The sequence below is a fragment of the Roseovarius sp. MMSF_3359 genome (assembly GCF_030733385.1).
Taxonomy (GTDB): Bacteria; Pseudomonadota; Alphaproteobacteria; order Rhodobacterales; family Rhodobacteraceae; genus Roseovarius.
On the sequence record NZ_JASHJC010000009.1, the window covers coordinates 111,974 to 168,600 of the forward strand.

The window sequence follows — 56,627 nt, forward strand, 5'->3', positions numbered from 1 at the left end:
TTGCCGCGCTTGACTATGTGGTGAGATGCGATGCGCAATGGGATACTCTTATCGCAGATGTGGCAGGTGACCACGAAGGTCGTACTATCAAAATCCATATCGTCAGGCAGGGTGACGTCTGGCTATGCAACGATGTCCCGCAACCAGAGGTTTCCGGTGCGCGAGATATCGACCTTTCTTTCACGCCGGCAACCAATCTGATGCCGCTATGGAAACTGTCTAGTTTGGATGCTCAAGAAATTGCCGTGTGTGCTGCATGGTTGAGATATCCGGAGGTGACACTTCAACGACTCGACCAATCCTATCAAAGGACAAGGTTCAGTTCGCGTTTCCGATATTCTGCGACACAAACCGGCTACAAGGCTGACCTTAGTGTTCACAATTCCGGCTTTGTGACGCTCTATCCCGGGCTGTGGGAAGGGGAGGTCACCCATGCGGCGCCCTGACCGCCTGATCGCTTGTGTTGCGGTACTGCTGCTGGCCGTGGCCACGGCGCGGGACTTCTTTGACCAATGGATTGCGGCGACCGACCTGCCGGTGCTGATCCCTGAGACCTCTGTCGAGGTCCGCGACGGCGATAACCGGTTGCTGCGCGTTTATACCGTGGCCGATGGCCGGTGGCGTCTTGCGGTGCAGCCAGAGCGGGTGGATCGGAGTTACATCGACATGTTGATCGCCTACGAGGACCGGCGGTTTTATGAACATGGCGGGGTTGATCCGCGCGCGGTCCTCCGTGCGGCGGGGCAGGCGATGCTGAACGGGCGCGTGGTGTCCGGCGGCTCCACCCTGACGATGCAGGTGGCGCGGCTGCTGGAGGAAAGTGGCACGGGGTCGTGGCGCGGCAAGCTGCGGCAGGTCCGCGTGGCCCTTGCACTGGAGCGGCGGCTGAGCAAGGAGCAGATTCTGACGCTATATCTCACCCATGCGCCCTATGGTGGCAATCTCGAAGGGGTGCGGGCGGCATCGCTGGCCTGGTTCGGCAAGGAACCCTGGCGCCTGACCCCGGCGCAAGCCGCCCTGCTGGTGGCCCTGCCGCAATCCCCGAAAGCGCGCCGCCCCGACCGTCATCCCGATGCCGCGCGAGAGGCCCGCACCCGGGTCCTGAACCGGATGGCGACGCAGCAGGTGATCGGTGATGAGGTCGTGGCCGCTGCCCTGACCGAGCCGCTCCCGGCGCGCCGACAGGCTTTTCCCGCCTTCGCGCCACATCTGGCGGACCGGGCGCGTGATACCGCACCGCTCGACGGAATCCATCGCCTGACACTGGACCTGGCCCTGCAACGGGATCTCGAAACCCTGGCGGCCTCGACGCTGCGGAAGCTGCCGCAGGATCTGTCGCTCGCCATCGTCATCGCCGACCATCGCAGCGGTGCGGTACTGGCCTCGGTCGGGTCGGGGAGCTATGCCAAAACCGACGAGCGGCAAGGTTACGTCGATATGACACGTGCCCATCGCTCGCCGGGGTCCACCCTGAAACCGCTGATCTACGGCATGGCTTTTGATCGCGGGCTTGCGCACCCCCAGACATTGATAAACGACCGCCCCGTGGCCTTTGGCAACTACGCGCCGCAGAACTTCGATGGCGCTTTTCGCGGTGAACTGCCGGTGGCCGAAGCGCTCCGGCAATCGCTCAACATCCCGGTTGTCCTGCTGATGGATGAGATCGGCCCCGCGCATCTGATGGATGCGCTTCGCCGCTCCGGCGCAAAAGTGAAACTGCCCGGCGATCAGGCCGGTCTTGCCGTGGCGCTTGGGGGTGTCGGGGTGACGCTCACCGATCTGGTGCAGCTCTATGGCATGATCGCCAATGGCGGGCAGTCCGTGCCGCTGCACTGGCGCTCCGGCGAGGGCACGCAGACACGCCCCGCGCAGGTTATCAGCCGTTCCGCCGCCTGGCAGGTCTCGGATATCCTCGGCAGCCTTGCCCCCCCGCCGGGCGCGCCTTCGGGGCGGCTTGCCTACAAGACCGGCACGTCCTATGGCCACCGCGATGCCTGGGCCGTGGGGTATGATGGCGCGCATGTGGTGGGCGTGTGGATCGGGCGGCCCGATGGCACACCTGTCCCTGGCGCCTTTGGCGGAGACCTGGCCGCGCCGGTGCTTTTCGAAGCTTATCAGCGCATCCGTTCGGACCCTGTTCTCCTGCCTCCCCCGCCGCCCGAGACCTTGATCGTGTCAACCGCCGAATTGCCGCAACCCTTACAGCGTTTCACCGGGCGAGATGCGGTGTTCAAGGCCGCACCGGACGCGCCGAAGCTCATCTTTCCCCCGGACGGCGCGCGTCTTGCAGTCGCGGGTGGCGTGCCTGCGAAAGTGAGAGATGGCAAACCGCCCTTCACCTGGCTCGCCAATGGCGCACCGGTGTTGACCGGCGCACAAACCCGGGAGGTGATGCTGCCCAGCCTGTCGGCTGGTTTCTCGGACCTGTCGGTGATTGATGCGTCGGGCCGGTCTGCGAGCGTGACGATCAGGATCGACGCGCATTAAGTGGGTGGCAGACCGCCCGCATGTTTGATAATCGCGCGGCCCATCTCCTTACAGCCGATGGTTTGCTCAAGCCCAAAGACGTATCTTTTGGCACCTGAACCGAGCCTTAGCGACCTCTTACAGCCGCTCAAGTGCTAGCGCGATCCCCTGGCCGCCGCCGATACACATGGTGATAAGCGCCTTCGATCCACCGATCCGCTCCAGCTCATAAAGCGCCTTGACAGTGAGGATCGCCCCGGTTGCCCCAACCGGGTGGCCAAGTGCAATCGCGCCGCCATTGGGGTTCACCTTGGCAGCATCAAGGCCAAGCCCTTTGTTTACCGCAAGCGCCTGCGCGGCAAAGGCCTCGTTCGACTCGATCACGTCGAAATCACCGACCGACAGCTCGGTCCGCGCCATCAGGTTCTCGACCGCGGGGACGGGCCCGATGCCCATCACATCGGGGCGGACCCCGGCATGGGCGTAGCCCAGAATGCGTGCCTTGGGTTTCAACCCGGCTGCCTCGGCCGCCTCGGCGCGGGCCATGACGACAGCCGCCGCACCATCATTGATACCGCTGGCATTCCCGGCGGTCACGGTACCGTCCTTCTGGAATACCGCGCGCAGGCCCGCCAGCGTCTCGACAGTGGTGGCCTTCGGGTGCTCGTCGGTCTCAAATGCCACCATCTCGCGCTTGACCTTGACCTCGACCGGCACGATCTGCGACGTGAAATGACCCGCTTCGATGGCGGCGGCGGCGCGCTTCTGGCTCTCGGCGGCAAAGGCATCCTGATCCTCACGGCTGATGCCATGCTCGGCGGCCACGTTCTCCGCCGTGACCCCCATATGCCCGGTGCCGAAGGGACAGTTCAGCGCGCCCAGCATCATGTCGAGGGTGCGGATGTCGCCCATCTTGGCGCCCCACCGTTGATCCGGCACGATATAGGGCGCGCGGCTCATGCTCTCGGCGCCACCGGCCAACGCAAAATCCGCATCCCCCAGCATCAGGTTTTGAATGGCCGACACGATCGCCTGCGCGCCCGATCCGCAGAGGCGGTTGACGTTCATGGCGGGCGTGGTCTCGGGGATACCCGCATCCATCGCCGCCACCCGCGACAGGTACATGTCGCGCGGCTCGGTGTTGATGACATGGCCAAAGACCACATGGCCGATCTGCCCGCCTTCGACCCCCGACCGTTCCAGCGCGGCACGTGCCGCGGTCGCCCCAAGCGCGGTCGGCGGGGTCGCGGCCAGCGCGCCACCAAACGTACCAATTGCCGTGCGGGCGCCATCAAGAAGAACGATATCGGTCATGGAAAATCTCCGGGTTTCATGAGTCGCCTTAGGGTAGCGGATTTTATTGGCCCCTCACAACGTGATGTGACGTCACACCGCCATCCCGAAGCGGAGAAATGCCAGTTCAGGGCGCGGGCAGGGCCACCCGTCCGCTCGCCGTCAACAACCAGCAGTTGCGCCCCTCGAAGACGGCTGGGCAAAGCGGACGACCCCAGCCTGCCCCGCCGTCCAGGTCGATGCGATTGCCGAAATGCTGAGGGCGCTTCAAGGCGGTGTGGCCATGCACGACAAGCCATGGATGTGGCGCTGGATGATCCAGGAACGTTCCGCGGATCCAGATCAGGTCTTCATGTGGCTGATGGCCGAGAGGCAGATCAGGGATGATGCCCGCGTGCACAAAAAGCAACTCACCCAGTTCGAGATAGTAGGGCAGTCCTGACAACCACGCCCGATGCGCGTCTGGCACCGCGGCCGTGGCCTCGGCATGATTGGGCCGTGCTTCCGAGGCCAGAACACCGTAGGACGCAAGCGTTGCCGCCCCGCCCAACCGCTCATGCAACCACGTATAGTCCGGATTGCTGAACCGCGCGTTGTGAATTTTGCCAGTGTCCAGAAAATCGAGGAACAACTGGTCGTGATTGCCCCGCAGGATGGTCCAGTTCCGCCCGGCGGCCTGACCCTCCATCAGGAGTTCGATGACACCACGGCTATCCGGACCGCGATCCACGTAATCGCCGAGAAATACAACTTTGGCATCGCGCCCACCGTCGTGGTCAATGCGGGCAAGCGCCTCTTCCAGCATGGCGCGCTGGCCATGGATGTCGGGTATCGCGTAAATCGGATTGCTCATGCCGCCAAAGAGCCGGGTGCTGTCCCAAATGTCCACCCGGAAAACGCTTGAGGATGTGGCACAACGTCGAAACCAAGCGCCAATCATGCAACCTGCAACGCCGCCCCGAAGGGCGGCGTTTCCGCTGGATCACCAATCAGGCGACGTCGAATTCCAAGTGCCGGATCTGTTGGAACATGCCGGTGGCATTCAGCTTGCCAATCACATCCGCGGGCACTTCTTCATCCACGTAAAGCAGTGCGATGGCTTCGCCGCCCGCCGCCGCCCGGCCCAGGGTAAAGTTGGCGATATTGACGCCGTTTTCGCCCATCGTCTGCCCCAATGTGCCGATGATGCCAGGGACGTCCTCGTTCGTGGTGTAAAGCATGTGCCGCCCGATCTCGGCATCGATATTGATGCCCTTGATCTGAATGAAACGCGGCTTGCCATCACTGAACACCGTGCCACCGATGGACCGCTCCCGCTGATCCGTGACCACGGTCAGCTTGATATAGCCCTCGAAAGCGCCGGATTTGTCCTGCTTGGTCGTGCTGATCTTCACACCGCGTTCCTTGGCGATGACCGGGGCCGAGACCATGTTCACCTCCGGGTTCACCGATTTCATGATCCCCGCCACGGCGGCCGAGGTCAGTGCGCCCAGGTTCATGTCACTGACCACCCCGTCATAGAGGATGTTGATCGCCTTGATCGGCTCGTCGGTCATCTGCCCGATAAACGCCCCCAGATGATCGGCCAGCTTGATCCAGGGCCCCATCACCTTGGCCTCTTCGGCGGTGACCGACGGCATGTTGAGCGCGTTGGTCACGGCCCCGGTCAGCAGGTAATCCGACATCTGCTCGGCCACCTGCAGGGCGACGTTTTCCTGTGCTTCGGTTGTGGCGGCTCCCAGGTGAGGCGTGCAGACGACATTGGGCAGGTTGAAAAGCGGGTTGTCGGTGGCAGGCTCGACGCTGAAGACGTCGAAGGCCGCACCCGCGACATGGCCGGACTTCAGCAGGTCGGCAAGCGCCTCTTCGTCCACGAGGCCGCCGCGCGCGCAGTTGATGATCCGCACGCCTTTCTTGGTCTTTTCAAGGTTCTCACGGCTCAGGATGTTGCGGGTCTGGTCGGTCAGCGGCACATGCAGCGTGATGAAATCCGCGCGCGGCAACAGCTCGTCCAGCTCGACCTTCTCCACCCCCATCTTGGCGGCCTTCTCTTCGCTGAGGAACGGATCGTAGGCGATCACTTTCATCTTGAGGGCGCGCGCGCGATCACAGACGATCCCGCCGATATTTCCCGCGCCGATCACACCGAGGGTTTTCGAGGTCAACTCGACCCCCATGAACTTGGATTTCTCCCACTTGCCCGCATGGGTCGAGGCACTGGCCTCCGGCAGTTGGCGAGCGACGGCGAACATCATCGCGATGGCATGTTCGGCTGTGGTGATCATGTTGCCAAAGGGCGTGTTCATCACGATCACGCCTTTCTTGGAGGCGGCATCCTTGTCGATATTATCGGTGCCGATGCCCGCGCGGGCGATCACCTTGAGGTTGTCGGCAGCGGCCAGGATCTTTTCGGTGACCTTCGTGGCGGAGCGAATGGCGAGACCATCATATTGGCCAATGACGGCGGCCAGTTTTTCCTTGTCCTTGCCCAGATCGGGCTGGAAATCCACGTCGATGCCGCGATCGCGGAAGATCTGCACGGCGGTTTCAGAGAGCTTGTCGGATACGAGTACTTTGGGAGCCATTTTGAGCGTCCTTGATTTTTCAGGGTTACGCGCCCCGGACGTGATCCGGGGCCTCATGTTTCTGTGTGAAAGAGGTCCCGGGTCAGGCCCGGGACGGGGTCACGCTGTCTCGGACAGCGCCTCGATTTCGGATTGGAATGCCCATTCGATCCATGGCATCAGAGCCTCGATATCGGATGTCTCCACCGTGCCACCACACCAGATCCTGAGGCCCGGAGGTGCATCGCGATAGGCGCCGATATCATAGGCGATCCCTTCGGCATCGAGGCGCTTGGCGACCGATTTGGCGAAAACGGCGCCGTCGGCGATCCGCGTGTCGGTGAACTTGAGGCACACGGATGTGTTCGACATCGTGGCCGGATCATGTGCCAGGAAATCGACCCAATCGTGCAATTCGACGAAATCCGCCACCGCCTTGGTGTTGGCATAGGCCCGCGCCATCAGTCCTTGCAGACCGCCAACCGATCGCGCCCAGTCGAGCGCCAGCAGGTAATCTTCGACCGCCAGCATCGACGGTGTGTTGATGGTGGCGCCCTCAAAAATACCTTCGATCAGTTTGCCGCCCTTGGTCAGGCGGAAAATCTTGGGCAGGGGCCAGGCGGGCGCGTAGCTTTCCAGCCGCTCGACCGCGCGGGGGCTGAGAATGAGCATGCCGTGCGCGGCCTCACCGCCCAGTACCTTCTGCCAGCTGAAAGTCGTCACATCGAGCTTGTCCCAAGGCAGATCCTGCGCGAAGGCGGCAGATGTGGCGTCGCAGATCGTGAGACCCTCGCGATCCGCCTTGATCCAGTCGCCATTCGGCACGCGCACGCCCGAGGTGGTGCCATTCCAGGTGAAAACCACATCATTATCGGTATCGACGCCGGCGAGGTCCACGATCTCACCGTAGTCGGCGGTTTTCACCTCCGCATCGAGTTTGAGTTGCTTGACCACATCGGTCACCCAACCCGCGCCGAAGCTCTCCCAGGCGAGCATCTCGACCTTGCGGGCGCCCAAGAGGTTCCACATCGCCATTTCAACCGCACCGGTGTCCGAGGCAGGCACGATGCCAATGCGATAATCGGCCGGGATGCCCAGGACCTCACGCGTGCCCTCGATGGCGGCCTTCAGGCGCTCCTTGCCTACAGCAGCGCGGTGGCTGCGGCCCAGGGGCGCGTCGCTGAGTTGCGTGGTGTCGAATGTGGGGGGTTTGGCGCAGGGGCCAGAGGAAAAACGCGGATTGGCCGGCCGCGTTGCCGGTTCTTGAGTAGCCATTGATGCTATCCTTCCAGATATGCGCCCCTCGTTGGGGAGGGGTGTCCCACGAACGGGGATATGCCCATGCGGGGCCGTTCGCAAGTGCAGAAATGGCGCTAAAGCGCCGCTTGGCTGACTAAATGCGACCTTCGCGACTACGATCGGAAACAAGCGCCTGCTTGAATTGGTTGCCTCGGCTCAGGTCGATCGCATGCCGGATACTTTGCCGCTGCGTTTCGTTGCGTCCGCGAGTATCAATCTCAACTGTTTTTCCGTCTCGATCAGAGCGAAGAAGGCGACACCCACCGCTAGGATCAACGCGCCATCTGCCAGGGCTACCGCATGCGTTCCGAGGATTGGTTGTGCCATCGGCAGGTAGGTCACAACAAACTGCGCGACGGTAGCGACGATAACGCTGATCCAAACCGCGGGCGTACCTTTGAACGCCGAAACGCTGATCGACGTGCCGAAGATGTTCCGTATGTAGAACAGATGGAAAATCTCGAGGACAACGAGCATATTCATTGCCATCGTCTGCGCCAGCTCAAGCGGATATCCCCGGTCGAGCGCATAGGTGAAGATCCCGAAAATCGTCGCCAGGAAAAGCCCGGTAACGAAAATCACATGCCAGACAAGGCCGCCCGTCAGCAGCCCGGCGTTGCGCAGGCGGGGTGGGGGCCGCATGGTTTCGGGCTCGGCAGGTTCATAGGCGAGGGCGAGGCCGAGCGTAACCGCCGTGATCATGTTGACCCAGAGGATTTGAACCGGGGACACAGGCAGGGCGAGACCGAGCAAGAGGGCTGCGGCAATCGTGGCGGCCTCGCCTGCGCTGGTGGGCAGCACCCAGCTTACGACCTTCCGAATATTGTCCCAGACGGTGCGCCCTTCGCGTACCGCCGCGGTGATCGAGGCGAAATTGTCATCCGCCAGAACAAGTTCCGCGGCTTCCTTGGTCGCCTCGGTTCCGGTTATGCCCATGGCGATCCCGATATCCGCCCGTTTCAGGGCGGGCGCGTCGTTCACACCATCACCGGTCATCGCAACAATCAGGTCATTGGCCTGCAATGCCTGGACCAGCCGCAACTTGTGCTCCGGCGAGGTGCGGGCAAAGATGTTCGTATTCGAGGCGGCCACGGCGAGCGTCGCGTCATCCATCCGCTCAATCTCGGCACCGGTCAGGAAAGCACCGGGGTTTTGCAGGCCGATCTGCTGGCCAATTGCCGCAGCCGTGCCGGCGTGGTCGCCGGTGATCATCTTGACCATGACACCGGCCTCCTGACATTCCGCAACCGCTGCTACAGCCGTGGCCCGCGGCGGATCAATCAGCCCAACCAGACCCAGAAAGATCAGATCTTCACCGGGATCCGCCTCCAGCGTCCGGGTGCCATTGGCCGGACGCTGGGCAAAGGCCAATACCCGTTCGCCCTTCGCCGCGATCCGGTCTGCCTCGGCCTGCCAAAATGCTGCATCGAGGGGCGTGTCGCCGATTGAGCCGTGCTGGCGGGTACACATCGTCAGGAGCCGCTCGGGCGCCCCCTTGACGAATATCTGGCGCGCGCTGTCCGGACGATCAGCGAGCACAGCCATGTAGCGGTGCTGCGCGTCAAACGGGATTTCGGCACGGCGACGCCACCCGTCATGCGTCCGCCCGGCCTTACCCGCGAAGGCGAGCAAGGCGCCCTCCATCGGGTCGCCCTCGACGCGCCATGTGCCTTCGGAGGTCTGCAAAGAGGCATCGTTGCACAGCAGCGCGGCGTGTGCGATCCCGTTCAACTCGTCATCTATCGGGTCACCATCCTCCCACCTGATCTCTCCTTCTGGCGCATATCCGTCACCGGTGATTGTGAAACGCCCATCGGTTGTTACGGCGGAGGCGACCATCATTTCATTGCGGGTCAATGTACCGGTCTTGTCGGTGCAGATCACCGACACCGCGCCGATCGTCTCGATCGCGGGCAAGCGGCGCACGATTGCGTTGCGCTTCGCCATCGCCTGCACCCCGACCGCGAGGGTGATGGTCATGACGGCGGGCAGCGCCTCGGGGATGGCGGCCACGGCAAGGCTCACGACCGACATGAACATCACGTCAAACTCGACATGCCGAACGTAATGCCCAAAGACCAGAAGCGCCCCGGCGCTTAGCAGGATGAGGATCGTGAGCCAACGCGCAAACCTGTCCATCTGCACGACCAGCGGCGTTTGTACGCCCTCGACGCTCCGGAGCATGCCGCTGATCCGGCCAATCTCCGTTTCGGCGCCCGTTGCCACCACCACGCCGCGCCCTGTCCCGGCCGCAACGAGCGTTCCGCTGAATGCCATGGGGCTGCGGTCCCCCAGCACCGCCTCCGCCGCAACCGGCGCGGTTGATTTTTCCACGGCCAGGGACTCGCCAGTCAGAATGGCCTCCTGTATCCGCAATCCATGAACCTCCAGAAGCCGTAGGTCCGCTGCGACCCGATCACCCGGTTCGAGATATACGACGTCACCAGGGACCAGATCCGAGGCTTCGACGCTCCTCCGATGCCCTCCGCGCATCACCGACGCATGTGGCGCCAGCATCTGCCGGATGGCCGCCATGGCGTTTTCGGCACGACCCTCCTGGACAAATCCCACCACCGCATTGACCAGAACCACCGCAAGGATCACCCAGGTGTCGATCATGTGGCCAAGCATCGCGGTCACCGCCGCACCACCGATCAGCACATACATCAGGACATTATGAAAATGCCGCAGGAAGCGGATCAGAAGGGGACGCCGCGGCGCAAGCGGCAGGCGGTTTGGCCCGTGTTTGGCCAACCGTTGGCGCGCCTGATCCGATGACAAGCCATCAACGGACGTCCGAAGCGCGTCCAGGCAATGTTCCGTGGTCCTCGCATGCGGCTCGGAGGGCGCAGACGTCATGTCACTTCCTTCTCTGACAAGCCCGCCCTTATCAGGCCCGAGCGGCAGGCGGGCTAGCGGCACAAACCCTCCGGGAGACCAGCCGGGGGCAACCCCGTGCCGACCTCAGATCTCATCGGGTGAATAGGTGTTGGGCGATGTTCCGTCGAACGACCCTAAACCGGTTCGGATTTGGCGGCTTTGGTTGCCTTCTGCGCCCCATCCAGCGCCTCTTCGACCGCTTCAACCTCGGCCTTGGAGACGTAGTTTGCGCAATCCGTCACCATATCGAGCCATCCGCGGGCATCCTCGACCATGCGCTCCACCGAATGGCGCTGCCAATCGGCGATGGATTGCATGGCCTCGCCGGGGCTGCCGCCTTCCTGGGTTGCGGCCTGCCGTGCGGCGCTCATCGCGGAGCGTGTCGCTTCGTGCCGACGTTCAAACCAACTGCGCGTGAACGCCTCCATCGCCTCGAGCAGATGCTCCTGCGTCTGCCAGAAATGCTCGGCCTGGGGCGCGATAAGCGGGTTCGAAACCATCGTGCTTTGCATGGATTTGAACACATCAGCAAAAAACTCGGGCACGTCCTGTGTCGATTTCTTTTTTGTCATCTGAGTATCTCCCATCTCGGAACTCTGTCCCGCTCCGAGTCTGACAGAGGTTTGGGCATCGCTCCTTAAGGGAGATCAAAAACGCGGTTGATCGCGGAAATAATCCACTCCCGCGAAAGGCCGGGTTTTCGGCGGCTTGCGCAGGGGTCACCTGATTTGCATCAATGTGCGCCCGGCCTTCCCGGACTATTCCGCACCTATCCCTGTCTATGCCGCAACAGGAAATCAGATGTCACAGCCCGCCCCAACCGATCAGCCTGAAAACACGATCTTGCAAAGCTACGACAAGGCGTTGCGCGCCATCGCCTCGCATTACACTGCTGGCCTGTCGCCGATTGCGCTTGCATCGGCCTATGCGGATTGGGCGCTGCACCTCGCCACCGCACCGGGTAAACAAATGGAATTGATCGAAAAATCTGCGAAGAAGACCATGCGCCTCGCCACCCATTGCATGACACCAGCCGATGCCGAGCACCCCTGCATCACGCCTTTGCCGCAGGACAGGCGGTTCCGCGGCGAGGCTTGGCAGAGGTGGCCCTATAACATGATCTATCAGTCTTTCCTTCTCAATCAGCAATGGTGGCACAACGCCACGACCGGTGTGCGCGGCGTCACCAAGCAGCATGAAGAGGTCGTGGAATTCGCCGCCCGCCAGATGCTGGATGTCTTTTCGCCGTCGAATTTTGCCCTGACCAACCCCGAAATCCGCGACAAGACCATCGCCGAGGGTGGGATGAACCTCCTGCGCGGCTGGCGGAATTTTGTCGATGATTGGGCCCGCATGGTAAGCGGGCGGAAACCGGCGGGAACGGAAGCGTTCAAGATCGGCGGCAATATCGCCGCCAGTCCGGGCAAGGTGATCTATCGCAATCGCCTGATCGAGTTGATCCAATATGCACCTACGACCGACAAGGTCCGGCCCGAGCCGATCCTGATCGTGCCTGCATGGATCATGAAATACTATATCCTTGACCTCAGTGCGAAAAACTCGCTGGTGCGGTATCTGACCGGGCAAGGCTACACGGTCTTCATACTGTCATGGAAAAATCCCGATGCCGATGACCGGGACCTCGGAATGGACGCCTATCGGCGGCTTGGCGTGATGGCCGCGCTTGACGCGGTGGGCAAAGTCACGGGCGCTGCGCAAGTCCACGCCATGGGCTATTGCCTTGGTGGCACGCTATTGGCCATCGCCGCGGCGGCCATGGCACGGGATGGCGACAGGCGGCTAAAGACGCTCACGCTCCTCGCAACCCAGGTTGATTTCACCGACGCGGGCGAGTTGATGATGTTCATCAACGAAAGTCAGCTTAGCTTCCTCGAAGACATGATGTGGGAACAGGGGTATCTGGACACGCATCAGATGGCAGGTACCTTTCAACTGCTGCGGTCAAACGACCTCATCTGGTCGCGGATCATTCATGACTACCTGATGGGCGAACGAGCGGACGTGACCGATCTGATCGCGTGGAACGCCGATACGACCCGGATGCCGTTCCGGATGCATTCGGAGTATCTGCGCAAGCTCTTCTTGCAAAATGACCTGACCGAGGGGCGTTACATGGTCGGTGATCGCCCCGTCGCCCTGTCCGATATCCGGGTGCCTGTTTTCCTTGTCGGGACCGAGCGCGATCACGTCGCCCCCTGGCAATCGGTCTACAAGTTCTACCTGCAATCCGATACCGAGGTCACGTTCTTGCTGACCAATGGCGGCCATAACGCGGGCATCGTGTCGGAGCCCGGCCACCCGCGACGCCATTACCGGATGGCAACCCGGGCGCATGATGATTGTTATGTCGGTCCGGATGACTGGCTTGAACAGACGCCGGTCACGCCCGGCTCATGGTGGCCCGCTTTGGTTGACTGGCTGAATGCGCGATCCGGCAAACCAGCCGCACCGCCAGCGATGGGCGCGGCCGACGCGGGGTTGAGCCCGCTTGGCGACGCCCCGGGGGCCTATGTCTTGCAACCTTGAATATCCGGGCGGCGTGGGAGCTCAGAGCAGCTCTTTCAGATGAGCCACGACGCAACGGGGTAGCGCCGACAGGTCGTACCCCCCTTCGAGTATCGACACGATCCGCCCGTTGCTATGTTTCTGCGCAACCCTGTGCAGCTCACGGGTGATCCAGGCGAAGTCACTTTCCGTCAGCGCAAGCCCCGACATCTCATCCATCACATGCCCGTCGAACCCGGCCGAGATAAACAGGAATTGCGGGCGAAACCGCTCAAGCGCGGGCAGCCAATGGTCTGTGATCGCCGCGCGAAATGCTGCCCCATCCGCACCCGCGCTCAGAGGGACGTCAACCAAGTTGTCGGTGTCCGAGCCGTGACCAGTGAACGGATAGAACGGGTGCTGAAAGCTGGAGCAAAAAAGCACCCGCTTGTCATTCTTGAATATCTCCTCGGTCCCGTTTCCATGGTGGGCATCGAAATCGACGATTGCCACCCGTTCCAGGCCATGAACCGCCATCGCATGGCCAGCGGCAACGGCGATATTGTCAAAGAGGCAAAAGCCCATTGCCGTGCCCTGCTCGGCGTGATGCCCCGGCGGACGCACCGCGCAGAAAGCCGCGCTGGCCTCGCCATTCATGACAAGATCGACCGCCATCACACCAGCGCCCGCAGCCCGTTCCGCTGCGCCGAGTGTTCCCGGGGACATGAGCGTGTCACCATCGACCCAGACCGATCCGGTTTGTGGCGCCGTTTCATAGACCCGCTGGACATAATTCGGATCATGCACGCGCTCCAAGGCGTCGCGTCCTATCGCGGGCGCATCATGGCGGCGGATGACAAAATCCAGTCCGGACATCAGGAGTTGATTGTCAATCACTTCAAGGCGTTGTCGGCATTCCGGATGCAAGGTGCCGACATCATGCTCAAGGCAACTCGGGTGCGAGATAAAGGCCAGCATCAGCAGTATCGCTTTATTGGGATCGGGTCATTCATAACTGCCGTTCAACCTGCACAGCGTCGCCTTCGACCGGCGTTTTCTCGATGGTGAAACCAAGCTCCTTCATCAGATCGAGCATCGGTTGATTGCGCGTCAATACGGTCCCTTCGATAGAAGTTAGCCCATGACCCCGGGCTGCTTCCATCAGCACCTTCATCAGCTTCGTCCCGATGCCCTGATGCTGTAGCGTGTCCGAGACCACAACGGCAAACTCGCAACTCGTATTGTCATCGTTGATGTAATAGCGCGCCACACCCTGTTGGCGGACCTTGCCGTTCACTCGTGTCACCGCGACCAATGCCATTTCGCGGGCATAGTCGATCTGCGTGAATTGCGACAACATGGCCGGGCTGAGCTCTTTCAGTGTTCCCATGAACCGTAATTGTCTTGCCTGCGGAGACAAATCGCGCACAAAGGCCTGTTCGTGTTCGGCATCCTCGAGGCGGATTGGCCGTATCGTCAGCGCTGTGCCATCATCAAGGTGATAGTCGCGGACAAGGTGTTTGGGATAAGGCGCGATCACTAGATGATCGAAGGGCCCATCCCCTGCCGGTGGCCGCTGCACAACAACCCGGACATCGACCGCGATAGCGCCGTCGGGACCGGCAAAGAGCGGATTGATGTCGAGATCGCGCACCTCGGGAAGTTCGGTCACCAACTCGGACACTCGCCGCAAGACCCCCAGGATCGCAGCGCGATCGACCGCGGACCGGTCTCGTACCGCGTCCAGCAGTCGCGCCACTCTTGTCCGTTTGATCAACCGGTTCGCCAGCACCTCGTTCAAAGGCGGCAAGGTCACCGAACTGTCCCGCAACACTTCGACCATCGTACCGCCTGCGCCGAACATGATGCTGGGGCCGAAAACCGGATCGCGGCTCACCCCGATCAGCAATTCGCGGGCGTCCCTGATCTCGGCCATCCTCTCGACCGTCACGCCGAGCAATGTCGCATCGGGACGGGCCGTCGCGGCGGCCTCAATGATCTCGCCGAATGCAAGTTTTACGTCACTGGCATTGGCGATGTTGACCCGAACTCCGTGGACGTCCGACTTATGTGATATCTGCGGGGAGTTGATTTTCATCGCCACCGGGAAACCGACGGTTTCAGCCGCGATCAGGGCGGATGCTGCGCTGTCGGCTGGCAGCGTTGTGCTGATCGGGATGTGGAAACACCGCATCAGCGCCTTGGCTTCGACATCCGACAACATCGACCGGCCATCGGCAAGCGCGGCCTGAATGATCATCCGTGCGCCCTCCAGATCGGCAGGCTCTAGATCCGACAAGGGACCCGGCGTTTCCTGCGCCAGAAGCCGGTTCGCATGATGCCGGGCGAGATAGGAGAACGCTTCAACCGCCCGTTCCGGCGTCGTGAAATCCGGTATGCCGTTACTGCTCAGCAATTCGCGCCCGGCGTGCACCGAGGCCTCCCCCATCCAGCAGGCCAGCACCGGTTTCCTGGGCCGTTCGCCGACCGCATCAACGACAGTCTGGGCCGCGGCGGTTGCATCGGTCATGGATTGTGGCGTCAACATCACCAGAATTCCGTCGAAGGCGCGGTCATCCATGCAAATGCAGAGTGCCGCGCCAAATTGATCTGCGGTTGCGTCGCCGATGATGTCAATCGGATTGCCGCGTGACCAATTCGGCGACAGAACCTTGTCGAGCGCCGTAATCGTCTCTTGCGACGGCGGCGTGAGTTCGATGTTGAAATCCCCCGCCCGGTCGGCCGCCAGGACACCCGCACCGCCGCCATTGGTGATGATGCCCAGCCTGTTCCCGCCGGCCCGACGGTGGGCCGACAAGATCTCGGCGGCGGCAAAAAGCTGACCAAAGGTATCGACCCTGACGGCGCCCGCGCGTTCAAGGGCCGCGTCGAACACCGCGTCCGATCCGATCAGCGCGCCGGTATGGGTCGTCGCGGCCTTGGAGCTTTGCACATGACGCCCGGACTTGAGTACGATCACCGGTTTGGCACGCGCCGCGGCGCGCAGGGCGCTGATAAACGACCGGGCATGTCGAACCCCCTCGACATAAAGCAGAATGGCATCGGTGTGGGGATCGGAGGCCAGGTATTGCAGGACGTCACCAAACCCCAGATCCGCGGAGTTTCCCAAAGATACCAGCGCAGAGAAGCCGAGGTGATTAGGTCCGGCCCAATCGGAAATTGCCGAACAGAGCGCCCCGGATTGCGAAATCAGCGCCAGCCGTCCGACCGGTGTCGCCGATTTCAGGAACGTGGCATTCATCCCGATTGGTGGGCGGACAAGGCCCACGCAGTTCGGCCCAAGCAGGCGAACGCCATGACGCCGCGCGGTATCGAGCAATTCGGCCTCAGCCTCGCGGCCCTTCTCGCCCATTTCGCCGAACCCGGCGGAGAGAACGATGGCGTGTTTCGTTCCCACCTTGGCGCAGTCGCGGATGATGCCCGGGATCGTTGGCGCGGGCGTGGCGATGACCGCCAGGTCAATATGTGCGGAAACGTCGTCAATATGTCGGTAGCAGAGCTTTTCACCGATCTTTTCATATTTCGGATTGATCGGCACAATCGGACCTTCAAAACCAGACGCCAACAGGTTGGCGTAGACCTGTGACCCGACGCCCTTCCCCGAGGCACTTGCCCCGAAGACAGCAATGGAGGTCGGGTCGAAGAGCGGTGTCAACGGGTTCGGTCGCATGGGGAAATCTCCGACATAAACGCGCGAAACGGCGCAATCTCAGTGTGGGTCTTTCCTATGAACGCATGAACGGGAAAGCACCTTGATCGAGATCAGCCCAAGCCGTGAAACGGGTGGTTTACCTGACCGCCCCCGATGCCCGCCGGAACATGTCCGGCAATGTTCATCCTTGCGTCATTGAAATGGACCTCGCTGTCGACGCACCTTAAAGCGCGCAACGCTTGCAGAATGGCGTATCCGGCAACAGGTCGAGCCGCGCTTCGGAAATGGCATCGCCGCATTTCTGGCACTCGCCGTAGGTCCCGTTTGCAAGACGGTCCAATGCTGCGTCGATACGTTTCAACTCCGAGAGTTCGACATTGCCAAGCGTCTCCAAGACCTCGTCTCCTTGGCGTTCGGACGAGCGATCTTCCCAATCCTTGCTTGGTGTTTCGTCAAGGCTCCCCTCGAGTTTCACCAGATGCGCGGTCAGCTTGTCGCGACGTTCCTGCAGAACTCGCTTTTTCGAATGAAGATCCATGATCGCCTCCGCCGTGTTTTCGATCATCCTAGACAAATCCGCAGAAGCCGCATTGATCCGCATCAACTGACAGAACCATGCCCGCCTCTGAAGCGGGATTGCATCTGCGCACTTGCCGCTATCGGTCCTGTGCAACAGATCGGCGGAAAAGGAGCAGGCTGACCGCGAGGAGTGCGCCACCCAGGAGGGTCATCCAAAGCAGTTCCGGCCAGACGGTTTCAACCCCGGCACCCTTGAAGACAATCGCCTGGCTGGCCGACATGTAATGTCGCGAGGGCAAGACCAGCGTACCGATCTGCAGCCAGTCTGGTTGTCCTTCAATCGGGGTCTCACCGCCCGACAGCATCAACATTGGCAGGACAACCAGCATCACCAGAAGTGCAAATTGCGCCATTGAACGCGCCAATGTCGCGAGAAATACGCCAAGTGCCGTGGCCGTGAAAAGAAAGAGCGCCGTGCCCAGCAGAAAAAGAACCTTGGACCCCGCGATCGTGACACCCAACGCGCCTTGCATCACGAACGCCAAAGACAACGCAGCCGCGATGAGAACCACCATGGCGTTCGCCCAGATCTTGGCCACCGCCACATCGAAGGGCGTCAGCGGCATCGCCAGCAGGTGCTCAATGGTCCCGTGCTCGCGCTCCCGGATCATCGCGGCACCGGTCAGGATTGTGGTCAGCCACATGATCTGGCCGATAAGGGCGACAATACCGGCAAATCGCACCGTATCGCGGTTCGGATTGAAGGCGCTGCGCAGGATGACATCGACGGGCGGGGGGGCCGCAAGATCGGTTCCAACCGCAAAGCGGCGTATCTCGGCGCCCAGAATGCTGGTGATGTAGTTTGCACCAATTCCCGCCTGTTCCATGGCGGTCGCGTCGATCATGACCTGTATCTCGGGCACCCGCCCGGCGCGGAGGTCCTTTTCAAAGCTGGGTGGTACGGCAACAACGAAAAGGAACCGCCCGGCATCCATCTGCGCGGGGCCAGACCCCGGTTGGATCTGCACGACCGGCTGGAACTCCGGCGGGAAAAACGCCTGGGCAAGGGCGCGTGACAGAGGCGAGTTGTCCTCATCCGCAAACGCAATCGACGCATTGTTGACTGAATTTGCGACACCGGTTGCTTCCATGATCGGCGCCAAGGTGAAGGACCACAAAAGTAGCGCCATCATCACCCAATCCCGGCGCAGGCTCATCACCTCCTTCAACCCAAGCCAGAAAATGCAGCTCAGCCATCGCATCTACTTCTCCTGCGCCCGAAGTGACATGGCCGCAAGTGCCGTCAGCACGGGGCCGAAACACGCCAGGGCCAGGATGTCCGGGCCCAACGCTTCCCAACCGAGACCTTTCGTGAAGACGCCGACGTTCAGATGCAGAAAATATGAAGACGGCCAAAGTGAGCCAATCGTTTGCGCCCCGAGTTCTAATGTCGAGACCGGTTGCAGCAGGCCGGAGAACTGGATTGTCGGCACAACCGAGGCAATGGCCGTGGCGAAGGTTGCGGCAACCTGGCTCGACGTCATGGTCGCGATCAGAAGCCCGTAGGATGTGGTCGCCCAGACATAGAGAAGCGCCCCAATCGCGAGCGGTACCGGATCCCCTTTGAGCGGGACATCGAAGACGACGATTGTCATCCCGGCAAGCAACAGAAAATTCGCAAAAGCGATGGCGATATAGGGGATTTGTTTGCCGATCAGAAACTCGAGCCGCGTTGTCGGGGTCACGTAGAAGTTGATGACCGACCCCAACTCCCTTTCCCGCGCGACACTGACCGCCATCAGGACGGCTGGCAGCATGATAAGCAGGATCGCGGGCATTGCCGGTGCCATTGCCGCAATGCTCTCGAAGCTCTGGTTATACCTGAAACGCGGTTCGATCCGGGCGATCTCGGGCTGATGGCTGCCGCTGTTGCGCGCCAGTGTATTCATGAACGTCTGATGCAGCCCCGCGACATACCCTTCCACCGTTTCGCCCTTGAAGGGGATCGCACCATCCACCGTCGCAAGCACCTCCGTCGGCTCGCCAGCGCGCAATTTGCGACCAAAATCCGGCGGGAATTCAATAACAAGCGAGATATCACCCGAGATCAACCGACGCCGACCATCCGCGGCGGTGGTCAGGGGTGGCGTAGGGGTGAAATACCGTGAACCAGAGAACTCCTCGATGTAGGCTCGGCTCTCTGGGCTCTGAGAAAGGTCCAACGTGGCGAAATTCAACTCGTCGATGTCCAGCGTGATCCCGTAACAGAAGACCAGCATCAGGATGGCCGAGCCAAGGAAGGCAAATGCAAGTCGAACGCGGTCGCGCAAGACTTCGACGGTTTCGCGTCTGGCGTAGGCCAGGATGCGCGCGCCACTGCCGCCGGACCGATGGTCTATTTCATCCAAAGAGGCTTGCGGTGCCACCACCTTTTCTGGCGGTGCGGCGGCCTCCAATACGGCAATGAACGCCTCCTCGAGGCTTTCGGCGTTTTCTGCGGCGATTAGATCCGCCGGTGTCCCTTCGGCCAGAACCCGACCGGCATGCATGAAAGAAACACGGTCGCATCGCTCGGCTTCGGTCATGAAATGGGTCGAAACAAAAACCGTTGCACCCTCCTGCCGCGACAGTTCAGCCAACAAGGCCCAGAACGTGTCCCGTGCCTCGGGATCGACACCGGAGGTCGGCTCATCGAGGATGAGAACCCGCGGGCGATGAATTACGGCGACGGCCAATGACAGGCGTTGTTTGAGGCCAAGCGGCAACGCGGCCGCCAACATGTCGCCATGCGCCTCCAGTCCGAAACGGCTCATCAGTTCGTTGATGCGGTCCCTCCGGTCGGCAATCGCAAAAATCCGGGCGTGAAGCTCGAGGTTTTGCAGGACAGTCAGTTCACCGTAGAGCGAGAAGGCCTGGCTCATGTAACCGATCTGGCGCCGCGTGTCCCGGTTGCGGGCGTCGACGGGCTTGCCGAACAGCGTTGCCTCGCCTGCGCTTGCTGGCAGCAGACCAGCGAGCATTTTCATGGTTGTCGACTTGCCACAACCATTCGACCCGAGAAAGCCGAAGATCTCGCCGCGATTTATCGAGAACGCAACATTGTCAACGGCGGTGAAATCCCCGAAACGGCGGGTCAGCCCTTGAGCGGTGATCACCGGGTCAGTTTCGACTTTTCGCGTCGCGATGGTGTCCGGTTCCGGTCGTGGTTGCCCCCGTGCCTGAAGCGCGCGATAGGCCGTCTCCAGCTCCTTCGCCGGCCCCTTCAATGTGTCGGGGCTTCCTTCGAAAAGCACCCGGCCTGCATCCATCGCCACGACCCAATCGAAACTCTCGGCTTCTTCCATATATGCCGTCGATACGAGAACCGAGAGCTCTGGATTCATCTCGCGGATTGCCGCAATCAGCGCCCAGAACTGGCGTCGGGACAACGGGTCAACGCCGGTCGTCGGTTCGTCCATGATCAGAAGTTTGGGGTCATGGATCAACGCGCAACAAAGGCCGAGTTTCTGTTTCATACCCCCGGAGAGCTTGCCCATCGGCCGATCCGCAAAGGCGGCAAGGCCTGTTGCCTGCAAAAGGGTCGTGATGCGCATGTCGCGCTCCTCAGATCCTTGCCCAAAAAGCCGTGAGAAAAACTCGAGGTTTTCGCGTACCGAAAGCTCCGCATAGAGGTTGCGGCCCAAACCCTGCGGCATGAAGGCGATCGCAGGACATATCTTGCGGCGATGCCACAGGTTGTCGATGGGCCCACCCAGGACATCAATGGCGCCGATCTGGAGTTTTTTCGCCCCTGCAATCAAACCGAGAAGCGTGGATTTCCCGACACCGTCCGGCCCGAGCAGCCCGACAAGGCGACCTGTAGGCAGATTGAGTGTCAGGTCATCGAGGGCGATATGGCCGCGGTATTCATGTGTAACACCGGCGATGCGGCACAACGGCCCCGATGTGACGGCACTCATTCGAAAAGCTCTGGCGGGAGGCGTTGGTTAAGGGCGTCGGGCCAATCCTTTTCGGCATCAAGCCGGATCACGGCCCTACCGCGAAGACCCGTTTTGACGTGCTCGATCCGTCCAGCGATCAATTCCGGCAGGACACGGACCCGAACGCGGAAAACCAGTTGTTCGCGTTCGCTTATCGTCTCGACCTGTTTTGGCGTGAATTGCGCCTCCGGCGAGACGAAGGAAACTTTCGCCGGTGTCGCGTAGTCCGGCAGGGCATCAAGCACAATCCGGGCCTCTGCACCAATCGGCAGCAGCCCGGCCTCCCGCGCAGGCAAGAACACATCCATGTAGACCTTTTCCAGGCTGAGAAGCGTCAGGATCGGTTCGCCCGCCCCGACGACCTCGCCCGGTTCCGCCAGGCGATAAAGCACACGCCCCTGCAAAGGCGCAAAAAGCGCACTGTCGTCGATTTGCGCTTCTATGCGTCGGACGTCGGCCTGGGCCGCGGCAATCCGGCTTTCCGCGGTCGCGACGCGCGCCCGGGCCGCGCCCAATATGGCCTGGGCGACCAGATGAACGGTCTCGCGCTCTTCAAAGATCGTCTCCGAGATGTTCTGCCCGGCAAGCAGGGCCGTTGCCCGGTCAAGCTCCTGCGCTGCGCGGTGTTGTTCGCTTTGGCGCTGGATCACCACGGCTTCTGCTTCTGCCTTGGTTTGTTCTGCAAGCGCAACCTCAGCCATGGCCCGGTCGAGCGCGGCGGAGAGTTCATCCGTGTCCATCTCCACGAGAATGTCACCCGCCGCAACGAGGTCACCCTCGGCCCTCCGGACCTCGGCCACGCGGCCTGCAATCGTTGGGGCCAACTCGACCTGTTCCGCCTCGACCCGCCCGTTACCCTGGACAAAACCCGGCGGTAATTCCTCGGTGCCATCAGAGAAGAGAACAAGGAACGCCGCTCCAACCAGGAGCAATGCCAATGCAGAAAGAACTCCGCCCGTCGCTTTTTTCATGTCATGGAATCCAGTGGTGGTCTCACTTTCACCAGTTTATCCGCGGCTCAGGCGGCGCACATTGCGATGAATCAAACCGTGACCGGCGTGGTGGGAAGACAGAGATGTCTGAAGCATTCGGAGCGGGGTGACAGGTTACGATCGCCTAACCTCAGAACGCCCATTGCCAGATCAGCGCATCCGCGAAGAATTTTCTCTTGGCTCGCGCCCCGATTTGAGGATTTGACCGCGGCGATACGTCTGCCCGTGTTCGTTCTTAACTGCGACTTTGATTGGCGGATGGGGCAATCACTTCATGTTCGAAAAATGCCGCGCTTTGGGCGCAAAACAAATGCCGTGTTTGCGGAGGGCGGCTTCGTCCGCGGTGCTATCTCGCTCATCAGACCTAGAAACTCCGCTGTACCTGCTTTATCTCGCGATGCAATTGCAGCGCAGAGGGACATATGTACATAGCCACATTGATTGCACCCGTCGGGTTGTTGGATCCGTCACTGGTAGAGAACCTGCGCAATGCCTGGGGTGGGGGGGATGCGATTTGGTTATCGCCTGATGAGGCCGCGGAATTCAGCGTGGCAGAGATACCGGCCAACCGGTGGGAGGTTTGGCAGAGCTTGCAGGCAATGCAGGTCGATCTGGTGGTGCAGGGGGCCCGGGGCCGGCGGAAGAAGATGCTTCTGGCGGATATGGACAGCACGATGATCCAGCAGGAATGCATTGATGAACTGGCCGAAGAGGCGGGTGTGGGCGCGCATGTGAAGGATATCACCGCTCGGGCGATGAATGACGAGCTGGATTTCGAAGAGGCGTTGATCGAGCGGGTGCGATTGCTTGGCGGGCTTGATGAGGGTGTCATCGGGCGCGTGATCGAAGAACGAATCACCTATATGCCCGGGGGGGACCTCCTGGTGGCGACGATGCAGGCAAAGGGGGCCTACGCGGCGCTTGTCTCAGGCGGGTTTACGGCATTTACTGCGCAGGTGGCCGCGCATCTTGGGTTTGATGAGAACCGTGCCAATACCTTGCTGGTCGAGGCAGGCAGACTGACGGGCGATGTCGGTCGGCCCATCCTGGGGCGGCAGGCCAAGATCGCGGCGCTGGAGGAAATCACGGGCCGGTTGGGCTTGGCCGAGGCGGATGTGATTGCGGTGGGGGATGGGGCCAATGACCTCGGCATGTTGGGACGGGCGGGTGCGGGCGTTGCCCTTCATGCCAAACCGTCCGTTGCCGCGCAGTGTGATTTGCGGATCAATTACGGTGACCTGACCGCGCTCTTGTTCCTGCAGGGTTATGCAAAGGATGAGTTCGTCACCCCCGCGGGATGACGACCAGGTGTGATCTTGAAGCGCCCGTGCCGGGCACGGTTCACCTGACCCCTCCTCCTGTCCTCCTCCCATGGGGGAGGAGGAAGCATTTGGTAGCTCTACCCAGCAGAATTCACGGGGCTGAGGATGCGATCAGGCGGCGAGTTGCGCGCGGGTTTTGCCGATCATCAGCGCGGCGCGGGCGGCTTCGCGGCCTTTTTCGACGAAGTGGTCGCGATAGATTGCATTGTGGTGGTCGGTTTCCTGATACTGGTGCGGTGTGAGGGATACGGACAGGACAGGCACACCGGTATCGAGGCCGGCGCGCATCAAACCATCGACCACGGCCTGGGCCACGAAATCGTGGCGGTAGATGCCGCCATCGACAACAAAAGCAGCAGCAGCCACGGCGTCATAGCGCCTCGTTTGGGCCAGATCGCGGGCCAGAAGGGGCATTTCAAATGCGCCGGGGGTGTCGAATACGTCGATCTGTGCCATGGGGATCAATTCGGCAAAGCCATCGAGCGCACGGGTCACGATATCGGCATGCCAGTTGGCCTTGATGAAGGCGTAGCGGGGAAGTGTCATGGTGTGGTCTCCTTTCCATTTGACACGTCGCCCAGGACATCAAACGAAAGGAGTTTGGGCCGCAGCCCGCGCACCTCACGTTCTCTTTCATCCGGACTATGACCGTCGGCTCTGGAGTTGCACCAGATCTGCTTGTCACCCCGGTCGAACCGGGGCCGCTCGCGGGCTTCGGAGACGTGCTCCGTTACCGCCGGTGGGGAATTTCGCCCCGCCCTGAGAACAGAAGTGATTGTGTGGGAAAGGAGGCCGCGGTGCAAGCCGCGATTGCGACCGGAAGCATGGGTAAAGCGGCAGAAACCCGGGGGCGCACGAGGCGCCCCCGGGGCAAGACAATTCAACCCGGATTACGAGGCGTCGGGCAGAATGCCTGCTTCGCGCGCCGCGCCGATTTCGTCTTCGGCAAGGGCACCATCAGCATTGGTGTCGATCTGCTCGAACGTGCCTTCGGCGGCTTCGGGATGTGCGGCGGCGAATTCATCAGCGGTTACGGCGCCGTCGCCATTCGCGTCCATGGCATCCGACGCCAGAGCGGCGGCGGGCAGTGTCAGAGCGATGGCGAAGGTCGCGGCTGTAAGTTCTTTCAACATGAGTTCATTCCCTTTTTGGTGTCATGTTCACGAGGGGCTTTCTTGCCCTCGAGACAGAACATGGGCAGTGCGTTTGGGAATGTCCCGTCTTGTTGGAGCAAGGTGTCACAAGCGTGCAGAAACGAGCCAAAACGGTCAAAAAGCTCGGCGTTTCACTGCCACAACCGGGAAGTTTCTTCGGATCAGCGGGACGGTGCGCAAGCGGGGTGGGGGTTTGGGCAGAAATCGGCTCAAAATACCCGTTAAGGTTGATCGGCGGAGGGCTGCCAGATGTCAGAGCAGTGAGTCGACCGGTTTCATCACGCCGGTTTCGAGGCCGCGACGGTTGAGAATCGGTGCGTTTACGAAGCGGCGGGCGGTGGGATGATCGGCATCAAGCACGCCCAGCCGGATCAGGAGCGCCGCGATCGTACAGTTCGAGCCGCGGATTGCGCCATCCATGACCTTCAGGGCGATGCCCAGCTTGAGACCGGGGATGATTGCAGAGTAATAGCCTTCGGCGCCGTTCTTGATGGCCACGGGTTGATTGGTGGCACGCATCAGTGCAGTGGCACCGTGGCGATCGCCGGCCACCAGGTCGGGGTGCGCGACCATTGCCTGCCAGAGCCGGACCATTGCCGACTGCCGCGCATCGGCCCCGTCGCGGGCGGCGGCGAATTCGGCCATGGCCCGGGCCATCCCGTGCATGGTGCAGGCGGGGTTGGGGGCCGAACAGCCATCAATGCCTGAGCCGGGGCTGGTCTCTCCGGTGACGTCTTCGAAGGCTGCGAGGCTGGCCAGCTGCACCGGGTGGTCGAAATCGACATATTCCGGGCCACCGCGCAGGTGTTTGGAGAGGGTCAGGAAGCCTGCATGTTTGCCCGAGCAGTTATTGTGGATCTGGCAGGGCTTGCTGTCGGAGCGGATGAGCTCGTTGAACGCCGCGCGATCCTGCGGCATTTGCGGGCCGCAGCGCAGATCCGCGTCACCCAAGTCGAGCGCGGTCAGCCAGTCGCGAACTCGGTCCGTGTGCATCGAGGCACCAAGATGTGACGCGCAGGCCAGGGCAAGCTGTTCCCGCGACAACCCGAACGCATCTGCCGCGCCGCTTTCGACGAGCGGCAGCGCCTGGATCATCTTGGCCGAGCTGCGCGGCATGAAGAGTGCGTTGGGCTCGCCCCAGGCATCGACAATCTGACCGGCTTCGTCACAGATCACCGCGTGGCCCGAATGGGTGCATTCCAGAAACGGTCCGCGCCAGAGTTCAGTCAGGATCACAGGGTCGGACATGGCACACCTTAAAACTGCGGCGAACTGTGCAAAATTCCGCCAATTGCATCTTTCATATCTCGTCTGTTTCAGGCTATTGTTGCAATGTCGAGTGAGTTGAGGCCGTTAACAACAAAAAAACCCGACGGGGGACACGAAACGGCCGGTGAAATTGAGGCAAAGTACAGCTTGGAGGCTGGACACATGGTATCACGTATGGTTCGCGGCATGGGATGCGCATTGCTGGCGCTGGCGGCGACAGGCGTTTCGGCGCAGGAAGAAAGCACCAATCAAGTTGCGGCCAAGACCGCATGGAGCGTTTTTGAAGACTCTGACCCGCGAGAGTGCTGGGCTGTGTCCGCTCCGACCGAGACGGTCAACACCAAGGATGGCCGTGTCGTAGCCGTGCGCCGGGGCGATATCCTCCTGATGGCGTTTTACCGTCCGGGCGCAGGCGTGAAGGGCCAGGTCACCTTTACCGGAGGCTACCCTTTTGCGGGCGGATCGACTGTGAACGTGAATGTCGGTGGCAACGAGTTCGAGATGTTCACCGAAGGCGAATGGGCTTGGCCGGCGAGCACCTCGGATGATGCCAAGATCATCTCGGCGCTGAAACGCGGCGCATCGGCGGTATTGACCGCACGCTCGGGGCGCGGAACCGTCACCAAGGACACGTTTTCCCTCTCCGGGTTCACGGCCGCGGTTGAAGAGGCCGAGAAACGCTGTCAGTGATTTCGACCTGACAAACGAATTCAGCACTTGGACGCCGGCCACCTCCGTGAGTGGCCGGTTTTGCTTGGATGCACTGGCTGTCTCCTCTAACTCTGGAGGGGGAGATATTGCGTTGGGGGACATCTTTGTGCCGTTTGATGAGATGTGGAACAGTGCGCTGATTAATCAGCTGTTGAGTTCCTCTCTGTTGCTTCCACCGTTGGGTCGTTTTGCGCACCGATTGGGCGATAGTGACGCCTGCTTACGGATATCAAACGCTACGTTAAATGTGCGGTTCGAGGCGTTTGCCCATCACCTTGATATTTTATTCACGCCATCTCAACATGTGCTCTCCAACCCGCTGGTTGATGCCGTTGACCGGGCGGGAGACTTGCTTGCCGTGTCATCCCCCAATGCGCGGGCAGGCAAATGATCCCGCCCGTTGGTGCCGATGTTGATATCTGGCTGGGGGATTTGGGCCATGGTGCCGATCCTGTGTCGCTGCGGCGGCTGCTTGCCCCGTATGAAATCGCGCGGGCAGAGCGGTTTGTGCAAGAGATCCACATGTCTCGTTTCATCCTGCGCCGGGCCTTTCGGCGGATCGTTCTGGGTCACTACCTGGATCACCCGCCCGGCGAACTCGAGTTCGACGAAGATGGCACCAAGAAGCCGGTCCTGGTGACCGGGCCGGACGTGCCACCTCTTCATTTCAGTACAAGTCATTCGGCCGATCAATGGTTGATGGCAGTCTCCGGCGCGGAAATCGGGGCCGATACCGAAGCGCCACGTGCCCTCATGGACATGGACGCGATGATTGCGCGTGTATGTTCCTCCGATGAGGTGCGCCTTCTGTCGTACATGCTGCCAGATGCCCGCCAGGACCACTTCTTTACCCTTTGGACGGTCAAGGAAGCCGTTGCCAAACTGACCGGGGAAGGGTTGCGCGCGCCGCTGGACGCCATCGACACCCGGGGCGTCGTCGATCCCGAGGGCGCGACCTATGGCGGAAACCACATTCACCTCTCTGCGCCCGCTGTGCCGGGGCCGGCCAAGGCGATGCTTGCGGCATACCAGCCCTTTGGCACTCTCTGTGCGCGGGATGTGTTAGAGTTGCTCAGCCCCAGGTCGGGTGAAACCGGCCCGCCGGCGACAGGGTGAAAAGCTCGCAGCCATCCGCCGTCACGCCAATGGAATGTTCGAACTGCGCCGAGAGTGATTTGTCGCGCGTCACCGCCGTCCAGTCATCCGAGAGAACCTTGGTTTCCGGACGGCCCAGATTGACCATCGGCTCGATGGTAAAAAACATGCCCTCTTCGAGCACCGGACCGGTGCCTGCGCGCCCGTAATGCAGCACATTGGGCGGGGAATGGAACACCCGGCCCAGACCATGACCGCAGAAGTCGCGCACAACCGACATGCGCTGCGCTTCGACAAATGTCTGGATGGCGTGGCCGATATCGCCGAACGTATTGCCGGGCTTCACCGCTTCGATCCCCTTGAAGAGCGAATCATGGGTGACCTGGATCAGACGTTCGGCCTTGCGGCTGAGCTTGCCTGCGACATACATCCGTGACGTATCCCCGTACCAGCCATCGACCACCACGGTGACGTCGATATTGAGGATATCGCCATCCTTGAGCTTCTTGTCGCCGGGGATGCCATGACACACCACGTGGTTCACGCTGATGCAGCTTGCGTGCTGATAGCCCTTGTAGCCAATCGTGGCCGAGGTCGCGCCTGCGGCGTTGACCTTGTTCTCGATCATGCGGTCCAGTTCGCCAGTGGTCTGGCCCACGAACACATGATCCGCGATCTCGTCCAGAATACGCGCCGCCAGTTCCCCGGCCTTGTGCATACCGGCAAAATCCGCAGCCTGGTGGATGCGGATACCGTCGCGCGTGGTTCTGCCGCTGTGTTTGTCTTTCAAGTCCTGTCGCCCGTTCTTTGCAATCCGACGCACTATTTAGGGACTTTTTGCCCAAAGGACCAGAGGGGGAAGATGGCACATGCCGGATGACTTCTGCCGGGCATTGGGCGCGACATTTTGACATTCGATGTTTTGAATATTGCAGGGCGCCAAAATGTCTGACATTTAATTGTCTGACATTTAACCCTTCAGATGGATCACGCCCATGACCATCAAGATAGACACCATTCTCGCCGCCGCAAGGCAACACTGTTCCGATGAGATCATGCCCAATGTCGATGCCTGGAACGAGGCCGGTGTCTGGCCGCGCGGGGCATCGGACAAGGCGGCGGCGCTTGGGCTGACCGGGCTTTACGCACCCGAAGAGTTTGGCGGGCAGGGCTTGTCACTGGGCGAAGGGATTCGCGTCTATGAGGAGTTGGGCCGGGGTGACGGGGCCTATGCCTTCGCCCTCTCGATGCACAACATCTGCACCTTCGCCGGGTGCGGTTATGGCACCGATGCTTTCAAGGAAAAATGGGCGCGCGATCTGACCTCGGGGCGCAAGCTGGCCAATTTCGCCCTGACCGAGCCGCAATCGGGCTCGGACGCCACAAACATGTATAGCCGCGCGGTGATCAATGACGACGGCACCTGGACCATCAACGGTGCAAAGGCATGGGTAAGCCTTGCGGGCGAGGCCGATATCTATTTCACCGTGGTCAAGACCACCGATCAGCCGGGCCACAAGGACATGGCAATGATTGCCATTCCCGCCGATGCCAAGGGGCTGAGCTTTGGGCCGCTCTACGACACGCCGTCCTACAATTTCCTGCCCATGGGCGAGATGTACATGAAAGACGTGGTGGTCAGCGAAGACAACATCATCCTGCCGGTCGGGCAGGGCTTGCAAGGCTCTCTGATGGCCATCGACATTGCGCGGGTGTCCATCGCCTCGGGCTGTTGCGGGCTGATGCAGGCGGCGCTTGATACGGCGCTGGCCTATTCGGCCAACCGCAAGATGTTCGGCGGCAAGAATATCGACCTCGACGGCATCCAATGGATGCTGGGCGATGTCGCGACCGAGCTTGAGGCCTCGCGCCTGCTCTATCGTGCCGCGGCGAATGCGCTCGGGACCGACGACGGGCCGCTGATGGCCGCCCATGCCAAGCGGTTCGTGCCGGATGCGGCGGTCAAGGCTGCCAATACCTGTACGCAGGTGCTGGGCGGTATGGGGCTTCTGCAATCCTACGGCATGGACCGGCTGTCGCGGCTGAGCCAGATGTTGCGGATCGTTGACGGCACCACCGAGATCAGCCGTGTCGTGATCGGCCGCAGCCTCAAGAAACGCGCCGCGACCCTGCCGGTGCCGGTGATCCCGAAAGGTTTCGGCGAGGCCTGAGGCCTCTACCGCACGGGCAGCGGTTGGCGCAGCGTAATGCCCTCGGGCGAGATATGCGTGTCATAGGCGATGCACTCGACCCCCGCCGCCCGCGCATCTGCAAAGGCGGCGGCATAGGCCGGGTCGATATCCGCTGCGATGGCAACCTGGCTGCAATCGGTGCGCTGGACGAGGTAGAACACGATGGCGCGGTGCCCCTGCCGCGCCATTTCCGTCAGTTCGCCCACATGTTTGGTGCCGCGCGCGGTGACGCTATCGGGAAACTCCGCAAGGCCCGGCTCCCGTGACAGGGTGACGGATTTGACCTCGACATAGGCATCCGGCAGGCCCGGTTGGTGCAGGAGGAAATCAATCCGGCTGTTTTCGCCATACTTTTGTTCGGGCTTCACGGTCTCATAGGTAGCCAGTTCCGGCACCTCGCGCGCTATGATTGCCGCCCGGAGCGCGCGGTTCGGCAGAGAGGTATCGACGCCAGTAAAATGGCCGTTTTCGTGATCGACGAGCCGCCAGCCATATTTCAGCTTTTTCTTGGGGTCGTCATTGGGTTCGACCCAGATCTTGATGCCTTCGTCCTTGAGCCCCATCATCGAGCCGGGATTGGCGCAATGGGCCGTGACCTCGCGCCCATCCTCCAGCCGGATATCGGCGAGGAAGCGTTTATAGCGCCGGATCAGGCGGGCAGACACAAGTGGGGTTTGAAAGCGCATGAATGCAGCCCTATACCGGAGGCAACGACCATTCAAGGATGCCAAGATGCCAAACCCCACCGCCGCGATGCTTGTGATCGGGGACGAGATCCTTTCGGGACGTACGCGCGATGCGAACATGCACCACCTGGCGGGGGAACTGACCCGCGTGGGCATAGACCTCAAAGAGGTGCGCGTGGTCAGTGACGATGGCGATGCGATCGTGGCGGCGGTGCAGGCGCTAAGCGGCGCGCATGACACGGTCTTTACCTCTGGTGGGATCGGGCCGACCCATGACGATATCACCGCCGACAATGTGGCGCGCGCCTTCGGGGTGCCAATTGATGTGCGCGAGGATGCGCGGGCGCTTTTGGACGCGCATTATACGCGCGTCGGTCAGGATCTGAATGCCGCGCGACTGCGCATGGCGCGCATCCCCGAAGGCGCCACGCTGATCGACAACCCGGTCAGTATTGCGCCGGGCTTCACCCTTCGAAATGTGCATGTGATGGCGGGGGTGCCGGCGATCTTCAAGGCGATGGTCGAAAGCGTCTTGCCGACCCTGACCGGGGGGCAGCCGCTGATCTCGGAAACCCTTGAGATCCACCGCGGCGAGGGCGACATTGCCGGGCCGCTGACGGATCTTGCGGCGCGTTATCCGGATTTGTCGCTTGGCTCCTACCCGTTTCAGCGCGACGGCAAGTTCGGTGCCAATGTGGTGATCCGCGGCGGCGACGGGGCGCAGGTTGCAACCGCCCTGGCTGAGCTTAGGGCGGCGTTTGCGCCATGATGCCCGGGGTACAGCATCTCTATTCGGTGATCGAAGGCACCTGGCCGCCCGCCTCCGAGGCGCGCGTGGGACCGTGGATCATCCGTGACGGGCAGGGCGGCGGCCAGCGGGTCTCGGCCGCGACGGCGGCGGCGCCAGTGACGCTCGATGATCTGCCTCTGGCCGAGGACGCGATGCGGCAGTTGAAGCAACCGCAGCTTTTCATGATCCGCGACGGCGACACGGCGGTGGACACGATGCTCGAAGCCGCCGGATACCCGATTGTCGATCCGGTCAATATCTACGTGGCGCCGGTCTCGGAACTCACCACCGAACGCCCGCCCCGGGTCAGCACCTTTGCCATTTGGGAGCCGCTGGCGATCATGCACGATATCTGGGCCGCCGGGGGGATCGGACCGGGCCGGGTGGAGGTGATGGCGCGGGCCAAAGGCCCAAAGACGGGGCTTTTCGGACGCTCGAACAACCGTCCCGCCGCCGCCGGGTTCGTGGCCATCCATGACCGCATCGCCATGGTGCATGCGCTTGAGGTCCTGGCCCGTCACCGGCGCGAGGGGCTGGGCCGTCACATGATGCGCCAGGCTGCGTTCTGGGCCGCCGACAATGGCGCAACCCACATGTCGGTCATCTGCACCCAGGCCAACCAGGGTGCAAATGCGCTCTATTCTTCCATGGGCTTCACGCTTGTGGGACAGTACCATTACCGCCGGAAAGGATAAGATCCATGAGCCACTCAGATGACCCCACCGCGCTCGACTTGCCGATGGTCGATCCGCTTCCCGAGGCGACGCAGAAGTATTTCGACATCTGCCAGCACAAGCTCGGGATGATCCCCAACGTGCTCAAGGCCCATGCGTTCGACATCGACAAGCTCAATGCCTTTACCGCGCTCTACAATGATCTGATGCTGGCCAATAGCGGGCTCTCGAAGCTGGAACGCGAGATGATTGCCGTCGTCGTCAGTTCGATCAACCGCTGCTGGTATTGTCAGGTTGCCCATGGTGCGGCCGTGCGCCAGCTTTCGGGCGATCCGGCATTGGGCGAGGCGATGGTGATGAACTACCGCGTGGCGCCCCTGGACGCTCGGCAGCGCGCGATGCTCGATTTCGCGGCCAAGGTGACCAAGGAAAGTTCTGCCATCGAAGAAGAGGACCGCAGCGCGTTGCGCGCCGTTGGGTTCAGCGACCGCGACATCTGGGACATTGCCAACGTGACCGGGTTTTTCAACATGTCGAACCGCGTGGCCAGTGCGACCGGCATGGTCCCGAATGCCGACTATCACGCGCAGGCGCGCTGAGGACGATGCGGGTCCGGCTGATCCTTGCGGTCTTCTCGGCCGTGCTGGCCGCCCCGTCTGTGGCGCTGGACCTGTCGATCCCCGGCAACGCCGTGCTGAACGCCAGCGAAGTCACCTCCCCGGACAGCTACGACCTGCCGGTCGCGGCCTATGCCAATGGCACCCTGCCCGTCGAGACAATCGAGGGACAGGTCCAGCGGCAGGCATGGCGCACTCAGCAATCGGGCCTGACCACGCTCCAGATTCTGCGCGCGCTGGAGGCGCAACTTGACGCGGCAGGCTACGAACCGATCCTAAATTGCGGTGGTCAGACCTGCGGCGGCTTCGATTTTCGCTTCGGTACCGATGTGATGGCCGCGCCGGACATGTATGTCGACCTTTTCGATTTCAGGTTCCTGTCCGCGCGCGGTGCTGCGGGTGACGTGGTGTCGGTGTTTGTCAGCATGGCCGCCGGTGTCGGGTATGTGCAGATCATCCATGCCACGCCCGATGGTGGTGGCGCGGCGCTACAGGTGAAAACCAACCCGCCGGATAAGGCCACGGCACCTGTGCAGACCGGATCGGTGATCGACACATTGACCGGGCAAGGACATGTCATCCTGAAAGACCTTGATTTCGCCACCGGTTCCGCCGCTTTGGGGCAAGGGCCGCATGCCTCGCTGGAGGCCCTGGCGGAATACCTGCTCGCCGATCAGGACCTGCGGATTGCGCTTGTCGGGCATACGGACCTGGTGGGATCGCTGCCCGACAATGTCCGTTTGTCGAAGGCGCGGGCGGGATCGGTTCTTGCGCGGTTGGTCGAAGAATATGGTGTGCCGCGTGCGCAGCTTGATGCCGAAGGGGTCGGGTATCTCTCCCCGCTTGCGCCCAACGACACACGGGCCGGGCGCGAGATAAACCGACGGGTCGAGGCGGTCCTCCTGACCGTGAAATAGCCCGCGAATCCTTTGGCATCGCCAGAAAATTCCTATATGGAGGCGCATCTGACCTCTGAGAGATGCGCCGAGATGACCGAGAACACCGCTCCGATCACGCAAGACGTGCTGACAATCCCCCGGAAACTGCCGGAAGGGCCGGTCAATCTCGTGGGTCTGAGCCGCGAGGCGCTGCGCGACGTGCTGATCGCGAATGGCACGCCCGAAAAGCAGGCGCGGATGCGGGTTGGGCAGATCTGGCAATGGATTTACCAATGGGGCGTGCGTGATTTTCATGCCATGACGAACCTCTCGAAGGCCTACCGCGCGGAATTGGCCGAAAAATTTGTGATCGAGATCCCTGAAATGGTCGACAAGCAGGTGAGCGCCGATGGGACGCGCAAATACCTGGTACGGATCGCGGGCGGTCACGAGGTCGAGGTGGTCTATATCCCCGAAGAGACCCGCGGCACGCTTTGCATCTCAAGCCAGGTGGGCTGCACCCTGACCTGCTCCTTCTGCCACACGGGCACGCAGAAACTGGTGCGGAACCTGACCGCGGGTGAAATCGTGGGTCAGGTCATGATGGCGCGGGACGATCTGGGTGAATGGCCGGAACCGGGCGCGCGCAAGGATGAGACGCGGCTTCTCAGCAACATCGTGCTGATGGGCATGGGCGAGCCGCTTTATAATTTCGAGAATGTGCGCGACGCGATGAAGATCGCGATGGATGGCGAGGGAATCTCGCTGAGCCGTCGCCGGATCACCCTGAGCACCTCGGGCGTGGTGCCGGAGATTGCCAAAACGGCGGAGGAGATCGGCTGTCTCTTGGCGGTGAGTTTCCACGCGACCACCGATGAGGTGCGCAACAAGCTGGTGCCGATCAACAAGAAATGGAATATCGAGACGCTTCTGGCCGCGCTCCGGGAGTATCCGCGCCTTTCGAATTCCGAGCGGATCACGTTTGAATACGTGATGCTCAAGGACGTGAATGACAGCGATGCGGATGCGCGGCGCCTGGTGCAGCTCATCAAGGGCATTCCGGCCAAGATCAACCTGATCCCCTTCAATGAATGGCCCGGCGCGCCGCATGAGCGCAGCGATTGGGAGCGGATCGAGAAGTTTGCCGACATCATCTACAAGGCCGGGTATGCCAGCCCGATCCGCACCCCGCGCGGCGAGGATATCATGGCCGCCTGCGGGCAGCTTAAGTCGGCCACCGAACGCGCCCGCAAATCGCGTGCCCAGATCGAGGCCGAAACCCGCGCTTGACCCGGCGTCAAATTAAGGCAGGTGCCGCATATTTTTCCCATGCGCGCCGCTTTCTCAGACGATTCTTGCCACCGGCGTTAACTATTCCTGTGGCAATTGATGTCTGCTGAAAGTCTGGGAAATGGAAAATTTGACGCGGGAAGCCAAGGCCAAGATCCGTGATCTTGTGCAGCGCGAGCGTGAGCTGGCAATCTCTGAGCGGGAATGGAAACATCGTCTGCGCGGGTATGGATATGCGATCCAGGAGACCGATGAGGGCCGGATCGTGACGTCGCTGTTGCGCGGCGCGCGCCTGTGCAGTCTGCCGGGCCAGGTCGTTCACTGAAACGCTGGCAAATTGAGCGCGTTTCACGCGCGCTGGATGTCTCGTCGGCGGCCTCCGGCCTTCTCCTCGGTTGGGGGCAAGCGGCGACGTGACGCGAAAGCGCCAATTTTGGGGTGCTTGGGTCAATCTTTGACCGAAATATTGTCGATCAATCGAACACCGGCGAGCCAGGCCGCCGCCAGAAGCCGGGCAGGACGTTCCGGCATGTCGAGCAGCTCCAGATTGTCATTGGCGCGAACTTCCAGATATTCGACCTTGGTGAAACCGGCATTTTCGATCCGGGCGATCGCCTCCTCCTGAAGCTCGGAAAAGGGGGTGCCTTTCGCCATTTCCTCGGCGATACGCTCCATTTCTTCGTTCAGCGCCGATGCCTTGATGCGGGCGCGATCCGAGATCAGCAGGTTGCGCGAGGACATGGCCAGCCCGTCGATTTCGCGAATGGTCGGGCAGCCATGCACCGTGATCGGGATGTCGAGGTCGCGGGCCATGCGGCGGACGATTTGCAACTGCTGAAAGTCTTTTTCACCGAAATACGCATCCGTGGCCGCGGTTTGCAGGAAGAGCTTGGCCACCACTGTCGCCACCCCGTCGAAGTGGCCGGGCCGGTGCGCGCCGCAGAGAACATCGGTCAGCCCCGCCACCGTCACCGTTGTCGCAAACCCGTCGGGATACATTTCATCCCCGTCGGGGACGTAGAGCACGTCGATGTCGAAACGCTCCAGCTTGCGGGCATCTTCGTGTTCGGTCCGGGGGTAGTTTTCGAGGTCGTCGGGGTTGTTGAACTGCATCGGGTTGACGAAAATCGTCACGATCACCCGGTCGCAATCCTTCTTGGCGGCCTCGACGAGCGAGAGGTGGCCGTCATGCAGGGCGCCCATTGTCGGCACGACCCCGATACGTTCGCCCGCCGCCTGCCATTTCGTGGTTTCCCCCCGCAGATCGGCCAGTTTGCGCAGGATCGGCGCGGTCATTTCCGCTTGCCCTTGGTCGGGGCCTGATCGGCAAAAACATGTTCGGCGGCGGGGAAGCTGCGGGCGCGGACCTCTTCGGCATAAGCGGCGATGGCCTTTTCACCATCCTCACCCAAGGTGCCGTATCGTTTGACAAATTTCGGTTTGAACGCCGTGAAGAGCCCAAGCATGTCGTCAACGACAAGGATCTGCCCGTCGCATCCCGCCGAGGCACCGATGCCGATGGTGGGAATCGGGATCTCCGCGGTGATCTTGTCGGCGAGGGTGGCAGGGACCTTCTCGAGGACAACCGAAAACGCCCCGGCTTCGCTGATCGCGCGGGCGTCCTGCATCAGCTGCGCGGCACCCTCATCACGGCCCTGCACCTTATAGCCGCCGAGCGTGTTGATCGACTGCGGTGTCAGGCCGATATGCGCCATCACCGGCACGCCGCGCGCCACCAGGAATGCGATTGTTTCGGCCATGTGCTGCGCGCCTTCGAGCTTGACCGCCACTGCGCCGGTTTCCCGCATCAGCGTGGCGGCATTTGCAAAGGCCTGTTCGGGGCTTTCCTCATAGCTGCCAAAGGGCATATCGACGACGAGCATCGCATGTTTCAACCCCCGCGCGACGGCTTGCCCATGCAGGATCATCATCTCCATCGTCACGCCCAGGGTCGAGGGCATGCCATGCAGCACCATGCCGACGCTGTCGCCCACCAGCACAAAATCGCAATGGGCGTCCATCATGCGGGCCATTGGGGTGGTATAGGCGGTCAGGCTGACGATCGGTGTGCCGCCCTTCATGGCCCGGATATCATCGGGCAGGGGGGCGGATTTCTGGGCTGTGGCACTCATTTTTGCGTCCGAACCATGCTGCGTTGCAGAATTACCTACCAAGTCTGCACTGCGATTTCCACCTCTCTGTTAACAAAGCCCCCCTTGATCGTCGTGCGTTTTGCGGGAAGAGTTGCACCGGGCGATGTACGCGTCGCCCGACCGGGACGGAGAAAAGTGATGAAACTGCTGCGCATAGGGATATTTGCAGCCCTGATCGGGGTTTCCGGCGCCATTGCGCAGGCGCGCGATAGTATCGTGGTCGGTCTGCAGCTTGAACCGCCGCATCTCGACCCGACCAGTGCGGCGGCCGGGGCAATCGACCAGGTGCTTTATGCCAATGTCTTTGAGGGCCTGACGCGGTTTGGGCCGGACGGGTCGGTCAATCCGGGCCTCGCCGAAAGCTGGACGATCTCCGAGAGCGGCACGGAATACACGTTCAAACTGCGCACTGGCGTGACATTCCACGATGGGACTGAATTCGACGCCAAGGATGTCAAGTTCACCCTGGACCGCGCCCGCGACGAGACCAGCCAGAATGCGCAGAAGGGGCTTTTCGAAGGGATCGAGGCTGTTGAGGTCTCCGGTCCGTTGGAGGTCAAGGTGACCTTGCAGGCGCCGGAGGGGAATTTCCTCTTCAACATGGCCTGGGGGGATGCGGTGATCGTGGCCCCGGAAAGCATCGGCGACATCAAGCAGAAACCGATTGGTACCGGGGCGTTCAGGTTCAAGGATTGGGTGCAAGGGGATCGGATCGAGCTTGAACGCAACCCGGAATACTGGGGTGAGCCTGCGCGCCTTGAAAGCGCGGTATTTCGGTTCATCAGTGATCCGACGGCGGCCTTTGCCGCGGTCATGGCTGAGGATGTGAATGCCTTTCCCGCCTATCCCGCACCCGAGAACCTGCCGCAATTCGAGGCGGACCCGCGGTTCCAGGTGCTGGTCGGCAGCACCGAAGGGGAAACCATCCTTGCCATCAACAACAAGATGGAGCCTTTCGACGATATTCGGGTGCGTCGGGCCGTGGCCCATGCCATCGACCGCAAGGCGGTGATCGACGGCGCCATGTTTGGCCTTGGCACACCAATTGGCACGCATTTCGCCCCGCATCATCCCGACTACACCGACCTGACTGCCCTGTCGCAATACGACCCGGCGCTGGCCATCCAATTGCTTGCCGAGGCGGGTTTTGAAGGCGGGTTCACCACGACGCTCAAGCTGCCGCCGCCCTCATACGCCCGGCGCGGTGGCGAGATCATCGCGGCCCAATTGCGGGCCGTGGGCATAGAGACGGAGATCACCAACCTGGAATGGGCGCAGTGGCTGGAAGAGGTGTTTCGCGGCAAGAATTTCGGCCTGACGATCGTGAGCCATACGGAGCCTTTCGATATCGGGATCTATGCCCGGCCGGATTACTACTTCCAGTATGACAGTGTGAAATTCCAGGCCGTGATGACCGAGCTGAATACCGAACAGGATCCGGCCAAGCGGTCGGAATGGCTGGCGGCGGCGCAGCGGGTGATTTCCGATGATTACGTGAACGGATACCTGTTCCAACTGGCGGCGATCACCGTGGCGGATGCCCGCCTGCGTGGCCTCTGGCAAGACGCCCCGACCCAGGCGACAGATCTCACCGGCGTCTATTGGGAGCCGTAGCCGCCGCCAAGGAAGGTGCCGAGATGATGCAAGCGGAGGGTGGTGTGCGCCGTGCGACCGGGTTTGGGATGGCGCCCTGATGCTGGGCTATGCAATGCGCCGCCTGCTGTCGCTGATCCTGTCGCTTCTTGTGGCAAGCGTCGTTATTTTCCTGGCGCTTGAGGTCGTGCCGGGCGATCCGGCGGCCTATATGCTGGGCCTCAACGCGCAAGAGGACACGCTTGCCGCCCTGCGCGCCGAACTGGGGCTCGAAGGCTCGAAAACCTCAAGATACCTTAGTTGGGTCACCGGGATGCTGTCGGGCGACTTCGGCACCTCCTACACTTATCGCACACCGGTGGCCGGGATGATCGCCGACAGGCTCTGGGTCAGCCTGCCACTCGCGATCTATGCCCTGGCATTGAGCATTCTCATCGGGTTTCCCGCCGGGATCTGGGCCGCGTCACGCCGGGGAACGGTTGTCGATGCGGGCGTCATGGGGATCACGCAGCTCGGCATTGCGGTGCCGAATTTCTGGTTCGCGATCCTGATGGTTTTTGTCTTCGCCATCAACCTGCGCTGGTTCAGCGCGGGCGGGTTTGCGGGGTGGGACGCGGGTGTCCTGCCGGCGCTTAAGTCGCTGACATTGCCGGCGGTGGCCCTCGCCTTGCCGCAGGCCAGCATCCTGGCGCGGATCATGCGCTCGTCGCTCCTGGATACCCTGACCGAGGATTACGTCCGCACCGCCCGCGCCAAGGGGCTGAGCCGGGCGCAGGCGATCCGGCGCCATGCGCTGGGCAACGCATTGATCCCCATCCTGACCATCATCGGGCTGCAATTCTCCTTCCTGCTGGCCGGGGCGATCATCATCGAAAAGGTCTTCTTCCTGCCCGGTCTTGGCCTGCTGATCTTCCAATCCATCTCGGCGCGTGACCTCATCGTGGTCGAATCGGTGGTCATGCTGTTGGTCTTTGCGGTGATCGCCGTGAATTTTGCCGTTGATCTGGCCTATGCCTGGGTTGATCCCCGGCTGAGGGGGCGGCGATGAAGGGAAACCTTGTCATCGGTCTGGCCCTGACGGCTCTTTTCGCCACGGCGGCGCTCCTGTCCTTTGTCTGGGTGCCTTATGATGTCGCGGCAATAGACGTGGCCGCCAAGATGCAATCGCCCTCCACGGCGCACCTGCTGGGTACGGATCACCTGGGCCGCGATATCCTGAGCATGCTGATGACGGGCGCGCGGACGTCGATTGCCGTGGCGCTTGTGGCCGTTGGGATCGGCATGGGGCTGGGCGTGCCACTGGGCCTCGCCGCGGCGGCGCGGCGCGGGGGATGGCTCGATGAGCTCATCATGCGGGCCAACGATCTGGTCTTTGCCTTCCCGAGCCTGCTCATCGCGATCATGATCACCGCCGTGTTCGGTGCCGGTGCGGTGAATGCGATCCTCGCCATCGGGATCTTCAACATCCCCGTATTTGCCCGTCTGGCCCGCGGGGCGGCACTGCCGCTCTGGCAGCGCGAATTCATCCTCGCGGCGCGGGTCGCAGGCAAGGGACCCGCCCGGATCAGCGCAGAACACATCCTGCCCAACATCACCAACCTGCTGATCGTGCAGGGGACGATACAATTCAGCCTTGGGATCCTGGCCGAAGCGGGGTTGAGCTATGTGGGCCTCGGCGCGCAGCCGCCCCTGCCCAGTTGGGGCCGCATGTTGGCTGATAGTCAGACGATGACCGCGATTGCCCCCCACATGGCAATTTTTCCCGGGATGGCGATCCTTTTGATGGTGCTCGGGCTGAACCTGCTGGGCGATGGTCTGCGCGATGCGCTGGACCCGCGGCTGAGGCGGCGGGTGACATGAGCCTTTTGCGCATATCCCGCCTCGGCCTGTCGCTTTCGGGGACGGAGATCCTGCGCGATGTGACACTTGATGTGGCGCCCGGGCAGGTGGTCGGTGTGATCGGCGAAAGCGGATCAGGCAAGTCGATGATGGCCCTTTCGGTGATGCAATTGCTGCCCGATAAAGCGGCTGTCTCCGGGGAAATCACCCTCGACGGGCGAGACATACTTGATCTGTCCGAGCGTGAGCTCTGCACCCTGCGGGGCCGGGTGATGAGCATGGTTTTCCAGGAGCCGATGACGGCGCTCAACCCGCTCCACACGATCGGCGATCAGGTGGCCGAGGTGATCCGCCACCACGAGAAGACATCGGCAACAGAGGCGTTGAAACGGACCAAAGCCGCGCTTGAACGGGTCGAGCTTACCCTGCCGCTCTCGCGCTATCCCCACGAATTGTCCGGCGGGCAGCGACAGCGCGTCTGCATCGCGATGGCCATCGCGCTCCGCCCGCGCCTGCTGATCGCGGATGAGCCGACCACGGCGCTTGATGTCACGACGCAGGCGGGGATTCTCGACCTGCTCAAACGCCTGGTGGTCGAGGACGGGATTGGCCTCCTGCTCATCAGTCACGATCTGGGCGTGGTGGCCCGCATGGCTGATCACGTCGCCATCATGAAAGCGGGGCAGATTGTCGAAAAGGGCCGGATTGATGGCCTGCACCATCCCTATTCGCGGGCGCTGCTTGAGGCGTCGGATCATGTCCCGGACCGCTCGCCCCAATCGGGTGATGCGCCGCTTCTGCAGGTGCGCGATGTGGTCCGGGAATACGATCTGCCCCGTCGGCATCTCTGGCGGCCGCCTGACAGGTTCCGCGCCGTGGATCGCGTGAGTTTCGACCTGAAGCGCGGTGAAAACCTCGGCCTCGTTGGCGAATCCGGTTGCGGCAAATCCACACTGATGCGTGCGATCCTGGCGTTGGAGCCTCTGCAAGGCGGTGAGATCCTGTTGGACGGACAACCCATTGGCCCCGACATACGCCGCCGTATGCAGGCGGTTTTTCAGGACCCTTATGGAAGTTTCAATCCCCGTCACCCGGTCGCGCGGCTGGTGTCGGAGCCTTGTCATGTGCTTGATCGACCGCCGGTGGGGGCCGCCCTCGAAGACGCCATTGTCGAGGTCCTTGAAAGCGTCGGATTATGCGCCGAGGACCGGCACAGATACATCCATGAATTCAGCGGCGGACAGCGGCAACGCATCGCCATCGCGCGGGCGCTCATCATCCGACCGGAGCTGATCGTTCTAGATGAGGCGGTCAGCGCGCTTGACGTACATGTCCGGGCGCAGATACTCGACCTTCTGGCGGCGCTGAGCGAACGGTTCGGCCTGACGTATCTCTTTATCAGCCACGACCTCAGCGTGGTGCGCAATGTCACCGACCGTGTCCTGGTGATGCGCGGCGGCAAGATCGTCGAGGAAGGTCCAACCGCCGACGTTTTTGCAAACCCCCGGCACGCCTACACGAGGACGCTGATCGAGGCGGCGCCGCGCCTGCCCGAACACATCGCCTGAGCCCGGGGTTTTCATTCGGGCCAAAAGCTCTACACATGTCAGGGGAACGTGTCGCGTCGCGGATCGCGCGGCCTGAAAAAGGAACGGCCTTGGGTTTTTTCCGATATATGGCAAGGGTTTGCGTGGTCGCGACGGCGTTGGTGACCCTGCCGGGGCCTGGGCATGCACAGGATGTGACCGTCCGGAAATCCGACATCGTCCGCATTTTGGGACAACTGCCAGAATTCACGCCGATCCGCGAAGACATGAGAGCCCTTGGATTCGAAGGCGAGAAGCTCGATCTTGCGGTCGCTCAGATCGAGCGGATGTTGCGGGACCCGCTGATCGCCAGCAACATTGCCGACCGGGTGATTGCCGCCCGCCTGCCGAATGTGGATACCGTCGAAGCGGGTGGCCTTTTCTGGCCCCTTGTTGACCGCGGGCTGGGGCGGCTGAACCCGCGGGAATTGCGGTATTTCTACGTGGTTGAGCAGGCAATGCTCAAGGCGCTGCCGACCCGCGAATGCGGGTTGACGATCAAGGAAAGACTGGCCCCGGAACGGCTTGCCAAGGTGACGGGCAGCGTAGCCGCGCGGCTCAACACGCCCGCCCTTAAGGAGTATTACCGCATCCAGTTCAAGGCGGCGCAATTCGGGGCGTCGCAAGAGGTTTTCCGGCTCGCCCCTGCCGCCGAAGCCAAGGCCGCGGAAACCATCAACCGGGCGCTTGGCCGGACGCTCGCGGATCGCCCGGACCGGAAGGCACTGATGCGGGCCTATCGCAACCTTAACCGCGTCGGCAACAGGCGGGCTTGCGAGGCGGGGCGGCTGTTCATGGATGCGGTCCTGTCGTTGGAGGGGCGTGAATTGCACAACGCGCTTATCCTTCTGAGCACGCCCTGAGGTCCGGTCATGGCACCGCTCCGGATATCCAACAAGGACGCCCGCCGGCTGTGGCTCTGGACCAATGGCCTGTCGAACACGCCTGTCGGACCGCTGGACGTGATGGGGATCATCCGCCAGCTGGGCTTTGTCCAGATCGACACGATCCGCAATGTCACCCGTGCGCACCATCATATCCTCTGGTCCCGCAACCAGAACTACCGCGAACATATGCTCTGGCCGTTGCTGAAGAATGACAGGGCGATCTTCGAGCACTTCACCCATGACGCCTCTCTCATCCCGATGGCGTACCGGCCCTATTGGCAGCGGCAGTTTGACAGGCTTGGTCAGAAAGCAGCGAATGCGGCCTGGTATCAATCCGGGTTGGGTCAGGAAGAGATCAAAAACATACGGAGGCGTATTGAAAGAGAGGGCGCGCTTTCAACCCATGCCTTTGACACCAAGATCGACGGGAAAAGAGAGATGTGGGCGCGCCCGCCGCACAAGAAGGCGCTGGATCAGATGTGGTATGCCGGTGAACTGGCAACCTGCTTCAGGGAGAATTTCGTCAAGTTCTATAACCTTGGGGAACGTGTCTTTCCGGCCCATCTTCGGCAGCCTGCCGATGATCCGGATCAGGTAGAATGGCTTTGTAATCAGGCGATTGACCGGCTGACCTTTGGAACATCCGGGGATGTCAAACGGTTCTGGGATGCGGTGGGCTCCGCGGAAGCCGCCACTTGGTGTCAGGATCATCGCCATCTGGTCCCGGTCGAGATCGAAGGGGCGGATCGAAGCTATACCACTGCCTGGGCCACGCCGGATATCGAGGCGCGGCTCGCGAGGGTTGATGCACCAACCATACGCTTGCGTATCCTAAACCCTTTCGATCCCGCCATACGAGACCGTATGCGATTGGAGCGGCTCTTTGGGTTCGCGTATCGCAACGAGATGTTCGTCCCCGCGGCCAAACGGAAATGGGGTTACTACGTCTACCCCTTGCTTGAGGGCAGCCGCTTTGTGGGCCGTATGGAGATCAAGGCGGACCGGGCCGCCGGTTGGATGCGTGTCACCGGCTTCTGGCCGGAACCCAAGGTCAAATGGGGGGCGGCCCGGCAGGAAAAACTGGACAAGGAACTGGCGCGATTTGCGCGTCTGGCGGGGATCGGCGATGTTTCCTGGCAGGTGCGTCCACCTGCGGGCTGAGGATATGGAGGGCAAAGTGCGACTGACCGGAAAGACGGCAATTGTGACGGGGGGCGCCAGCGGCTTCGGCGCCGGGATCGTGCGGAAATTCCTGGCCGAGGGGGCGCAGGTCATGATCGTGGATATCAACAGCGATGCGGCGGCAACGCTGGCCGAAGAACTGGGATGTGCGGCCTGCACTGTGGATGTATCGGACCGGGCCAGCATCCAGGGCATGAAACTGGCAGCACAGCACACCTTTGGCCTTCCCGACATCGTGGTGAACAATGCGGGCATCACCCATCTGCCCGCGCCGCTCGAAGATGTGGACGAGGAGGATTTTGACCGGGTCTTCGCCGTCAATTGCAAATCGGTCTACCTGACCGCGCAGGCCTTCGTGCCGGACATGAAGGCGCGCGGAACCGGTGTGTTTCTCAACGTCGCCTCAACGGCGGGAGTCAGCCCGCGCCCGAGGCTCAACTGGTATAACGCCTCCAAGGGCTGGATGAACACGGCGACCCGGGCGATGGCGGTGGAACTGGCCCCGGACGGCATCCGGGTAAACGCGATCAACCCCGTCGCCGGTGAAACGCCGCTTCTGGCCAGTTTCATGGGGGAAGACACGCCTGATATGCGCGCGAAGTTCCTGTCGACCATCCCGATGGGCCGGTTCTCGACCCCCGAGGACATGGGCAACGCCGCGGCGTTCCTGTGCAGTGACGAGGCCAGCATGATCACCGGTGCCTGCCTTGAGGTCGATGGCGGGCGCTGCATCTGACCCCTGTTAATTGCCGCGCGAAAGCAGTATCCGGGGGCGGACAAAGAGGAAGTGACGAGGCAAAAAATGGTGAAAACCGCGCTCATTACGGGGGTGACCGGGCAGGATGGGGCTTATCTGGCCGAATTTCTGCTTGAAAAGGGCTACCAGGTGCACGGGATCAAACGGCGCACGTCGCTTTTCAACACCGCCCGTATTGACCACCTCTTTGAAGGAGAGCCGGGGAAATCCGGGCAGTTTCAACTGCATCACGGCGACATGACCGACAGCTCGTCGCTGACCCATATCCTGCAAAAAACCAGGCCTGATGAGGTCTATAACCTCGCCGCGCAAAGCCATGTTGCCGTGAGTTTCGAAGAGCCCGAATACACCGCCAATTCCGATGCGATGGGCGCGCTGCGCCTGCTCGAAGCGATCCGGTTCCTTGGGATGGGCGAAAACACGCGGTTCTACCAGGCTTCGACCTCGGAACTCTACGGATTGGTGCAGGAAACGCCGCAGCGGGAGACAACGCCGTTCTACCCCCGCTCGCCCTATGCCGTGGCCAAGCTTTATGCCTATTGGATCACCGTGAACTACCGCGAAGCCTATGGCATGTATGCCTGCAACGGCATCCTCTTTAACCACGAAAGCCCGATCCGGGGCGAAACCTTTGTGACCCGCAAGATCACGCGGGCACTGGCGCGGATCAAGCTCGGGATGCAGGACGAACTTTTGCTGGGCAACATGGACGCCAAGCGGGACTGGGGCCATGCGCGCGACTATGTGCAGATGATGTGGCTCATGCTGCAACAGGAGCGGCCCGAGGATTACGTAATTGCCACCGGGCAGCAATACTCGGTGCGTGATTTCGTGTCCCGTGCTGCTGAGGCGCTCGATATGCAGCTGACATTCGAAGGCGAGGGCGTAGACGAGGTCGCGCGCGATGCCGAGGGCCGCGTGGTCGTGAAGGTCGATCCGCAATATTTCCGCCCTGCCGAGGTTGAAACCCTGCTGGGCGATGCCAGCAAGGCGCGGCAGCAACTGGGCTGGGAGCCGGAAACGAGCTTTGATGAGCTGGTGCAGGAAATGGTCACCTCCGACCTGGCCGAAGCCGAGGCACAACAACGCGCCGAGGCGTCATGAAGATTTTCCTGACCGGCGGGCGCGGCATGGTCGGCCGTGCCATTCAGGAACACCCCGGTGCGGCGGCGCATCAGATCGTGGCGCCGACGAGTGCTGATCTGGACCTGACCGACCGCGCGGCGGTCATGACGGCCATTGCCGAGACGGCCCCCGACATGGTGATCCACGCCGCCGGTCGCGTGGGCGGAATACAGGCCAACATGGCCGACCCGGCGGCATTTCTGGCCGACAATATGGATATGGGGTTCAACATCATCCGCGCGGCGCAGGCGGCGGGTGTCGGGCGGCTGCTGAACCTTGGGTCAAGCTGCATGTATCCGCATGATGCGCCAAACCCACTGCAGGAGGAGAGCCTGGGCAAGGGCGAGTTGGAGCCCACCAATGAGGGCTATGGGTTGGCAAAGCTGTCCGTCGCACGGCTCTGCGATTTTGTCTCTCGGGCCGAGGGATTCTCCTACAAGACATTGATTCCCTGCAACCTTTACGGGTTGCATGACAAGTTCGACCCGGAGGTTTCACACCTCGTCCCGGCGATTATCCGCAAGGTGCATGAGGCGAAACAGGCGGGCGCCGCGACGGTGGAAATCTGGGGGGATGGCACCGCGCGGCGCGAATTCATGTTCTCAGGCGACCTAGCCGACGGAGTCTGGCACGGGGTGGCGCATTTCGACGCTCTGCCCGGTTGCATGAATATCGGGCCGGGGCAGGATCATTCGATCAACGAGTATTATGAGATCGCGGCGGAGGTGATCGGCTGGCAAGGTAGTTTCACCCATGATCTCACCCGCCCGACCGGCATGAAGCAAAAGCTTATGGCCGTTGATCGACAGGCCGGTTTTGGCTGGTCACCTAAGACAACACTGCAAGACGGGATCGCGCAGACCTATGCGCATTTTCTGGAGTTGGAGGGGGCAAGCGCATGAGCGAACAGGGGTTTCCGCTGGCCACGACAAGCTGGGACGCGCGCGAATACGCCGCCATCGACCGGGTGGTGAAGTCGGGCATGTTCTCGATGGGAAAGGAGGTCGCAGCCTTTGAGGAACAATTTGCCGAAGCCATGGGCAGCAAATACTGCGTCATGGTCAATTCCGGGTCGTCCGCGAACCTGATCATCGTCGCGGCGCTCAGGTATCATTCAAAACATGCCTTGCCCGAGGGGGCGGAGGTGATCGTGCCGGCGGTCAGTTGGTCGACCACCTATTATCCGCTGCATCAATACGGGTTGCGGCAGAAATTCGTGGATATCGACCCAAATACGCTCAATTACGACCTGGATGCCTTGGAAGACGCAATCGGCCCCGAGACGCGCGCAATCATGGTGGTGAACCTTCTGGGCAACCCCAATGCGTTTGACCGGATCGAGAAAATCATTGGGGATCGCGATATCCTTGTGATCGAGGATAATTGTGAATCGCTCGGTGCCACCTATCAGGGGCGACAGGCGGGGACATTCGGCATCGCGGGCAGTTATTCGTCATTCTTTTCGCACCATATCGCGACGATGGAAGGCGGGTTGGTGGTAACCGATGACGAGGAGTTGCACCACATCATGCTGTCGGTCCGCTCCCATGGCTGGACCCGGCACCTGCCGAAAGTGAACCATGTGACCGGCGAGAAGAGCGATGATGCGTTCGAGGAATCGTTCAAGTTCGTGCTGCCGGGCTATAACCTGCGCCCGCTGGAGATGAGCGGGGCCATCGGGCAGGAACAGATCGCGAAACTGCCGATGATCGTGGGGGAAAGGCGCAAGAATGCCGAGGCCTTCAAGGCGCTGATGCAGGGCTATCCGCAGCTGCGCATCCAGCAGGAAATCGGCGAAAGCAGTTGGTTCGGATTTTCCATGGTGGTGCAGCCGGACGCGGGATTTGACCGCGCGGCGCTTATCCGGGCGTTGGGCGATCATGGTGTCGAATGCCGGCCCATTGTGACCGGGAACTTTGCCAAGAATGACGTGGTCAAAAACCATATGGATCATGTCATTCACGGAACGCTGGTGAATGCGGAAGATATTGATAAAAATGGGCTTTTCATCGGAAATCACCATTATTCCCTGGCGGGTAAATGGGATCTGCTGAGGGGTGCTTTCGATCAGGTGATCGCTTAGCGGGCGGTTCCTGAAAGGAGTGCGCTTGCGCGCACGCCCTATATCTCGTCATTCGCGCTCCGCGCTGCTTCCTCGGATTGGTGCTTCGTGGCTGGCGGCTATGCCACGCCCGCACGCAGCGCGTCGTGGATATGGACGAGGCCGACCAGGTGATGATCGTCGTCGGTCACCAGCAGGGTGGTGCGGCTGTTGGCGTTCATGATGCCAAGCGCCTCGACCAGGAGGGTGTCCGGCGAGGTGGTCATCGGCGTCCGCGTGGCGACCTCACCCGCAGTTTGTGTCATCAGCCCATCCATGTTGCGCCGCAAATCGCCATCGGTGATGACCCCGGTCAGGCGGGCATTTTCGACCACGGCGGCGACGCCGAACCCCTTGGCGGTCATTTCGATCAAGGTGTCGCCCATCGGGGTGGTCTCATGCACGATGGGCAGGTCGTCCCCGGTATGCATGACCGCGCTCACCTTGAGAAGCTGGGCACCTAATGTGCCGCCCGGATGGAAGACGAGATAGTTTTCCTTTTCAAACCCACGCAATTTCATCAGGGCAACGGCGATCGCATCGCCCAGGGCGATGGTACAGGTTGTCGACGTCGTCGGCGCCATGCCGATGCCGCAAGCCTCTGGCGCGTCCGGCAGAAGCAACAGGTGATCGGCCTGTTTGGCCAGGGTGCTTCTGGCTTTCTTGGTGATCGCGATCAGGGCAATGCCGAAGCGGCGGGTATGCGCGATCACATCCGCTAACTCGCGGGTCTCGCCCGAATTGGAGATCAGGATCACCGCATCGTCGGAGGTGATCATGCCGAGATCTCCATGGCTGGCCTCGCCGGGGTGCACACTTTGTGCAGGTGTGCCGGTGCTGGCCATGGTTGCGGCGATCTTGGCGGCGATATGGCCGGACTTGCCCATGCCCGACACGATCACCCGGCCTTTGACCTTGAGCAATGCCTCGACCACGTCGTCGAATCCATCGGACAGGCCATCGCGCATCTGCGCCAGTGCCGCGCCTTCGATGTTCAGGACATCCTGTGCAATCTCTCGTGGCGTCTTGGGGTCGGTCATATGCGGCGTCTCGCGATTAGAGGGTTGCGCCGGGTGATACCGCGCGCAGACGGTGCCGCCAAGCCCCTTGCGTGACGCCGGGGTGACGGGTGCGGGTGCATTTGCGGTAGCGAGGCCGCGATTGATTGACTTGCAACCGGGGCTGCCGCAGAACTTTGGCAGAGCAGATAAGGACAGGCGAATGAAAATCGCGATGATTGGGACCGGATATGTGGGCCTTGTGTCCGGCGTGTGTTTTTCCGATTTCGGCCATGACGTGGTGTGTGTCGACAAGGACCCAGACAAGATTGCCATGCTTGAGCGGGGTGAAGTGCCGATTTTCGAGCCGGGGCTTGAGGCGCTGATGGCCAAGAATGTGGAGGCCGGGCGGCTGACCTTCACGACGGATCTGGCCAGTTCGATCGATGGTGCCGAGGCGGTCTTTATCGCCGTGGGGACCCCCACGCGACGCGGCGACGGGCATGCGGATCTTACCTATGTCATGGCAGCGGCCGAAGAGATCGCGTCGCTCGCCCGCAACTACGTGGTGATCGTGACCAAATCGACCGTCCCTGTCGGCACGAACCGGCAGGTCAAACAGGCGGTCAAGAAGGCCAATCCGGATCTTGATTTCGATGTGGCGAGCAACCCGGAATTTCTGCGTGAAGGGGCGGCGATTGATGATTTCATGAAACCCGATCGCGTGGTGGTCGGCGTTCAGACGGACCGCGCCGCCGAGGTCATGGCCGAGATCTACAGGCCGCTTTACCTGCGGGATTTCCCGATCATCACAACCGGGCTGGAGAGCGCGGAGATGATCAAATACGCCGCCAATGCCTTCCTGGCGACCAAGATCACCTTCATCAACGAAATTGCCGCGCTTTGTGAACGCACCGGCGCGGATGTGAAGCAGGTCAGCCACGGGATGGGGCTCGATGGGCGAATCGGCAACAAGTTTCTGCATGCGGGCCCCGGCTATGGCGGAAGCTGTTTTCCCAAGGATACCAAGGCTTTGGCGCGGATCGGGCAGGATCACGGGCTGCCGATGCAAATCACCGAGACGGTGATCGGGGTCAACGAAGAGATCAAGCGGCGGATGATCGACAAGCTGCTCGACCTCTGTGACGGATCGTTCAACGGCAAGCTCATCGGCGTACTTGGCGTTACCTTCAAGCCCAATACCGACGATATGCGCGATGCCCCCAGCCTGACGGTGATCCCGGCGCTGGTCGGCGGTGGGGCCAAGGTGCGAGTGACCGATCCGCAGGGCAAACACGAGGGTGAGGCGCTCTTGCCCGGGGTGAGTTGGCAGGCCGATCCCTATAAATGCGCGAACAACGCCGATCTTCTGGTCATTCTGACGGAATGGAACGAGTTCCGGGCGCTGGACCTCAAGCGGCTGGTCAAGAAGATGAAGACGCCTCGGCTGGCCGATCTGCGGAACATCTATTCGCCGAAGGATGCGCGCCGAGCCGGGTTCGAGGCTTATGAGAGCATCGGGCGCGCGGGCTTTTCCGCGGCGGATGAATGATCCGTCGGCGCCCTTCCAAGGCCGCGTAATTACACGATTGAAACACCTTTCAGCTATACAGTCACCGGCTTGCATCCTAACGTCGCCGGATGACCGACACTGCCGATATTCTTGACAGCCAATATGCCTGGGCGCGGCTTGCCGTGTCGCTGCTGATCGCTGTGATCTGCAGCGCCGGGATCTGGGTCATGGTGCTGATCATGCCCGCGGTGCAGGCGGAATTCGGGATCAGCCGGGGGGATGTGTCGCTTCCCTACACGCTGACGATGATCGGGTTTGCGCTCGGCAACCTCGCGATCGGGCGGATGGTCGACGGGCTGGGTGCGACGCGCGCGATCATCGGGGCAGGGGTCGTTCTGGGGTCGGGTTTCGTATTGGCGGCCTTGGCGGGGTCGGTCTGGGTCCTGTCGCTGACGCAGTTTGTCATCGGGTTCGGTGCGGCGGCTGGGTTCGGGCCGCTCATGGCGGATGTCTCGCAATGGTTCCTGCGCAGGCGCGGCATCGCGGTGGCGATCACCGCCAGCGGCAATTACCTCTCGGGCGCGATCTGGCCGTTGATCCTGTCGGGGGTGCTGGAGGATCACGGATGGCGCGCGGTCTACTGGGTGCTGGCGACGGTGACGCTTCTCGGGATGATCCCGCTGGCGCTGATCCTGCGGCGCAAGGTGCCGCTTGCCGCGCGGGCGCGATCCGACGAGATTTCCGAGACGCGGCGGCAGGCGTCCGGCATCCGGCCCGGTACATTGACCCTTCTTCTGGGCCTTGCGGGCGTGGGATGCTGCGTGGCGATGTCGATGCCGCAGGTCCATATCGTCAGTTTCTGCGTCGATCTGGGATACACCGCGGGCATCGGCGGGCAGATGTTGTCAGTGATGCTGATCTGCGGCGTGGTCTCGCGGCTCGTGTCGGGCTTCCTTGCCGATTGGCTGGGCGGTGTGAAGACCGTTCTCATCGGCTCCGCGCTGCAATGCCTGTCGCTTTTTCTCTATCTGCCCGCCGGTAGCCTCGTTTCGCTCTACCTTGTGAGCGCGATTTTCGGGCTGGCGCAGGGCGGTATCGTGCCGAGCTATGCGGTCGTGGTGCGTGAATACATGCCAAGCGAAGAGGCGGGGCGGCGGGTCGGACTTGTCCTGATGATGACGATCCTCGGCATGGCTCTGGGCGGCTGGATGTCTGGCTGGATCTATGATCAGACCGGCGATTATCGGCTCGCTTTCCTGAACGGGATCGCGTGGAATTTCCTGAATATCGGGATCATGCTGCTCATTCTGATGCGGACGCGGACACGGGCAGCCGCATTGGCCTGAGACAGATCTGGCGAGGCGGCCAATACATGGCGTTCGGCGCTTTGCTCGCGCGGAATCAAGGCCCGCAGGGCCGCCGCGCGATCGCCAGACCGCCCCCGGGGCTGGCGATTTGTTGAGGCTAGCGCAACGCGAAGACGTTTTTCGGATTTGGTTGGATAAACTGCGCTCAACCGATGTTGGGTCGCCATCCCGCGGTCAGGCAATCGCGCGGCTCGTTCCTCCAAAAGGGGCATTCTCCGAGGATTTAATGCCAAGCACGACAAACGCTTTGGTCGTCTGACGATCAATCGCCGGGCAGGTTGGTCATGTGCCGCTCGCCACGGGCCTCGGATAGCGCGATTTGTTTCTGCCGTTCGCGGAACCGGTTCTTGTCATCCTCTGATGTCTCATCGACGCAATGATGACACGACACCCCGTGTTCATATTCCGCGCGCTTCATGTCGGCGGGCAGGATCGGGCGGCGGCAGGCATAGCAGAGCTGATGCGGCCCTTCCTTGAGGCCATGACCAACCGAAACACGCCCGTCAAAGACGAAACATTCACCGTTCCAGCTACTCTTGGCCTCGGGCACCTCTTCGAGGTATTTCAGGATGCCGCCCTTGAGGTGATAGACGTCCTCGACCCCCTGACCGAGCAGGTAGTTGGTCGATTTCTCGCACCGGATGCCACCGGTGCAGAACATCGCGATGCGCTTGTTGTGAAACCGATCCTTATTGGCTTCCCACCAAGCGGGAAAATCCCGAAAGCTCTCGGTTTTCGGGTCGATGGCGCCCTCGAACGTGCCGATCGCGACCTCGTAGTCGTTACGCGTGTCGATCACCGCCACATCGGGGCTGGCGATCAATTCGTTCCAATCGGTGGGATCGACGTAATGACCGACCTTTGCGACCGGATCGACGTCGGGCTGCCCCATGGTGACGATCTCTTTCTTGAGGCGGACCCGCAGACGACCGAATGGTTGCGTCTCGGCGGTGCTCTCCTTGTGTTCGAGACCTTCGCACCCCGGCAGCGCGCGGATATGGGACAGCACCGCGTCGATGCCGCCGCGCGGTCCGGCGATGGTGCCGTTGATCCCCTCCTGCGCCAGCAGCAGGATGCCCTTGATCCCCTCCGCCTTGCATAGTTCAAGCAATGGCCCCTGCAAGGCCTCCGGTTGGTCGAACCGGGTGAAATGATAGAGTGCGGCGATGGTGTACATGGGCGGCGATTTACGCCTTCGATGCGCGCCGGGCAAGGGGGGTGATTGACGCAGAGGGGCCGAGGCGCGTAGGCAGGAGGAAAGAGGAGATTTCGCCCATGTCCAACGCCCTGATCGTCATCGACGTGCAAAATGATTTCTGTCCCGGCGGGGCATTGGCGGTGGCCGGCGGAGATGAGATCGTGCCGGGGATCAACGCGCTGATGGCGGATTTTGACGCGGTGGTGCTGACGCAGGACTGGCATCCGGCGGGGCATTCGTCGTTTGCGTCTTCGCATGACGGCCTAGACCCTTTCGGCACGGTCGAGATGCCCTATGGCACGCAGGTCCTCTGGCCCGATCACTGCATCCAGGGCAGCGATGGCGCGGCTTTTCATGGCGATCTGAACACCGATCGCGCCGATATGATCGTGCGCAAGGGCTATAACCCGGCAATAGACAGCTATTCGGCGTTTTTCGAGAATGATCATGAAACGCCCACCGGCCTGCACGGCTACCTGCAAACGCGCGGAATCGACACACTCACGATGGTCGGACTGGCCACGGATTTCTGCGTCAATTTTTCGGCGGTGGATGCGGCGAAGCTCGGTTATGCAGTCACCGTCCGCACGGATTTGTGCCGCGCGATCGACTTGGACGGGTCGCTGGCGGCGGCGATAGACGGGATGGCGGCGGCGGGCGTCACGGTCGCCTGAGGCGTCTTGCCCCTTGCCGGAATACCCGTCATGATGGCACGTCGATGAGGAGGGCCTGAACCATGCGCAAGTTTCTGGTAGTTCTGGATGACAGCCGCGAATGTCTGAACGCGATGCGTTTTGCCGCGATGCGCGCGGCCCATACGGGCGGGGGTGTCGAGGTGCTGGCCGTGATCCCGCCCGAGGAGTTCAACCATTGGATCGGCGTCGGTGACATCATGCGCGAAGAGGCGCGGGAGAGCATCCACGCGCATTTCGAGGTCTTCGCCAAGTGGATGCGCGACAAGCAGGGCGTCGATCCCGAACTGGTGATCCGCGAGGGCGTGCCGGTCACGGAAATCATGGCGCAGGTGCAGGACGATCCCGAAATCGGCGTTCTGGTCCTTGGGGCCGGGACCGACAAGAAGGGCCCCGGGCCGCTTGTGACCCAGCTTTCCAAAAACTCCGGGTCGCTCGAGATTCCGATCACCATCGTGCCAGGCGATCTGAGCAAGGAACGGCTGGAGGCGATTACCTGACAGGGGTTGTCAGTTTAGAATCGTTCCAAACCTTGACTTGACCGCCCCCCGGGCGCATATCTGTGGCAGACGCAAAAGGGGCTCCCTCATGTTTATCCAGACCGAATCCACGCCCAACCCGGCAACCCTGAAGTTCCTGCCCGGCCAGACTGTTCTGGAAACCGGCACAGCCGATTTTCCGACCGCCGAAGGCGCCGAGCAATCGCCACTTGCCGCGCGCATCTTCAAGGTGCAGGGCGTTACCGGCGTGTTTTTCGGCAATGATTTCGTGACCGTGACCAAGTCGGACGAAACCGAATGGGATCATGTCAAACCGGCAATCCTCGGCGCGATCATGGAGCATTTCCAATCGGGCAAACCGATCATGACCGGCGCCAGCGCCGCGCCTTCGGGCCATGCGGAACATACCGGCGAGGATGCTGAAATCGTGGGTCAGATCAAGGAATTGCTGGATACCCGCGTACGGCCTGCCGTGGCGCAGGATGGCGGCGACATCACCTTCCACGGTTTTGAGCGTGGCGTGGTTTACCTGCACATGCAGGGTGCCTGCGCGGGCTGCCCGTCTTCCACCATCACGCTGAAGATGGGGATCGAGAACCTGCTGCGCCATTACATCCCCGAAGTGACCGAAGTGCGCCCCGTCGGCGTCTGATTCATGACGAGCCATCCATTGGTGTTGGGGTTCGATACGTCGGGCCCTTATGTCAGCGCGGTGTTGCTACGCGGGCGCGATGTGCTGGCCGATCTGCACGAGACCATGGCGCGGGGTCAGGGCGAGGCCCTCTTTCCGCTGGTCGGGGGAGTTCTGGAACGTGGCGGTGCGACTTGGCGTGATCTCGATGCCATCGGCGTGGGCGTCGGCCCGGGAAATTTCACCGGCATCCGCATTTCAGTCTCCGCGGCGCGGGGACTTGCGCTGTCGCTTGAAATCCCCGCGATTGGCGTCAGCCTGTTGGAAGCGGCGGCGTTGAATAGTACTGGTCCGGTTCTGAGCTGCCTGTCCGCGCCGCGGGAGCAGGCCTATGTCGAGGGGCATCGGACCGCGACTGATATCCCGGCGCAGTTCCTGCCGATTGCCGACATTCCTGATGACTGGGCGCAGGACGGGTTGGTTTGCATTGGCTCAGCGGCGGATGAGGTGGCGGCGAAATTGAATGCCTCGGTCGCGCCCGCTCAGTTCGCCCCTGGCTCGGCCGTGGCGCGGATCGCCGCAGAACGCTGGCAGGAGGACTTGCCGCCGCCCGCGCCGCTTTACCTCAAGCCCGCAGATGCCGCACCTGCGCGGGATACTGCCCCGGTGATGCTGGATGATGACACCTGACGAGATGGCCCATCTGCATGCCCGCGCCTTTGCCGGGCAGGGGCGGGCATGGTCGGCGCAGGAATTCGCGGACCTGTTGGAAAACACGCATGTCTTTTCCGTGGGCGGCACACGGTCATTCGCGGTGGGCCGGGTCATCGCGGATGAGGTGGAATTGCTGACCATTGCCACCGACCCCGATTTGCAGGGGCAGGGACTGGGTCGTGCCTGCCTGCTTCGATATGAAAGCCTCGCTGTGGCGAAGGGAGCCACCTCATTCTTCCTCGAAGTCGCTGAAGACAACGCGCCGGCGCGGGCGCTCTATCGGCGGGCAGGATACCATGAAGCCGCCCGGCGCAACGGTTACTACCGTGCCCCGGATGGTCGACGGATTGACGCGCTGATCCTCCGCAAAGCCCTGCCTTGACGGAAAAAGACAACAGTTCGACCGGTATCGAAGCATTTTGCCGTTACGTGCCCCTATGATCGCGGTATCACAATCCGGCCACCCGCCGCGGAGGATACCATGACTGAACTCGCCCCTTTCCTGCCCGGCTTCATTGCCGCTTATGCCATCCTGCTGGTGGGCGCCTCCTCGCCGGGGCCATCGGTGGCTATGCTGATTGGCGTTGCCACGTCCCAGGGGCGTGCGCCCGCGATGATGGCCACGCTGGGCATTGCGACTGGAAGTCTCACGATCAACCTGCTGACCATGCTTGGTGTCGGCCTGATCCTGTCGCAGGCGGCCTGGGCCATGAGCCTGCTGCGCATCATCGGCGCGGCGTACCTGCTGTACCTGGCTTATGGGGCCTTCCGCAAAGCTCTCAATCCGCCCGCGTTGCAGCCGGTGGAGACGCGTCGCCGCTCCGGTATCCGCCATTTCGTCACCGGGTACCTTTTGCAGGTGACCAATCCCAAGGCCATCGCCTTCTGGCTGGCCATCGCCTCCGTCGGCGCGGTCGAGGGGGCGGGGCTTGGCATCGTGGC

Annotated in this window: 53 protein-coding genes and 1 riboswitch (2 of these 54 running past the window's edge); of the genes, 32 read left to right on the plus strand and 21 right to left on the minus strand. The window is 61.7% G+C overall.

Annotated elements, in window-relative coordinates:
* Together RBB29_RS14195 and pbpC are read left to right on the plus strand one after the other, a co-directional pair.
* On the plus strand, positions 1–446 hold the 3' portion of the coding sequence (locus RBB29_RS14195; RefSeq protein ID WP_306114645.1) for a putative glycolipid-binding domain-containing protein. 133 nt of this gene lie to the left of the window's left edge; 446 of the gene's 579 nt are visible here — the last part of the coding sequence; its start codon lies off the left edge, out of view; its stop codon occupies positions 444–446.
* Entirely contained in the window at positions 433–2,487 is a 2,055-nt protein-coding gene (gene pbpC, locus RBB29_RS14200; protein WP_306114644.1) for a penicillin-binding protein 1C, read from the plus strand. Before RBB29_RS14195 ends, pbpC begins: the two co-directional genes overlap by 14 nt.
* Before the next feature lie 117 nt (positions 2,488–2,604).
* Here the strand turns inward: pbpC and RBB29_RS14205 are convergent, their stop codons facing one another.
* The 6 genes from RBB29_RS14205 to RBB29_RS14230 all read right to left on the minus strand — a co-directional run bounded on the left by RBB29_RS14205 (position 2,605) and on the right by RBB29_RS14230 (position 11,074).
* Positions 2,605–3,780: an acetyl-CoA C-acyltransferase family protein gene (locus RBB29_RS14205; RefSeq protein ID WP_306114643.1), complete on the minus strand. Its 1,176-nt coding sequence runs from the start codon at positions 3,778–3,780 to the stop codon at positions 2,605–2,607.
* Between the two features lie 106 nt (positions 3,781–3,886).
* Positions 3,887–4,648 carry a metallophosphoesterase family protein gene (locus RBB29_RS14210; RefSeq protein WP_371931502.1) on the minus strand — a complete coding sequence of 254 codons (762 nt, stop codon included), beginning with the start codon at positions 4,646–4,648 and terminating at the stop codon, positions 3,887–3,889.
* Positions 4,649–4,748: 100 nt separating this feature from the next.
* Positions 4,749–6,344 (minus strand): phosphoglycerate dehydrogenase, encoded by a 1,596-nt coding sequence (gene serA, locus RBB29_RS14215; protein ID WP_306114641.1) that lies wholly within the window; start codon positions 6,342–6,344, stop codon positions 4,749–4,751.
* 99 nt (positions 6,345–6,443) lie between these two features.
* The gene (locus tag RBB29_RS14220; RefSeq protein ID WP_306114640.1) at positions 6,444–7,598 is read right to left on the minus strand and encodes a phosphoserine transaminase; all 1,155 of its coding nucleotides are present in this window, start codon (positions 7,596–7,598) and stop codon (positions 6,444–6,446) included.
* 180 nt (positions 7,599–7,778) lie between these two features.
* Positions 7,779–10,481, minus strand: coding sequence for an HAD-IC family P-type ATPase (locus tag RBB29_RS14225; RefSeq protein ID WP_306114639.1), 2,703 nt, complete (start codon positions 10,479–10,481; stop codon positions 7,779–7,781).
* 155 nt (positions 10,482–10,636) lie between these two features.
* Positions 10,637–11,074 carry a phasin family protein gene (locus RBB29_RS14230; RefSeq protein WP_306114638.1) on the minus strand — a complete coding sequence of 146 codons (438 nt, stop codon included), beginning with the start codon at positions 11,072–11,074 and terminating at the stop codon, positions 10,637–10,639.
* A 229-nt stretch (positions 11,075–11,303) separates the two neighbouring features.
* Between RBB29_RS14230 and RBB29_RS14235 the strand changes: the two genes are divergently transcribed.
* Complete coding sequence (locus RBB29_RS14235; protein ID WP_306114637.1) at positions 11,304–13,049, plus strand: alpha/beta hydrolase; 1,746 nt, start codon at positions 11,304–11,306, stop codon at positions 13,047–13,049.
* Between the two features lie 21 nt (positions 13,050–13,070).
* Here the strand turns inward: RBB29_RS14235 and RBB29_RS14240 are convergent, their stop codons facing one another.
* From RBB29_RS14240 to RBB29_RS14265, 6 genes are all read right to left on the minus strand, one after another.
* Positions 13,071–13,985 carry a histone deacetylase family protein gene (locus RBB29_RS14240; protein ID WP_306114636.1) on the minus strand — a complete coding sequence of 305 codons (915 nt, stop codon included), beginning with the start codon at positions 13,983–13,985 and terminating at the stop codon, positions 13,071–13,073.
* Between the two features lie 31 nt (positions 13,986–14,016).
* The gene (locus tag RBB29_RS14245; protein ID WP_306114635.1) at positions 14,017–16,698 is read right to left on the minus strand and encodes a bifunctional acetate--CoA ligase family protein/GNAT family N-acetyltransferase; all 2,682 of its coding nucleotides are present in this window, start codon (positions 16,696–16,698) and stop codon (positions 14,017–14,019) included.
* Between the two features lie 205 nt (positions 16,699–16,903).
* The gene (locus tag RBB29_RS14250) at positions 16,904–17,245 is read right to left on the minus strand and encodes a TraR/DksA family transcriptional regulator (protein ID WP_371931503.1); all 342 of its coding nucleotides are present in this window, start codon (positions 17,243–17,245) and stop codon (positions 16,904–16,906) included.
* A 91-nt stretch (positions 17,246–17,336) separates the two neighbouring features.
* Complete coding sequence (locus RBB29_RS14255) at positions 17,337–18,461, minus strand: ABC transporter permease (protein ID WP_306114634.1); 1,125 nt, start codon at positions 18,459–18,461, stop codon at positions 17,337–17,339.
* Positions 18,462–21,158 (minus strand): ribosome-associated ATPase/putative transporter RbbA, encoded by a 2,697-nt coding sequence (gene rbbA / locus RBB29_RS14260; protein ID WP_306114633.1) that lies wholly within the window; start codon positions 21,156–21,158, stop codon positions 18,462–18,464.
* On the minus strand, positions 21,155–22,150 hold the full coding sequence (locus RBB29_RS14265; RefSeq protein WP_306114632.1) for an HlyD family secretion protein: 996 nt from the start codon (positions 22,148–22,150) through the stop codon (positions 21,155–21,157). Before RBB29_RS14265 ends, rbbA begins: the two co-directional genes overlap by 4 nt.
* 443 nt (positions 22,151–22,593) lie before the next feature.
* Between RBB29_RS14265 and serB the strand changes: the two genes are divergently transcribed.
* The gene (gene serB, locus RBB29_RS14270) at positions 22,594–23,472 is read left to right on the plus strand and encodes a phosphoserine phosphatase SerB (protein WP_306114631.1); all 879 of its coding nucleotides are present in this window, start codon (positions 22,594–22,596) and stop codon (positions 23,470–23,472) included.
* A 132-nt stretch (positions 23,473–23,604) separates the two neighbouring features.
* Here the strand turns inward: serB and RBB29_RS14275 are convergent, their stop codons facing one another.
* The 3 genes from RBB29_RS14275 to RBB29_RS14285 form a co-directional block, all read right to left on the minus strand.
* Positions 23,605–24,039 carry a 6,7-dimethyl-8-ribityllumazine synthase gene (locus tag RBB29_RS14275; protein WP_306114630.1) on the minus strand — a complete coding sequence of 145 codons (435 nt, stop codon included), beginning with the start codon at positions 24,037–24,039 and terminating at the stop codon, positions 23,605–23,607.
* Between the two features lie 75 nt (positions 24,040–24,114).
* A riboswitch (FMN riboswitch) is annotated at positions 24,115–24,264 on the minus strand.
* Between the two features lie 119 nt (positions 24,265–24,383).
* Positions 24,384–24,626 (minus strand): EF-hand domain-containing protein, encoded by a 243-nt coding sequence (locus RBB29_RS14280; protein ID WP_306114629.1) that lies wholly within the window; start codon positions 24,624–24,626, stop codon positions 24,384–24,386.
* Between the two features lie 273 nt (positions 24,627–24,899).
* Positions 24,900–25,895, minus strand: a complete 996-nt coding sequence (locus RBB29_RS14285; protein ID WP_306114628.1) for an asparaginase — start codon at positions 25,893–25,895, stop codon at positions 24,900–24,902.
* 183 nt (positions 25,896–26,078) lie between these two features.
* On the opposite strand from RBB29_RS14285, the gene RBB29_RS14290 reads away from it, so the two are divergent.
* From RBB29_RS14290 to RBB29_RS14300, 3 genes are all read left to right on the plus strand, one after another.
* A complete protein-coding gene (locus RBB29_RS14290) occupies positions 26,079–26,606 on the plus strand; it encodes an invasion associated locus B family protein (protein ID WP_306114627.1) in 528 nt (175 codons plus the stop codon).
* A 112-nt stretch (positions 26,607–26,718) separates the two neighbouring features.
* On the plus strand, positions 26,719–27,018 hold the full coding sequence (locus RBB29_RS14295) for a hypothetical protein (protein WP_306121168.1): 300 nt from the start codon (positions 26,719–26,721) through the stop codon (positions 27,016–27,018).
* The gene (locus tag RBB29_RS14300) at positions 27,015–27,743 is read left to right on the plus strand and encodes a 4'-phosphopantetheinyl transferase superfamily protein (RefSeq protein ID WP_306114625.1); all 729 of its coding nucleotides are present in this window, start codon (positions 27,015–27,017) and stop codon (positions 27,741–27,743) included. The genes RBB29_RS14295 and RBB29_RS14300 overlap by 4 nt, the downstream gene beginning before the upstream one ends.
* Here the strand turns inward: RBB29_RS14300 and map are convergent.
* On the minus strand, positions 27,700–28,512 hold the full coding sequence (gene map / locus RBB29_RS14305) for a type I methionyl aminopeptidase (RefSeq protein ID WP_306114624.1): 813 nt from the start codon (positions 28,510–28,512) through the stop codon (positions 27,700–27,702). The two genes, RBB29_RS14300 and map, sit on opposite strands and share 44 nt — an antisense overlap.
* Before the next feature lie 205 nt (positions 28,513–28,717).
* On the opposite strand from map, the gene RBB29_RS14310 reads away from it, so the two are divergent.
* Positions 28,718–29,893 carry an acyl-CoA dehydrogenase family protein gene (locus RBB29_RS14310; protein WP_306114623.1) on the plus strand — a complete coding sequence of 392 codons (1,176 nt, stop codon included), beginning with the start codon at positions 28,718–28,720 and terminating at the stop codon, positions 29,891–29,893.
* 5 nt (positions 29,894–29,898) lie between these two features.
* Here RBB29_RS14310 and sfsA read toward each other — a convergent pair whose 3' ends face one another.
* Positions 29,899–30,600 carry a DNA/RNA nuclease SfsA gene (gene sfsA / locus RBB29_RS14315; RefSeq protein ID WP_306114622.1) on the minus strand — a complete coding sequence of 234 codons (702 nt, stop codon included), beginning with the start codon at positions 30,598–30,600 and terminating at the stop codon, positions 29,899–29,901.
* 46 nt (positions 30,601–30,646) lie between these two features.
* On the opposite strand from sfsA, the gene RBB29_RS14320 reads away from it, so the two are divergent.
* The 6 genes from RBB29_RS14320 (at position 30,647) to RBB29_RS14345 (ending at position 35,174) form a co-directional block, all read left to right on the plus strand.
* Positions 30,647–31,369, plus strand: a complete 723-nt coding sequence (locus RBB29_RS14320; RefSeq protein WP_306114621.1) for a molybdopterin-binding protein — start codon at positions 30,647–30,649, stop codon at positions 31,367–31,369.
* Entirely contained in the window at positions 31,366–32,085 is a 720-nt protein-coding gene (locus RBB29_RS14325) for an N-acetyltransferase (RefSeq protein ID WP_306114620.1), read from the plus strand. The genes RBB29_RS14320 and RBB29_RS14325 overlap by 4 nt, the downstream gene beginning before the upstream one ends.
* 5 nt (positions 32,086–32,090) lie before the next feature.
* Positions 32,091–32,663 (plus strand): peroxidase-related enzyme, encoded by a 573-nt coding sequence (locus tag RBB29_RS14330; protein WP_306114619.1) that lies wholly within the window; start codon positions 32,091–32,093, stop codon positions 32,661–32,663.
* Between the two features lie 5 nt (positions 32,664–32,668).
* A complete protein-coding gene (locus tag RBB29_RS14335) occupies positions 32,669–33,598 on the plus strand; it encodes an OmpA family protein (RefSeq protein ID WP_306114618.1) in 930 nt (309 codons plus the stop codon).
* A 72-nt stretch (positions 33,599–33,670) separates the two neighbouring features.
* The gene (gene rlmN, locus RBB29_RS14340) at positions 33,671–34,849 is read left to right on the plus strand and encodes a 23S rRNA (adenine(2503)-C(2))-methyltransferase RlmN (protein ID WP_306114617.1); all 1,179 of its coding nucleotides are present in this window, start codon (positions 33,671–33,673) and stop codon (positions 34,847–34,849) included.
* Positions 34,850–34,970: 121 nt separating this feature from the next.
* Positions 34,971–35,174, plus strand: a complete 204-nt coding sequence (locus RBB29_RS14345) for a hypothetical protein (protein ID WP_306114616.1) — start codon at positions 34,971–34,973, stop codon at positions 35,172–35,174.
* Between the two features lie 122 nt (positions 35,175–35,296).
* Here RBB29_RS14345 and panC read toward each other — a convergent pair whose 3' ends face one another.
* Together panC and panB are read right to left on the minus strand one after the other, a co-directional pair.
* Positions 35,297–36,145: a pantoate--beta-alanine ligase gene (panC, locus tag RBB29_RS14350; protein ID WP_306114615.1), complete on the minus strand. Its 849-nt coding sequence runs from the start codon at positions 36,143–36,145 to the stop codon at positions 35,297–35,299.
* Positions 36,142–36,981, minus strand: coding sequence for a 3-methyl-2-oxobutanoate hydroxymethyltransferase (panB, locus tag RBB29_RS14355; protein WP_306114614.1), 840 nt, complete (start codon positions 36,979–36,981; stop codon positions 36,142–36,144). The genes panC and panB overlap by 4 nt, the downstream gene beginning before the upstream one ends.
* 159 nt (positions 36,982–37,140) lie before the next feature.
* On the opposite strand from panB, the gene RBB29_RS14360 reads away from it, so the two are divergent.
* From RBB29_RS14360 to RBB29_RS14405, 10 genes are all read left to right on the plus strand, one after another.
* The gene (locus RBB29_RS14360) at positions 37,141–38,616 is read left to right on the plus strand and encodes an ABC transporter substrate-binding protein (RefSeq protein ID WP_306114613.1); all 1,476 of its coding nucleotides are present in this window, start codon (positions 37,141–37,143) and stop codon (positions 38,614–38,616) included.
* A 79-nt stretch (positions 38,617–38,695) separates the two neighbouring features.
* Positions 38,696–39,643, plus strand: a complete 948-nt coding sequence (locus RBB29_RS14365; RefSeq protein WP_306114612.1) for an ABC transporter permease — start codon at positions 38,696–38,698, stop codon at positions 39,641–39,643.
* Entirely contained in the window at positions 39,640–40,455 is an 816-nt protein-coding gene (locus RBB29_RS14370) for an ABC transporter permease (RefSeq protein ID WP_306114611.1), read from the plus strand. The genes RBB29_RS14365 and RBB29_RS14370 overlap by 4 nt, the downstream gene beginning before the upstream one ends.
* Positions 40,452–42,002 carry an ABC transporter ATP-binding protein gene (locus tag RBB29_RS14375; RefSeq protein WP_306114610.1) on the plus strand — a complete coding sequence of 517 codons (1,551 nt, stop codon included), beginning with the start codon at positions 40,452–40,454 and terminating at the stop codon, positions 42,000–42,002. Before RBB29_RS14370 ends, RBB29_RS14375 begins: the two co-directional genes overlap by 4 nt.
* Positions 42,003–42,091: 89 nt before the next feature.
* Positions 42,092–42,883, plus strand: a complete 792-nt coding sequence (locus tag RBB29_RS14380; protein ID WP_306121169.1) for a hypothetical protein — start codon at positions 42,092–42,094, stop codon at positions 42,881–42,883.
* Between the two features lie 9 nt (positions 42,884–42,892).
* Positions 42,893–44,068, plus strand: coding sequence for a winged helix-turn-helix domain-containing protein (locus RBB29_RS14385; RefSeq protein ID WP_306114608.1), 1,176 nt, complete (start codon positions 42,893–42,895; stop codon positions 44,066–44,068).
* A 16-nt stretch (positions 44,069–44,084) separates the two neighbouring features.
* Positions 44,085–44,825 (plus strand): SDR family oxidoreductase, encoded by a 741-nt coding sequence (locus RBB29_RS14390; protein ID WP_306114607.1) that lies wholly within the window; start codon positions 44,085–44,087, stop codon positions 44,823–44,825.
* A 66-nt stretch (positions 44,826–44,891) separates the two neighbouring features.
* Positions 44,892–45,950 carry a GDP-mannose 4,6-dehydratase gene (gene gmd, locus RBB29_RS14395; protein ID WP_306114606.1) on the plus strand — a complete coding sequence of 353 codons (1,059 nt, stop codon included), beginning with the start codon at positions 44,892–44,894 and terminating at the stop codon, positions 45,948–45,950.
* Positions 45,947–46,873 (plus strand): GDP-L-fucose synthase, encoded by a 927-nt coding sequence (locus RBB29_RS14400; RefSeq protein WP_306114605.1) that lies wholly within the window; start codon positions 45,947–45,949, stop codon positions 46,871–46,873. The genes gmd and RBB29_RS14400 overlap by 4 nt, the downstream gene beginning before the upstream one ends.
* Positions 46,870–48,054, plus strand: coding sequence for a DegT/DnrJ/EryC1/StrS aminotransferase family protein (locus tag RBB29_RS14405; protein WP_306114604.1), 1,185 nt, complete (start codon positions 46,870–46,872; stop codon positions 48,052–48,054). The genes RBB29_RS14400 and RBB29_RS14405 overlap by 4 nt, the downstream gene beginning before the upstream one ends.
* Before the next feature lie 98 nt (positions 48,055–48,152).
* On the opposite strand, the gene RBB29_RS14410 is transcribed toward RBB29_RS14405, so the two are convergent.
* Positions 48,153–49,112 (minus strand): SIS domain-containing protein, encoded by a 960-nt coding sequence (locus RBB29_RS14410; RefSeq protein WP_306114603.1) that lies wholly within the window; start codon positions 49,110–49,112, stop codon positions 48,153–48,155.
* A gap of 181 nt (positions 49,113–49,293) precedes the next feature.
* On the opposite strand from RBB29_RS14410, the gene RBB29_RS14415 reads away from it, so the two are divergent.
* Together RBB29_RS14415 and RBB29_RS14420 are read left to right on the plus strand one after the other, a co-directional pair.
* Entirely contained in the window at positions 49,294–50,622 is a 1,329-nt protein-coding gene (locus tag RBB29_RS14415) for a UDP-glucose/GDP-mannose dehydrogenase family protein (protein WP_306114602.1), read from the plus strand.
* Between the two features lie 89 nt (positions 50,623–50,711).
* The gene (locus RBB29_RS14420) at positions 50,712–51,929 is read left to right on the plus strand and encodes a CynX/NimT family MFS transporter (RefSeq protein ID WP_306114601.1); all 1,218 of its coding nucleotides are present in this window, start codon (positions 50,712–50,714) and stop codon (positions 51,927–51,929) included.
* A 283-nt stretch (positions 51,930–52,212) separates the two neighbouring features.
* On the opposite strand, the gene RBB29_RS14425 is transcribed toward RBB29_RS14420, so the two are convergent.
* Positions 52,213–53,127, minus strand: coding sequence for a rhodanese-related sulfurtransferase (locus RBB29_RS14425; protein WP_306114600.1), 915 nt, complete (start codon positions 53,125–53,127; stop codon positions 52,213–52,215).
* Between the two features lie 98 nt (positions 53,128–53,225).
* Here RBB29_RS14425 and pncA point away from each other — a divergent pair, with 98 nt between their 5' ends.
* The 6 genes from pncA to RBB29_RS14455 all read left to right on the plus strand — a co-directional run.
* Positions 53,226–53,822: a bifunctional nicotinamidase/pyrazinamidase gene (gene pncA / locus RBB29_RS14430; RefSeq protein ID WP_306114599.1), complete on the plus strand. Its 597-nt coding sequence runs from the start codon at positions 53,226–53,228 to the stop codon at positions 53,820–53,822.
* A gap of 62 nt (positions 53,823–53,884) precedes the next feature.
* Positions 53,885–54,340, plus strand: coding sequence for a universal stress protein (locus RBB29_RS14435; RefSeq protein ID WP_306114598.1), 456 nt, complete (start codon positions 53,885–53,887; stop codon positions 54,338–54,340).
* Between the two features lie 88 nt (positions 54,341–54,428).
* Positions 54,429–54,992: a NifU family protein gene (locus tag RBB29_RS14440; protein ID WP_306114597.1), complete on the plus strand. Its 564-nt coding sequence runs from the start codon at positions 54,429–54,431 to the stop codon at positions 54,990–54,992.
* A 3-nt stretch (positions 54,993–54,995) separates the two neighbouring features.
* Positions 54,996–55,661, plus strand: a complete 666-nt coding sequence (gene tsaB, locus RBB29_RS14445) for a tRNA (adenosine(37)-N6)-threonylcarbamoyltransferase complex dimerization subunit type 1 TsaB (RefSeq protein ID WP_306114596.1) — start codon at positions 54,996–54,998, stop codon at positions 55,659–55,661.
* On the plus strand, positions 55,648–56,067 hold the full coding sequence (locus tag RBB29_RS14450; protein ID WP_371931504.1) for a GNAT family N-acetyltransferase: 420 nt from the start codon (positions 55,648–55,650) through the stop codon (positions 56,065–56,067). The genes tsaB and RBB29_RS14450 overlap by 14 nt, the downstream gene beginning before the upstream one ends.
* 99 nt (positions 56,068–56,166) lie before the next feature.
* Positions 56,167–56,627 carry the 5' portion of a LysE family translocator gene (locus RBB29_RS14455; protein WP_306114595.1) on the plus strand. Its footprint extends 175 nt past the window's final position, so the window shows 461 of its 636 coding nt (coding positions 1–461); it begins with the start codon at positions 56,167–56,169; the stop codon falls past the right edge of the window.

Bases quoted from the DNA above. Each gene is read 5' to 3' on its own strand.
- pbpC (WP_306114644.1), top strand. From the start codon at position 433: ATGCGGCGCCCTGACCGCCTGATCGCTTGTGTTGCGGTACTGCTGCTG.
- panC (WP_306114615.1), bottom strand. From the start codon at position 36,145: ATGACCGCGCCGATCCTGCGCAAACTGGCCGATCTGCGGGGGGAAACC.
- RBB29_RS14220 (WP_306114640.1), bottom strand. From the start codon at position 7,598: ATGGCTACTCAAGAACCGGCAACGCGGCCGGCCAATCCGCGTTTTTCC.
- RBB29_RS14345 (WP_306114616.1), top strand. From the start codon at position 34,971: ATGGAAAATTTGACGCGGGAAGCCAAGGCCAAGATCCGTGATCTTGTG.
- RBB29_RS14375 (WP_306114610.1), top strand. From the start codon at position 40,452: ATGAGCCTTTTGCGCATATCCCGCCTCGGCCTGTCGCTTTCGGGGACG.
- gmd (WP_306114606.1), top strand. From the start codon at position 44,892: ATGGTGAAAACCGCGCTCATTACGGGGGTGACCGGGCAGGATGGGGCT.
- RBB29_RS14255 (WP_306114634.1), bottom strand. From the start codon at position 18,461: ATGCGATGGCTGAGCTGCATTTTCTGGCTTGGGTTGAAGGAGGTGATG.
- serB (WP_306114631.1), top strand. From the start codon at position 22,594: ATGTACATAGCCACATTGATTGCACCCGTCGGGTTGTTGGATCCGTCA.
- RBB29_RS14280 (WP_306114629.1), bottom strand. From the start codon at position 24,626: ATGTTGAAAGAACTTACAGCCGCGACCTTCGCCATCGCTCTGACACTG.
- RBB29_RS14205 (WP_306114643.1), bottom strand. From the start codon at position 3,780: ATGACCGATATCGTTCTTCTTGATGGCGCCCGCACGGCAATTGGTACG.
- RBB29_RS14435 (WP_306114598.1), top strand. From the start codon at position 53,885: ATGCGCAAGTTTCTGGTAGTTCTGGATGACAGCCGCGAATGTCTGAAC.
- RBB29_RS14290 (WP_306114627.1), top strand. From the start codon at position 26,079: ATGGTATCACGTATGGTTCGCGGCATGGGATGCGCATTGCTGGCGCTG.
- RBB29_RS14265 (WP_306114632.1), bottom strand. From the start codon at position 22,150: ATGAAAAAAGCGACGGGCGGAGTTCTTTCTGCATTGGCATTGCTCCTG.
- RBB29_RS14450 (WP_371931504.1), top strand. From the start codon at position 55,648: ATGATGACACCTGACGAGATGGCCCATCTGCATGCCCGCGCCTTTGCC.
- RBB29_RS14335 (WP_306114618.1), top strand. From the start codon at position 32,669: ATGCGGGTCCGGCTGATCCTTGCGGTCTTCTCGGCCGTGCTGGCCGCC.
- serA (WP_306114641.1), bottom strand. From the start codon at position 6,344: ATGGCTCCCAAAGTACTCGTATCCGACAAGCTCTCTGAAACCGCCGTG.
- RBB29_RS14405 (WP_306114604.1), top strand. From the start codon at position 46,870: ATGAGCGAACAGGGGTTTCCGCTGGCCACGACAAGCTGGGACGCGCGC.
- RBB29_RS14415 (WP_306114602.1), top strand. From the start codon at position 49,294: ATGAAAATCGCGATGATTGGGACCGGATATGTGGGCCTTGTGTCCGGC.
- rlmN (WP_306114617.1), top strand. From the start codon at position 33,671: ATGACCGAGAACACCGCTCCGATCACGCAAGACGTGCTGACAATCCCC.
- RBB29_RS14370 (WP_306114611.1), top strand. From the start codon at position 39,640: ATGAAGGGAAACCTTGTCATCGGTCTGGCCCTGACGGCTCTTTTCGCC.
- tsaB (WP_306114596.1), top strand. From the start codon at position 54,996: ATGACGAGCCATCCATTGGTGTTGGGGTTCGATACGTCGGGCCCTTAT.
- RBB29_RS14410 (WP_306114603.1), bottom strand. From the start codon at position 49,112: ATGACCGACCCCAAGACGCCACGAGAGATTGCACAGGATGTCCTGAAC.
- RBB29_RS14225 (WP_306114639.1), bottom strand. From the start codon at position 10,481: ATGACGTCTGCGCCCTCCGAGCCGCATGCGAGGACCACGGAACATTGC.
- panB (WP_306114614.1), bottom strand. From the start codon at position 36,981: ATGAGTGCCACAGCCCAGAAATCCGCCCCCCTGCCCGATGATATCCGG.
- RBB29_RS14360 (WP_306114613.1), top strand. From the start codon at position 37,141: ATGAAACTGCTGCGCATAGGGATATTTGCAGCCCTGATCGGGGTTTCC.
- RBB29_RS14420 (WP_306114601.1), top strand. From the start codon at position 50,712: ATGACCGACACTGCCGATATTCTTGACAGCCAATATGCCTGGGCGCGG.
- RBB29_RS14320 (WP_306114621.1), top strand. From the start codon at position 30,647: ATGCCAAACCCCACCGCCGCGATGCTTGTGATCGGGGACGAGATCCTT.
- RBB29_RS14365 (WP_306114612.1), top strand. From the start codon at position 38,696: ATGCTGGGCTATGCAATGCGCCGCCTGCTGTCGCTGATCCTGTCGCTT.
- RBB29_RS14440 (WP_306114597.1), top strand. From the start codon at position 54,429: ATGTTTATCCAGACCGAATCCACGCCCAACCCGGCAACCCTGAAGTTC.
- RBB29_RS14275 (WP_306114630.1), bottom strand. From the start codon at position 24,039: ATGACACTTCCCCGCTACGCCTTCATCAAGGCCAACTGGCATGCCGAT.
- RBB29_RS14400 (WP_306114605.1), top strand. From the start codon at position 45,947: ATGAAGATTTTCCTGACCGGCGGGCGCGGCATGGTCGGCCGTGCCATT.
- pncA (WP_306114599.1), top strand. From the start codon at position 53,226: ATGTCCAACGCCCTGATCGTCATCGACGTGCAAAATGATTTCTGTCCC.
- RBB29_RS14310 (WP_306114623.1), top strand. From the start codon at position 28,718: ATGACCATCAAGATAGACACCATTCTCGCCGCCGCAAGGCAACACTGT.
- RBB29_RS14300 (WP_306114625.1), top strand. From the start codon at position 27,015: ATGATCCCGCCCGTTGGTGCCGATGTTGATATCTGGCTGGGGGATTTG.
- rbbA (WP_306114633.1), bottom strand. From the start codon at position 21,158: ATGAGTGCCGTCACATCGGGGCCGTTGTGCCGCATCGCCGGTGTTACA.
- RBB29_RS14235 (WP_306114637.1), top strand. From the start codon at position 11,304: ATGTCACAGCCCGCCCCAACCGATCAGCCTGAAAACACGATCTTGCAA.
- RBB29_RS14240 (WP_306114636.1), bottom strand. From the start codon at position 13,985: ATGCTGGCCTTTATCTCGCACCCGAGTTGCCTTGAGCATGATGTCGGC.
- RBB29_RS14230 (WP_306114638.1), bottom strand. From the start codon at position 11,074: ATGACAAAAAAGAAATCGACACAGGACGTGCCCGAGTTTTTTGCTGAT.
- RBB29_RS14385 (WP_306114608.1), top strand. From the start codon at position 42,893: ATGGCACCGCTCCGGATATCCAACAAGGACGCCCGCCGGCTGTGGCTC.
- RBB29_RS14250 (WP_371931503.1), bottom strand. From the start codon at position 17,245: ATGATCGAAAACACGGCGGAGGCGATCATGGATCTTCATTCGAAAAAG.
- RBB29_RS14325 (WP_306114620.1), top strand. From the start codon at position 31,366: ATGATGCCCGGGGTACAGCATCTCTATTCGGTGATCGAAGGCACCTGG.
- RBB29_RS14330 (WP_306114619.1), top strand. From the start codon at position 32,091: ATGAGCCACTCAGATGACCCCACCGCGCTCGACTTGCCGATGGTCGAT.
- RBB29_RS14425 (WP_306114600.1), bottom strand. From the start codon at position 53,127: ATGTACACCATCGCCGCACTCTATCATTTCACCCGGTTCGACCAACCG.
- RBB29_RS14245 (WP_306114635.1), bottom strand. From the start codon at position 16,698: ATGCGACCGAACCCGTTGACACCGCTCTTCGACCCGACCTCCATTGCT.
- RBB29_RS14285 (WP_306114628.1), bottom strand. From the start codon at position 25,895: ATGTCCGACCCTGTGATCCTGACTGAACTCTGGCGCGGACCGTTTCTG.
- sfsA (WP_306114622.1), bottom strand. From the start codon at position 30,600: ATGCGCTTTCAAACCCCACTTGTGTCTGCCCGCCTGATCCGGCGCTAT.